We start from the raw sequence: 55,273 nt of genomic DNA, 5'->3' as shown, positions 1-55,273 counted from the left end.
CCGCGGGAGCGGCAAGGCTGGACAGGGCGGGCGGCTCCGGGTTCAATGACCGGAGATGTTTGAACGCCGTTCTAACAACTCTCACCCCCCTCCCCCGGCGACCGCGAGCGAGGAACCGTGCGACTGACCCCCACCGAGCGGGACCGGCTGCTGATCTTCACAGCAGCCGAGCTGGCCCGCGCCCGCCGCGCCCGAGGCGTCCGCCTCAACATCCCCGAGGCGACCGCGCTGATCGCCGACACCGTCTGCGAGGCCGCCCGGGACGGCCGTCGCCTCGCCGAGGCCATCGAGGCCGGCCGCTCCGTGCTCACCGCCGACGACGTGCTGCCCGGCGTGCCCGACGTGGTCACCGTGGTCCAGGTCGAGGCGGTCTTCGACGACGGCACCCGCCTCGCCGTGGTCAACGACCCGTTCCGGGGCGCCGGCTCGCTCGGCGACGAGGCCCCCGGCGGCGCGCTGCCCGGCGACGGCGCCGGCTACGACCCGGTCGAGGAGACCGTCGTCCTGGCCGTCCACAACACCTCCGGTGTGCCGATCTCGGTCACCTCGCACTTCCACTTCTTCGAGGCCAACCCGCGCCTGGCCTTCGACCGCGGCGCCGCCTACGGCACCCACCTCGCGATCCCGGCCGGCTCCTCGGTGCGCTTCGACCCGGGCGCCACCGTCGAGGTCGGCCTCGTCCCGATCGGCGGCGAGCGGGTCGCGATCGGCTTCGCCGGCCTGGTCGACGGCCCGCTGGACGCCCCCGGCGCCAAGGAGGCCGCGCTGGCCAAGGCCCGCGCGACCGGCTACCTCACCCACTTCGACGACGCGGAGGTCGAGTCGTGACGTCCATCACCCCCCACGACTACATCTCCGTGCACGGCCCGCGGGCCGGCGACCGGATCCGGCTCGGCGACTCCGGGCTGATCGTCCGCGTCGAGTCGGACTCCCAGGCGCCGGGCGACGAGTTCCTGGCCGGCTTCGGCAAGACCGCCCGCGACGGACTGCACCTCAGGCCCGCCGCCGTCCGCGACACCTGTGACGTGGTCATCAGCAACGTCCTGGTGATCGACGCGGTCCAGGGCATCCGGAAGACCTCGATCGGCCTCGTCGCCGGGCGGATCGCCTCGATCGGCCGGGCCGGCAACCCCGACACCATGGACGGCGTCGACGTGGTCGTCGGCACCGGGACCACGATCGTCTCCGGCGAGGGCATGATCGCCACCGCCGGCGCCATCGACACCCACGTCCACCTGCTGTCGCCGCGGATCATGGAGGCCTCGCTCGCCTCCGGCGTCACCACGATCATCGGCCAGGAGTTCGGCCCGGTCTGGGGCGTCGGCGTCAACTCCCCCTGGGCGCTGCGGCACGCCTTCAACGCCTTCGACGCCTGGCCGGTCAACATCGGCTTCCTCGGCCGCGGCTCCTCCTCCGACGAGGCCCCGCTGATCGAGGCCCTCGCGGAGGGCGGCGCCTCCGGCTTCAAGGTGCACGAGGACATGGGCGCCCACACCCGCGCCCTGGACACCGCGCTGCGGGTCGCCGAGGAGTACGACGTGCAGGTCGCCCTGCACACCGACGGCCTCAACGAGTGCCTGTCCGTCGAGGACACCCTCAAGGTGCTGGAGGGCCGGACCATCCACGCCTTCCACATCGAGGGCTGCGGCGGCGGCCACGTGCCCAACGTGCTCAAGATGGCGGGCGTGCCGAACGTCATCGGCTCCTCCACCAACCCCACCCTGCCGTTCGGCCGGGACGCGCTGGGCGAGCACTTCGACATGATCGTCTCCGCGCACGACCTCAAGACCGACCTGCCGGGCGACGCCGCGATGGCCCGCGACCGGATCCGGGCCGGCACGATGGGCGCCGAGGACGTCCTGCACGACCTGGGCGTCATCGGCATCACCTCCTCCGACGCCCAGGGCATGGGCCGGGCCGGCGAGACCGTGCGCCGCACCTTCGCCATGGCCGGCAAGATGAAGGCCGAGCTCGGACCGCTCGACGGCGGCTACGGCACCACCGAGGGCGGCGACGACAACGAGCGCGTGCTGCGCTACATCGCCAAGCTCACCATCAACCCCGCCATCGCCCACGGCCTGGCCCACGAGGTCGGCTCGATCGAGATCGGCAAGCTCGCCGACATCGTGCTCTGGCGCCCGGACCACTTCGGCGCCAAGCCGCAGCTGGTCCTCAAGTCCGGTTTCCCCGCCTACGGCGTGGTCGGCGACCCCAACGCCTCCACCGACCGCTGCGAGCCGCTCGTGCTCGGCCCGCAGTTCGGCGCGCACGGGGCCACCGCCGCCGACATCTCGGTCGCCTTCGTCGCCCAGGCCGCCGCCGACGGCGCCTACCTCGACCGCCCCGCCGACGGCCTGCCCACCCGGCGCCGGCGCGTCGGCGTCCGGGGCACCCGCGGCATCGGCCCGCGCGACATGGTGCGCAACGCCCGGGTCGGCCGCGTCGACGTCACCGAGACCGGCCTGGTCTCGCTCGACGGCGCCCCGCTGCGCTCCGAGCCCGCCGACAGCGTCGCGCTCAGCCGCCTCTACTTCCTCTGACCCTCCCGCTCCACCGAAGGACGCCGCGATGACCACCCCCGCCCCCGCCTCGCTCGGCTACCGGATGCCCGCCGAGTGGCACCCGCACGACCGCACCTGGATGGCCTTCCCGACCGACAACCCGACCTTCGACACGCCGGAGCACCTGCACGCGGCGCGCGAGGCCTGGGCCGCCGTCGCCAACACCGTCGTCCGGTACGAGCCGGTCACCCTGGTCGTGAACACCGGTGAGACCGCCGAGGCCCGCAAGTACGTCGCCGACGAGGTCGAGATCGTCGAGCGCCCGCTGAACGACGCCTGGATGCGCGACATCGGCCCGACCTTCCTGGTCGACGGCGAGGGCGGCCTCGCCGCGACCGACTGGATCTTCAACGGCTGGGGCGCGCAGTCCTGGGCCCGCTGGGACAAGGACCAGCACGTCGCCGAGCACGTCGCCGAGCTGACCGGGGTCCGGCGGTTCGCCTCGAAGCTCATCAACGAGGGCGGCGGCATCCACGTCGACGGCGAGGGCACCGTGCTCGTCACCGAGACCGTCCAGCTCGGCGAGGGCCGCAACGCCGACTGGACCAAGGAGCAGGTCGAGGCCGAGCTGCACGCCTTCCTCGGCACCACCAAGGCGATCTGGCTGCCGCGCGGGCTCACCCGCGACTACGACGAGTTCGGCACCCGCGGCCACATCGACATCGTCGCCTCGTTCGTCCGCCCCGGCGTCGTCGTCGCGCACGTCCAGCCCGACCCGGCGCACCCCGACCACGCGGTGTGCCAGGAGCTGGTGGCGATCCTGCGGGCCTCCACCGACGCCCGGGGCCGCCCGCTGGAGGTCCTCGAACTGCCCGCCCCCACCGTCCTGCTGGACGAGGAGGGCGAGCCGGTCGACTACTCGTACATCAACCACTACGTGGCCAACGGCGCCGTGGTGCTGTGCGCCTTCGACGACCCGCGCGACCAGGAGGCCGCCGCGATCCTGGCCGAGGCCTACCCCGGCCGCACGGTCGAGCTGGTCGACGCCCGCGAGATCTTCGCCAACGGCGGCGGCATCCACTGCATCACCCAGCAGCAGCCGAAGGCCTGATCCCGCCCGGTACCACCGGGTCTACCGGTGGTACCGGCTCAGGTCGTCGGTGGTGAGTCCGTGGGAGCTGTGCATCGCGACCGAGCTGCAGGAGGAGCGGACGGCCCGGAGCCGGGCCAGCCGCTCCTGCTCGGCCAGCACCCCGTCGAGGTTCTCGGTCGGGCCGCTGCCCCGCCGGTGCAGGTACACCGTCAGCGCGGTCACCACGAGGGCGAGGCCGGCGAACAGGGCGATCATCGTGGCCATGGCCACCACCCCCGGGGGTCGGGAACGTCCTGACCGGTTCGTACCCGCAGGAGCGGGGCGCCGAACCCCCTCCGCCCCGCTCCGTGGCCGTCCGGCCACGGCCGGTATCGTGAAGGACCCTTGAGCCCCGAGGAGCAGCACCGATGGCCGACGCCCGCCCGCGCCGACCGGCCCGCCCGCGCGAGGAGGTCTTCGCCACCGCGCGCGCCGCGATCGCCCAGCACGGGCTCGCCAAGCTCACCATGGCCGGCCTCGGCAAGCAGCTCCAGATGAGCGCCGGGCACCTGCTCTACTACTTCGGCAGCAAGGACCAGTTGCTGCTGGAGACGCTGCGCTGGAGCGAGGAGCAGCTCGGCGCCCGCCGCCGGGCGATGCTCGCCGAGTGCGGGCGCGGCGTCCGGCAGCGGCTGGCGGAGTACACCGCGCTGTACCTGCCGGAGGGTCCGGGGGACCCGCGCTGGATCCTCTGGGTCGAGGTGTGGGGGCGCTCCCCCGCCGGCGAGGAGCTGCGGCGGGGACAGCTGGAGATCGAGGCGCCCTGGCAGGCCGATCTGGTCGCCCTGATCGAGGAGGGCGCCGCGGCGGCCCGCTTCGCCCCCGGCGACGCCACCGAGCGCGCCATCCAGATCCGCGCCCTGCTCGACGGCCTCGCCGTCCCCCTCGCCCTCGGCCTGCCCGGCGCGGACCGCCCCCGCGCCCTGCACCTGGCCACCACCGCCTGCACGTCCCTGCTCGGCTCCGGCCCGACCGCCTGAGCCGGCGGGCCCGGCGGTCCGCGGGGAGCCGGGGGCCGGGGCGCCGGATCAGTCGTGCGGCTTGCGCCGCTCCCGGCGGTTGGGGTGGCGGACGACCACCCCCGCCACTCCGCCGGATCCGGTCAGCCGGACCAGCGGCGTGCCCGGGAGCCGGTCGGGAGTCGTCCGGTCCTTCAGGCCGCCGATGCCGGGATCGATGCCACCGGTGTCCGCGGCCCAGGTGTCGGGGATGACGACCGTGACGCCGGCCATCTCCCCGTACGCCTCCACCACGACCTCCGCGAGGCGGCACTCGACCCGGGTGAAGTCGAGTTTCACGCCGCCCAGCCCTCCGTGGGCGATCACGTGCCCGGGAACCTCCCAGCGCCCGGGGCCGCGCGACACCCCCTGCACGCCGCCCCTGAGCAGCAGCGGCGGCCGGTCCTGCGACGGAACCGGCCCGGGCAGGTCGGCGGTCAGGACGGCCGGCTCGCCGTGGGTCTTCGAGCTCAGCGCCCGCTCCAGGCGCTCGTCCAGCTCGTCGAGGTCGATCCGCCCCTCGGCCGCCGCATCGCGCAGCCGCGCCACCACGGCCTCCCGTTCGTCGTGGGAGGCGCGGAGGCCGCCCGGGGGCACGGGGCTCGGAGAGTTCTCCGGCGGCTGGACGGTCATGACCGCAAGGACAGGCAGCGGGCGGGCTACTCGGTCCAGATGGCGGCGGCGGTGCGGTCCTCGGTGTAGCCCTTGGCGCGGACCTGGACCTGGCGGAGGAAGTCCACGGTGCCCGGCGGGTGGGGGTGGGCCCAGTGCGAGGCCAGGAAGTGGGCGACGGCCGGTTCGTCGGTGACCGGGCGGGACAGGCCCGGGGTGCAGAGCAGCAGGATGTCGCCCGGGGTCGCCGGGACCATCCGGAAGCGGAACGGGCGCGGGCCCGGCGCCGGAGTCTCCGGCACGGGCGGCTGGCCGTCGGGCTGGTGCAGCAGCCGGGCCGCGTACGCGTCGATCCAGTGGCCGGACCGCAGCAGGAACAGCCCGCCCGGGCCGACCCCGAACGCCGCCCGGTAGCCGGCCGCCGGGTCGAGCGACACCAGCAGGCAGTGCAACGAGGCGGGGGACGGCTCGGCGTCGTCGCCGTTTGGCGCGGGCTCCGGCGCCAGGGCGCGCAGCGGGGCGACCGCGCTCAGCGCGAGCCGCTGCAGGCCGTAGCGGAGCCGGTCGCGGGCGCCGTCGCGCAGGTCGGCGGCCAGGCCCTGGCGGCTGCGGCCGACCGCACCGGCGAGCTGGCGGCAGGCCTCGGCGGCCGCGGTGGCGACCTCCCCGGCGGCCGGTCCCGCGTGGTCGAAGCCGCCGAGCACCGCGAGCAGCAGGCCGTCGGTCCCGTCCCCGAAGCGGGTCACCAGCAGCGCGTCCCGCCGGGGCTCGCCCCGGTAGCGGGCGGAGTCGCCGCGGACGGAGACCGCCCGCAGGGTGGTGGTGGCGTACTGGGCGCCCTCCAGGACGGTGTCGGCGACGACGCCGCCCAGGGAGCCGGGGTCGGCCTCGGGCAGGGCGGTCGGCTCGGGGCCGTAGGTGGGTGGGCGCTCGCCGACGTGCGGCACGGCGGGCGCGGCCGCGGGCCGCCCGGGCCGGGGGGCGGCGGGGCGCGGCGCGGGCGGCTCGACGGCGGCGGGCTCGGGCTCGGCGGCGGGTTCGGGCTCCGGCTCCGGCTCGGCCGCGACGGCCGGCTGCGGCTCGGGCTCGGGTTCCGGTTCCGGTTCCGGCTTCCCTTCGGCCTCCGGTTCCGGCTGCGGCTCCGGTTCCGGGGTCGGAGCCGCCGCGGCCTCGGCCCCGGGCTTGGAGCGCGGTTCCGGCACCCGGGCGTCCGTCGCCCAGAAGGGGGCGGGGAAGCGGTGCGTCTCGTCGGCCACCGGAGCAGCGGTGGCCGGGCCCTCGACGACCGGGGGCTCGGCGGCCGGGGGCTGCGGCGCGATCACGCCGACGGCGGTGTCGAACCAGTCGTCGATGCTGTCCCGCTCCAGCACCTCCTCGCCGGCCTCCGGCGTCTCCGGCGCCGCCTCCGGCACCGTCACCGGCGCCTCCTCCTCGGGCGGCGCGCTCCGCTGCTGCCCGATGAGTCCGGCCGCCGTCTCGAACCAGTCGTCGACGCTGCCCTCCCCCGACTGCGCGTCCGGAGTGTCGGGCAGGGTGCCGGCCGGTCCCGCGTAGACCGTGTCCCACCAGCCGTCGTCCGGCCGGTGCTGCTGCTGCGCGGGTGCACCCTGCTTGGTCATCTGGCGGCTCCTGGTCGCTGGCTCGACGTCATTGTCCCCAAGCACCACCACGCTGTCCGGGTTTCGGCGACAACCGCGCGCACATCGGCCGATATCGATCACCGGGTTCGCTGCCCGTTTCGTTTCCGTTCCTCCCGCAGTCGACCGAACCGCCCCGACCAGGGTGTTTCCGGGGTATTACGGCGGCTCCGGGGCCGAAAATGAGAACCGAGGAGGGGGCTCGCTTCACTCGTTCGGCTGATTAAATGTGCGCATGACCGCGTCGGCCCCCAGCACCCCCCGGCCGGGGAGGACCGCACTCGCGGCCCGCCCGGTGGGCGCGCTGTGGATCCTGCTGCTGGCCGGACTGCTGCTGGCGCTGCCGTGCACGGCGCACGCCAAGGCGGTCACGGCCGAGCGGACCGGCTTCCCGGTGACCGTCCCGGCCGACCCCCCGGCGGGTCCCCCGTCGGGCGTGTCCGCCGGTACCACCACGGCCGGCGTCATCGCGGCCGGCGCCGCGTTCGGCACCCCGGTCCACCCGCACGGCGACGGCAACGCCGCCACCGGTCCGGCCACCGCGCCGCAGACCCTCGGCGACCGGATCCGCGCGGAGAGCCACCGGCACTGGACCTGGTGCTCGGTCGACGGCGACCCGCCGCACCGCAACAACGGCTGTTCCAGCCACCCGTACTGCGCCCAGGACGCCCAGCTCCCCAACCCGCCGCCGCACCCGCAGCCCGCCGCGGCGCCGCCGGCCACGGCCCCCGAGGCGCTGCCCCGGGTCGTGCCCGCCGGGCTGCTGGTCGGTCCGCACCCCGCGCCCGACCTGCACGAACTCCAAGTACACCGGTCCTGAGCGGAACCCGCCGCCGGACCCGGCCCTCCCCGCCGACCAGTGTGTCGCCGGGCGGGCGGGACCGACGGAGCCGCCCCTTCCCGCCATCTCTTCCAGACCGCCGCGCCCGATGCGCGACGGGGACAAGGACACCACATGGGTTCCGCCTCCAAGCAGACTCAGCCGAACAAGGCACCGGGCAACAAGCCGAGCGCCAAGCAGGCGAGCAACGACCGCCGTGCCCGGATCGCCGAGCTGCGCGCGGCCGAGCAGCGCCGCGACCGCCGCAACAAGATCATCGCCGGCTCGGTCGCCGGTGTGCTGGTGATCGCGGCGATAGCCACCGGCACCTGGATCGTGGTCGACGCCAACCAGGACAAGAAGGCCAAGGAGGCCGCCGCCGCGGCCCCGATCGACGGCGTGCAGACCTTCGGCGACCTGACCCGCAACCACGTCAAGGAGAAGGTCACCTACCCGCAGACCCCGCCGGTCGGTGGCGACCACAACGCGATCTGGCTGGACTGCATGGGCACCGTCTACGACCAGCCGGTCGAGAACGAGCGCGCCGTCCACTCGCTGGAGCACGGCGCGGTCTGGGTGACGTACAACGGCAAGGCCACCCCGGACGACATCAAGACCCTCTCGGACAAGGTGAAGGCCACCCCGTACTCGCTGATGAGCCCGTACCCGGACGAGCAGGGCACCATCACCCTGAGCGCCTGGTCGACCCAGCTCACCGTGGACAGCGCCAGTGACCCCCGGGTGAACCAGTTCTTCACCAAGTACGTCCAGGGCAAGCAGACCCAGGAGCCGGGCGCCTCCTGCACGATGGGGTCGATGTGACCGCCGCCGAGGACGGCACCGCCGGGGACCCGCCGGACGGCACGGAGACGGACCGCGCGGCCGCGCGCCGGCGGATCTGGTGGCCGGCCGCGCTGGCCGCCGCGCTCGCCCTCGCGCTCGGCGTGCCGGCCCTGGTGGCGGGCGGGAGTCCCGCCTCCGGGTCCTCCTCGCTCAGCGTGCCGGCGGACACCTCGCCCGAGGCCGGCTTCGCCCGTGACATGTCGACCCACCACCAGCAGGCGGTGGACCTGTCGTTCATCGTCCGCGACCGGACGTCGGACGAGCCGACCCGCACCCTGGCGTTCGACATCATCAACACCCAGGCCAACCAGCGCGGCATGATGATGGGCTGGCTCGACCAGTGGGGGCTCACCCAGCACTCCACGGCCAAGCCGATGGCCTGGATGGCGATGGGCGGCCACGGCCACGGCGCCGACTACCAGGCGCACGACGGCTCGCTGATGCCCGGAATGGCCACCACCACGCAGCTCACCAAGCTCCGTTCGCTGAGCGGACGGGACGCCGAGGTGCTCTACCTGCAGCTGATGCTGGAGCACCACAAGGGCGGCGTGGAGATGGCCCAGGGCTATGTCGACATGGCACGCAACGAGGCGGAGAAGCGGCTCGCGCAGTCGATGGTGGTCGGCCAGAGCGCGGAGATCGACCTGATCACCGACATGCTCAAGGAGCGCGGCGCCGCCCCCGGCGTGCCGGCCTCCTGACGCATCCGACGCACCCGGCGGCCGGGGCGGTGGACGGTTCGCCCCGTCCACCGCCCCGGCCGTTCGCGCACTCAGCGCCGGCGCACCGGCCGGGAGAGCGCCACCGCCAGGGCCGCGACGGCGGCCAGCGCCAGCAGGACCGCACGGCCGCCCAGCACCGGTCCGGCCAGGTGGACGCCGAGCACCGGCAGCGCGGTGCCGAGCGCCGTCCCGAGGCTGCGCGCCATGTTGACCATGCCGCCGCCGACCGCCGAGCACTCGGCCGGGATCGCCCGCATGACCAGGGCGTTGTTGGCGGGCAGCAGCAGACCGAGCCCGCCGCCGGCCACCAGCAGGGGCAGCGCCAGGGCGACGGCGCCCGCGGCGGGCAGCAGCGCGCAGCTCAGCAGCCCGGCCCCGGCCAGGGCCGCGCCGAAGCGGCAGCGCGCGACGTCCGACCAGCCGCGCGGCAGCAGCGCTCCGCCGGCCGTCGCGGCCACCGCGAACGCGGCCGGGAGCACGGTGATCACCAGACCGGCCCGCCCGGTCGGCAGGCCGGCCTCGGCGAGCAGCACCGGGCCGAGCACCAGCGGGCAGAACAGCAGCAGGTAGCCGATCAGCGAGACGGCCAGCCCCGGACGCACCCCCGGGGTGTTGACCAGGCCGGGGGCGAGGATCGGCCGGGCGGCGCGGCGTTCCCGGCGGACCAGGCCGAGGCCGCACAGCACGGTGGCGAGCAGCAGCGCGGCGACGGCCCAGCCCGGCAGCGGCAGGCCGGAGGCGGCGGACAGGGCGAGCAGCAGCGCGGTGGTGGAGGCGGCGAGCAGCAGCAGTCCGGCCTGGTCGAAGCGTCCGCCGTCCGGGTCGGAGCGGACGAGCCAGGCGGACCGGGCGGCCCCGCGCGGCCGGGGCACCGGGCGGGGCAGCGCCCGCGGCACCGGGCCGGCGTCCGGGCGGCGGGTCCGGGGCAGCAGGAACCAGCCGGCCAGGATGCCGACCAGCGCGACCGGCACGTTGATCCAGAACACCCAGCGCCAGGAGGCGTGCTCGACCAGCAGTCCGCCGAGGCTGGGCCCGAGCGCCAGGCCGAGGCCCTGGGCGGCGGCCTGGATGCCGAGCGCCCGGCGCATCGCGCGTTCGGGCACGCCGCGGGCGACCAGCGCGACGCTGTTGGCCTGCATCATCGCGCCGCCGACGGCCTGGACGGCCCGGCAGGCGACCAGGGTGCCGAGGCCGCCGGCGAACCCGGCGCCGAGCGAGGCCAGGCCGAAGACGGCGAATCCGCCGATGTACACGGTCTTGCGGCCGACCAGGTCGGAGAGCCGTCCGACCGGTGCCAGCAGGGCGACCAGGACCAGCAGATAGGCGAGGGCGACCCACTCGACGGCGGCGAACCCCGCGCCGAAGTGGCGCTGGAGCGCCGGGTAGACGAGGGCGGTGACGCTGGCGGTCAGCTGGCCGAGGAAGGCGCCGAGGCAGACGGTGCCGACGGCGAGCCAGTGGGCGTACCGCCAGCCGGCTATGCCACGTGGCCGGGGACGCTCGGTGAGCAGCCGGGTGGTGAGGGTCGACGCCGCGTTCATACGGCGAAATATATCGGATACAGATATGTTCTATCTACGATCTGATCTGCGTGCGACCGGTCCGGCACGGAGCGGGACCGCTCGCCCCCGACCCGTCCGAGGGGGTCCGGCGGCGTCCGAACCAGGCGCTACGCTGTCGGCCATGCCGTCGTCACCGTCCGTTCCCGAACCCGCCGCCGATCCGCAGGCCGTGGAGCCGGCGGCGATCGAGCGCGCCCGGCGGCTCACCGACGCGGTGACCCGGCTCCGCCGCGCCCTGCGCAGCAGCATCCGCACCGACTACCCCTGGGAGTCCCTGCCGATGGCGCAGGTCGAACTCCTCCAGACGCTCGCCGCCGCCCCGCTGCGGGTCGGCGAGCTGGCCGCCCGGCAGCGGCTCGCCCCCAACACCGTCAGCGGCCTGGTCGGCAAGCTGCTGGACGCCGGGTTCGTCGACCGCCAGACCGACCCCGGGGACCGCCGCACCGCGCGGATCGCGCTCACCCCGGCGGGGCGGGGCCAGCTCGACGACTGGCAGCGGGCGCACGAGCGGCGGATCGCCACCGCGCTCGACACCCTCTCCCCCACCGACCGCGACGCCGTGATGAACGCGCTGCCGGCCCTGGAGAACCTGGCCCGCGCGCTCGCCGAGCCCGCGGGCAACTGACCGGCGGCACGGCGCGGCCGGGCGTCGGCCCGGGGAAATCCGGTACCCCGCCCGGTACCCGCCCCGCTACCGTCCCGTCATGGACCCCGCGCTGCTCCGCCTCGAACCCTGGACCGACGCCGACCTCGCCCTGCTGCGCCTGGTCAACACCCCGGAGATGCGCCGGCACACCGGCGGCCCGGAGGACGAGGAGCGGATGCTGCTGCGCCACCGGCGCTACCTGGACTTCGTCCCCTCCGGCACCGGCTGCATGTACCGGGTTGTCCTGGAACCGGAGGGGGTGGCGGTCGGCACCGTCGGCTACGCCGAGCGCGACCGGCGGGGCGGGACCGTCTACGAGATGGGCTGGAACGTGCTGCCGCCGTACCAGGGCCGGGGCATCGCCGCGGTCGCGGCGCGGGCCGCCGTCGGGGCCGCCGCCCGCACCGCCCGCCACCGGTACCTGCACGCCTTCCCCTCGGTCGGCAACCCGGCCTCCAACGCCGTCTGCCGCCGGGCCGGCTTCACCCTCCTCGGCGAGACCGACTTCGAGTTCCCGCCCGGGCGGTGGATGCGCAGCAACGACTGGCGGGTGGACCTGCGGGCGCTCCCGGCCGGCTGACCGGGAGCGCCCGCACGCCCTGCCCCGGGGCTCAGAACAGCGAGGTGCCGCTCTCCAGGTCGAGCAGGAAGCGCTTGCGGTCGACACCGGCGGCGAAGCCGGTGAGGGTGCCGTTGGCGCCGAGGACCCGGTGGCAGGGGCGGATGATCAGCAGCGGGTTGGCGCCGACCGCCCCGCCCACCGCGCGCACCGCGCGCGGGGACTCGCCGGCCAGGTCGGCGAGCTGCCCGTAGGTGACGGTCCCGCCGTAGGGGATCTTGTCGAGGGCGTCCCAGATCCGGCGGCGGAACTCGGTGCCGACCGGGGCGAGCGGCAGGTCGAAGCCGGTGCGCTCGCCCGCGAAGTACTCGGTGAGCTGGGTGACCGGCGCCGCGAGCGCCTCCGGGTCGTGCACCCAGTCGTCGGCGGGTTCGGCGAGCGCGTGCCGCTGGCCGGGGGCGGTCACGGTGGCCAGTCCGGCCGGGCCGCCGCCCTCCGGCACGATGCCGCTGAGCAGCAGCCGGCCGAACGGGCTCTCCATGGAGGTGAAGACGGTGGTGCTCATGTTGCGGTGTTCTCCGTTCCGGTACCGGGGTCTGCCAGGCTCGCCCAGAGGCGGTGCACGGCGTAGGAGCGCCAGGGGGCCCAGGCCCCCGCCGCGAGGGCGGCGGACTTCGGGTCCCCCGGGGCGCCGAGCCGGAGCAGTCCGTGCTTGACGCCGATGTCGCTCGGGAGGAAGACGTCGGGGTCGGCGAGGGCGCGCATCCGCAGGTAGCCGACGGTCCACGGGCCGATGCCGGGCAGGGCGAGCAGCTGGGCGGCCGCCTCCTCCCGGTCGACGCCGCCGTCGAGCCGGACGGTGCCCTCGGCGAGGGCCGCGCACAGGCCGGTGAGGGCGCGGCGCCGGGCGGCCGGCATCGCGAAGTCCTCCGGGGCGGCGGCCGCCAGGGCGGCGGCGGTCGGGAAGAGCAGCCGCAGCCCGCCGTTGGGCTCGGGCAGCGTCGCGCCGTACTTCTCGGCGAGCCGGCCGGCCAGGGTGCGGGCCGCGCCCACGGTGATCTGCTGGCCGAGGACGGCGCGGACGGCCAGTTCGTGCGGGTCGACGTGGCCCGGCGAGCGCACCCCGGGCCGGGCCCGCACGAGCGGGCCGAGCAGCGGGTCGGCGCCGAGCTGCTCGTCGACCGCGACCGGGTCGGCGTCCAGGTCGAACAGGGTGCGCAGACGCTGGACGGAGGTCGGCAGGTCGCGCAGGTCGGTGAGCAGCAGCCGGCAGTCGAGCCAGCCGCGGGTGGCCGGGTCCTCGGGGGCGAGGCCGTCCACCTCGGCGATGCCGTGGCCGTACGGGAGCGCCAGGGTGCGGCGGTAGGTGCGCACGCCGGGGCGCGCGCCCGGGACGACCTCCTCCACGCCGGGGACGGCGCGCAGGGCGAGGAAGTCGATGAGGTGGTCGCTGTCCACGGCGCCCCGGTAGGCGAGCCGCAGCGCGAGGCCGCCGGCCGGGGTGGAGGTGCGGCGGCCGGCCGTGACCTCGGCGCGCAGCCCGCTGGGGGTGCGGTCGTAGACCTCGCGGACGGTGTCGTTGAACTGCCGCACCGAGGTGAAGCCGGCGGCGAAGGCGATGTCGGTGACCGGCAGCTCGGTGGTCTGGAGCAGCAGCCGGGCGGTCTGGGCGCGGCGGGCGCGGGCGAGCGCGATCGGGCCGGCGCCGAGTTCGGCGGTGAGCTGGCGCTGGAGCTGGCGGGAGCTGTAGCCGAGCCGTTGGGCCAGGCCGGCCACGCCCTCGCGGTCCACGACGCCGTCGCCGATCAGCCGCATGGCCCGGCCGACCAGGTCGGCCCGGTGGTTCCACTCGGGCGAGCCGGGGACGGAGTCGGGGCGGCAGCGCCGGCAGGCGCGGAAGCCGGCGCTCTGGGCGGCGGCGGCGCTGGGGTAGAAGGTGCAGTTGACGCGCTTCGGGGTCACGGCCGGGCAGCTCGGCCGGCAGTAGATGCCCGTCGAGGTGACGGCCGTGAAGAAGACGCCGTCGAAACGGGCGTCCCTGCTGTCCACGGCGCGGTACCGGATGTCGTCGTCGATCACGTTGTCCAGTCTGCGGCACCCGGGGGCCCCGGACTGGCGGAAAACGGACATGGCAGCCGGGGCCGTCGGCCGGGAATTCACGCGCCCGCGCGCACCCCGGCCGGATAGCCTGCGCACGGCCCGCCCCCGAACCCCAGGAGATCCCGTGTCCGAGCAGCCCTACACCGGTGCGGACGACCCCCGGGTCGCCGCGCTGCGGGTCGAGGAGTTCGCCTTCCCCGGACCGCTGCGGGACCGGCTGGTCGCCGCCGTGCTGTCCGGCGCCAAGACCAGCACCACCGGACTGCTGACCGAGTACGAGCGGGAGGGCGAGCCCCTGCCCGTGGCCGGCAGCCGCGGCGCGGTGGCCGACTCGGCCGGGCGGATCGTCGCGGTGATCGAGACCACAGAGGTCCGCGTCGTCCCGCTCGGCGAGGTCGATCTGCGGCACGCCCTCGACGAGGGCGAGGGGTACGCGTCGGTCGCCGAGTGGCGGGCCGGGCACGAGCGGTTCTGGCACGGCCCGGAGCTGCGCGCGGCGCTCGGCGACCCGGCGTTCACCGTCGACGACGGCACGCCCGTCGTCCTGGAGCGGCTGCGGCTGGTGGCCGACCTCCGCTGACCCGCCGACCCGACGGGCCGTGGGCGGGCGGCCCGTGGGCGGGCGGGCCGGCGGATCCGGGGCCCGCCCGCCCGACGCCCGGTCGTCACCGCTTCACGGGACCTCCCGCGGCGCGCATCGACTTGGTGATGGTCTTCCACTTCTTCAGCCGGGCCGAGGCCAGCCGGGCGTCCGAACGGGAGGCGATCCAGTCGTTCTCCCGCTGGAGCTTGCGGTAGCTCTCCATCCGGCGTTCCGGCAGCGAGCCGTCGGCGAGCGCCGCCCGGACCGCGCAGCCGGGCTCGCTGTCGTGCCGGCAGTCGTGGAAGCGGCACTGCCCGGCCAGTTCCTCGATGTCGGCGAAGGCGAGCGCCACGCCCTCGCCGCCGTAGAGGCCGACCTCGCGCAGGCCGGGGGTGTCGATCAGCACCCCGCCGCCGGGCAGCGGGACGAGTTCACGGGTGGTCGTGGTGTGCCGGCCCTTCTGGTCGCCGGAGCGGGCCTCCTGAACGGCCATCACCTCGGCCCCGGCGAGCACGTTGGTCAGGGTGGACTTCCCGACGCCGGACTGCCCGAGCACGGCGGTGGTGCCGGGCGTGCAGGCGCGCAGCACGTCGATCCCCTCGCCCGTCCCGGCGCTGACCACCAGCACGGTCACCCCGGGCGCGGCGGCCTCGACGTCGGCCCGGATGAAGTCGGCGTCGTCGACGAGGTCGGCCTTGGTGAGCACCACCACCGGCTCGGCACCGGACTCCCAGGCGAGGGCGAGGAAGCGCTCGATCCGTCCGAGGTCGGGCTCGGCGGCGAGCGAGGCGGCGATCACCACGGTGTCGACGTTGGCGGCCAGCACCTGGCCGTCGGAGCGCTTGCCGGCGACCTTGCGGATGATCGCGGTGGAGCGCGGCAGCAGCGCCGCGACCGCGGGCATGGGCAGCCCGGCCGAGAGGTCGACGGCCGCCCAGTCCCCGGTGCACGGGCAGTTGATCATGTCGGCGTCGCCGACCTGCCGGGTGTCGGCCCGGACGGTGCGCAACTCGCCGGTGCCGGGGTCGGCGAGCACGGCGTCGCACTGGCCGCGGTCGACCCGGACGATCCGGGCCGGGACCAGCCCGGCCTCGGCGAGCGGCGCGAACAGTTCGTCGAGCTCGGCCGTCCAGCCGTAACCGGCCAGCGGGGAGGCGTCGACGGTGTTGTCGGAGGAAGCGGAAACGGAGGCAGCGTTGAACAACGCAGTGGGCCCTTCGGGAGGAAAGTGATCCCGCCGGGCTGCTGCGGCTGCGTGCGCGAGGGGCTACGTCAGCCGGCGGCCGGCAGGGAGAGGGGGGTGCGGGTGCTGCCCAGGGCAGCCGTCATGACAGTCGTGGCCACGGGACCCACCTCCTGCTTTCTCTCCTCGGGCGGCGCCGACGCCGCCCGAACCGGACGCTCACACGCTAGCGTTCCGGCCCCACCCTGCCAACCGGTTTTTCGCCTGCGCCTTTTCCCCGGGGTGTTCCCCGCCGGGGCTCACCGCTGGTCCCACGGCGGGCGGGGCGGGCGGGTCGGCAGCGGGTACTCGGGCGGCGGGGCGGTCGGGCGGTCGCTGTCCGGCGGGGGCGGGGCGGGGCGGTGGTGCGGGCCGCCGCCGCGGGCGGTCAGGCGGCCCCGGACGTTGTCGGCGGCGAGCACGTCGGCCCACCGCTCGGGGTACTCGGAGGGCACGTCGCCGTCCTCGCCGTCGTCCTCCCAGTACTCCTCCTCGCCGCCCTCGGCGAGGCCCAGTTCGCGCGCCCGGCGGGCCCGTTCGACGGCACGCCGGGCGGCCACCTCGCGGACCACCGCGGCGGCGGCCTCCTCGTGGGCGCGCTCGACCTCGGCGCGGGCGTCGGCGGTCTCCAGGGTGGGCCAACGGCGGTCTATGGCCGCGTTCATGGCGGCGCCGATGAGCACCGCGAGCGCCACCACGAAGATCCACAGCAGGACGGCCACCGGCGCGGCCAGCGAGCCGTAGACCGAGTGGCCCTCGATCGAGCTGACCAGGTAGAGCCGCAGCGCCACGCTGCAGAAGACCAGCACCACCAGGGCGACCAGCGCGCCGGGGATGTCCTCGCGCCAGGGCGTGGAGACCGGCACCGCGAGGTGGTAGAGGGTGGTCAGCGAGACGATCAGCAGCAGGATCGCGAACGGCCAGTAGGCGGCGTTGAGCAGTTCGGCGCTCTCCGGCACCGCGTTGGTCACCAGTTCGGGCCCGGTCGTCAGCAGCGGCAGCACCAGCGAGCCGATCACCAGCGCGCCGAGGTAGAGGCCGAGCGACATCAACCGGGTCTTGACGATGCCCCGCCTGCCGTCCAGCCCGTACATCACGGTGATGGTGTCGATGAAGATGTAGAGCGCCCGGGATCCGGACCACAGGGACAGCAGGAAGCCGATCGAGATCAGGTCGGGCCGGGTCTGGTCGAACACCTGCTTCAGCAGCGGCTGGACCACCTGCGTGATGGAGGAGTCCGAGAGGACCGTGCCGGCCGCCTTGACGATGTCGGCCTTCAGCTTGTCGATGGTGCCGGCGCCGAGGAAGTCGTCCAGGTAGCCGAGCGTGCCGGCCAGGCAGAGCAGCAGCGGCGGGATGGAGAGGAGGGTGAAGAACGCCGCCTCCGCGGCGAGGCCGGTGACCCGGTACTCGACACAGGTGTTGGTGGTGTCCTTGACCAGGGCCCAGGCGGTGCTCCGCCAGGTGAACTGCTTGGCCGCCCGGCGGCGCCGGGCGCCCTTGCCCCGACGCCGGGAGGGCCGCTCGGGGTTCGGCCTGGTCGTCTCGCCTGCTGCTTGCACAGGGGTAACGGTATCGGGCCGCGACCGCCCGGCCGATCTCCCGGGTCGGGGTGCCGCCGGGACGGCTCGCGGGGGCCCGGTCGGCGGGAGCGGCCGGAACGCTCCAGCATCCCAGCATCCGAAACCCGAGCATCCACAATACGGACGTTAGTGGACCGCGAGTCGTGCGTCGTGCGAATCTCTTGCCATGCCGAGCGCCGGAACCACCCTAGTAGGTCGACTGCACGTCGATCTCCTTCGCGTGTCCAGCGCCATCTGTCCGGTGACCTGAGCCCGACCCCGCCGCCTCCCACTGCACCCGGCGCCACCTCCCCCGCCATCCCCGCTGAAGCGGATGCGCAGGCGCCCGCCCGGCCACCGCGACTGCTCTCCCGGAACCAAGAAAACCGCAGGTCACAGCAGTACAGCACCGCCGAGCACGCCCAGCGACCAACCCGGCGTCAGAGCCACCTGCCCCGAAGGACTTCACCATGGCCACCACCCCCGAGACCGCCGAGCCCCCGGCCGACCGCGCCCCCGCGCGCCGCACCGCCGCCGCTCGCAAGGTGACCCGTCACCGCGGCGAGGGCCAGTGGGGCATGGGCCACTTCACCCCGCTGAACGCCAACGAGCAGTTCAAGAAGGACGACGACGGTCTCAATGTACGGACACGCATTGAGACGATCTACGCCCACCGGGGCTTCGACTCGATCGACCCGGCCGACCTGCGGGGCCGGATGCGCTGGTGGGGTCTGTACACCCAGCGCAAGGAGGGCATCGACGGCGGCAAGACCGCGATCCTGGAGCCGCACGAGCTCGACGCCGAGTACTTCATGCTCCGCGTCCGGATCGACGGCGGCCGGCTGACGGTCGCCCAGCTGCGCGCCGTCGCCGAGGTCTCCGAGCAGTACGGCCGCAACACCGCCGACCTGACCGACCGCCAGAACGTCCAGTACCACTGGATCCGGATCGAGGACGTCCCGGCGATCTGGCAGAAGCTGGAGGCCGTCGGCCTGTCCACCACCGAGGCCTGCGGCGACACCCCGCGCGTCATCCTCGGCTCCCCGGTGGCCGGCATCGCCGAGAACGAGATCATCGACGGCACCCCCGCGATCGAGGAGATCCAGCGCCGCTTCATCGGCAACCCGGACTTCTCCAACCTGCCGCGCAAGTTCAAGTCCGCCGTCTCCGGCTCCCCGCTGCTGGACGTCGCCCACGAGATCAACGACATCGCGTTCGTCGGCGTCGTCCACCCCGAGCACGGCCCCGGCTTCGACCTCTGGGTCGGCGGCGGCCTGTCCACCAACCCCCGGCTCGGCGTCCGGCTCGGCGCGTGGGTCCCGCTGGACGAGGTGGCCGACGTCTACGGCGGCGTCATCGGCATCTTCCGCGACTACGGCTACCGCCGGCTGCGCAACCGCGCCCGGCTGAAGTTCCTGGTCGCCGACTGGGGCACCGAGAAGTTCCGCCAGGTGCTGGAGGACGAGTACCTCAAGTACAAGCTCGTCGACGGCCCCGCCCCGCAGCAGCCCGCCGGCCGCTGGCGCGACCACGTCGGCGTGCACCGGCAGAAGGACGGCAACTACTACGTCGGCTTCGCGCCGCGCGTCGGCCGGGTCGACGGCCGGCTGCTCGGGAAGATCGCCGACCTCGCCGAGGCGCACGGCAGCGACCGGCTGCGCACCACCGCCGAGCAGAAGATGCTCGTCCTCGACATCCCCGAGGACCGGGTCGAGTCGCTGGTGGCCGGCCTGGAGGCGCTGGACCTGCGGGTCACCCCCTCGCCGTTCCGCCGCGGCACCATGGCCTGCACCGGCATCGAGTACTGCAAGCTCGCCATCGTCGAGACCAAGGAGCGCGGCCGCACGCTCATCGACGAGATGGAGAAGCGGCTGCCCGACTTCGACGAGCCGCTGACCATCAACATCAACGGCTGCCCGAACGCCTGCGCCCGCATCCAGGTCGCGGACATCGGTCTCAAGGGCCAGCTGGTGACCGACGAGCAGGGCAACCAGGTCGAGGGCTACCAGGTGCACCTGGGCGGCGCGCTCGGCCTGGAGGCCGGCTTCGGCCGCAAGGTCCGCGGCCTCAAGGTCACCAGCGCGGGCCTGCCCGACTACGTCGAGCGGGTGCTGACCCGGTACCGGGAGGACCGCACCGAGGGCGAGCGCTTCGCCCAGTGGGCGGCCCGGGCCAGCGAGGAGCAGCTGTCGTGAGCGAGCGCGCCGCACCGTTCTTCTGCCCGTACTGCGGGGACGAGGACCTGCGCCCGTCGGAGGCCGGGCACGGCGCCTGGGAATGCCACGGGTGCCGCCGGGCCTTCCAGTTGAAGTTCCTCGGCCTGCTGTCACCGACCAACGGGGGTAATCGAAGTGACCGGCGCGACGACTGACCACGAGGAGCTGGCCACCCGGGCCGGCCGGGAGTTGGAGGAAGCCACCGCGCAGGAGATCCTGCGCTGGGCGGCCGACACCTTCGGCCCGCGCTTCTGCGTCACCTCCTCCATGGAGGACGCCGTCGTCGCCCACCTGGCCGCCTCGGTCCGCCCCGGCGTGGACGTGGTCTTCCTGGACACCGGCTACCACTTCCCCGAGACCATCGGCACCCGGGACGCGGTGGCGGCGACCATGCCGGTCAACGTCATCACGCTCACCCCGGCGCTGACCGTCGCCGAGCAGGACGCCCGCCACGGGCCGCGGCTGCACGACCGCGACCCGGACCTCTGCTGCTCGCTGCGGAAGGTCGAGCCGCTCAACCGCGGCCTCGGCGGCTACGACGCCTGGGCCACCGGGCTGCGCCGCGACGAGTCGCCGACCCGCGCCGGCACCCCGGTGGTCGCCTGGGACGCCCGGCGCCGCAAGGTCAAGATCGCGCCGATCGCCCGCTGGACGCAGGAGGACGTGGACGCCTACGTCAACGCCAACGGCGTGCTGCTCAACCCGCTGCTGTGGGAGGGCTACACCTCGGTCGGCTGCTCCCCGCTCTCCTGCACCCGCAAGCCGGGCGAGGGCGAGGACGCCCGGGCCGGGCGCTGGTCCGGCTCCGGCAAGACCGAGTGCGGCATCCACCTCTAGACCACCCCATCCGTCGACCACCGTTCTAAGGACACCACCGTGACCACAGCCGACACCCTGGCCGCCGCCGGAGCCGCAGAGGCGGCCCGCGCGGCCGGCCCCTGCGAGCGCGGCGCCACCGTGTGGCTGACCGGGCTGCCGAGCGCGGGCAAGACCACGCTCGCCTTCGCCCTGGCCGATCGGCTGCGCGCCGAGGGCCACAAGGTCGAGGTCCTGGACGGCGACGAGATCCGCGAGTTCCTCTCCAAGGGCCTGGGCTTCAGCCGCGAGGACCGGCACACCAACGTCACCCGGATCGGCTTCGTCGCCGAGAAGCTCGCCGCCAACGGCGTCAAGGTGCTCGCCCCGGTGATCGCGCCCTACGCCGACTCCCGCGCCGCCGTGCGCGAGCGGCACGCCGAGCACGGCACCGAGTTCCTGGAGATCCACGTCGCCACCCCGGTCGAGCTCTGCGCCGAGCGCGACGTCAAGGGGCTGTACGCGAAGCAGGCGGCCGGCGAGATCTCCGGCCTCACCGGCGTCGACGACCCCTACGAGGCGCCCGAGCACCCGGAGCTGCGGCTCCAGACCCAGGGCCGCGCGGTCACCGAGTCGGCCGCCGAGCTGCACGCCTTCCTGACCGAGAGGGGCCTGGCATGACCACCGCGACCGACAGCCTGCTCCACACCGACGACACCCCCTTCGCGCTGTCCCACCTGGACGCGCTGGAGGCCGAGTCGGTGCACATCTTCCGCGAGGTCGCGGGGGAGTTCGAACGCCCGGTGATCCTGTTCTCCGGCGGCAAGGACTCCATCGTCATGCTGCACCTGGCGCTCAAGGCCTTCTGGCCGGCCGCCGTGCCGTTCTCGCTGCTGCACGTCGACACCGGCCACAACTTCCCCGAGGTCATCGCCTACCGGGACCGCGTGGCGGCCGAGCACAACCTGCGCCTGCACGTCGCCTCGGTGCAGGACTTCATCGACCGCGGCGTGCTGCGCGAGCGCCCCGACGGCACCCGCAACCCGCTGCAGACCGTCCCGCTGCTGGACGCCATCGAGAAGGGCCGCTTCGACGCCGTCTTCGGCGGCGGCCGCCGCGACGAGGAGAAGGCCCGCGCCAAGGAGCGCGTCTTCTCGCTGCGCGACGAGTTCGGCGCCTGGGACCCGCGCCGCCAGCGCCCCGAGCTGTGGTCGCTCTACAACGGCCGGCACGCCGTCGGCGAGCACGTGCGGGTCTTCCCGCTGTCCAACTGGACCGAGCTGGACGTCTGGCAGTACATCGAGCGGGAGGGCATCGAGCTCCCGGAGATCTACTACGCCCACGAACGCGACGTCTTCGCCCGCAACGGCATGTGGCTGACCGCCGGCGAGTGGGGCGGCCCCAAGGAGAACGAGCCGGTCGAACGGCGGCTGATCCGCTACCGCACCGTCGGTGACATGTCCTGCACCGGTGCCGTCGACTCCGACGCCACCACCATCCAGGCCGTCATCGCCGAGATCGCCGCCAGCCGCCTCACCGAGCGCGGCGCCACCCGCGCCGACGACAAGCTCTCCGAGGCCGCGATGGAAGACCGCAAGCGCGAGGGATACTTCTAATGAGCACCACTCAGGACACCAACGCCACCTCGCTGCTGCGCTTCGCCACCGCCGGCTCCGTCGACGACGGCAAGTCCACCCTGGTCGGCCGGCTGCTGCACGACTCCAAGTCGGTGCTGGCCGACCAGCTGGAGGCCGTCGAGCACGCCTCCCGCAGCCGCGGCCAGGAGGCGCCCGACCTGGCGCTGCTCACCGACGGTCTGCGCGCCGAGCGCGAGCAGGGCATCACCATCGACGTCGCCTACCGCTACTTCGCCACCCCCCGGCGGCGGTTCATCCTCGCCGACACCCCCGGGCACGTGCAGTACACCCGGAACATGGTCACCGGCGCCTCCACCGCCGAACTGGCCGTCGTCCTGGTCGACGCCCGCAACGGCGTGGTCGAGCAGACCCGCCGGCACGCCGCCGTCGCCGCCCTGCTGCGGGTCCCGCACGTGGTGCTGGCCGTCAACAAGATGGACCTCGTCGACTACGCCGAGCCCGTCTTCGCCGCCATCGCCGCCGAGTTCACCGCCTACGCGGCCTCGCTCGGGGTGAAGGACGTCGTCGCGGTGCCGATCTCCGCGCTCGCCGGGGACAACGTCGTCGAGCCGTCCGCGCACATGGACTGGTACGGCGGCCCGACCCTGCTGGAGCACCTGGAGACGGTGCCGGTCGGCAGCGACCCGAGCGTCGAGCCCGCCCGCTTCCCGGTCCAGTACGTGATCCGCCCGCAGACCGAGGAGCACCCGGACTACCGCGGCTACGCGGGCCAGCTGGCCTCGGGCGTGCTGCGCGTCGGCGACGCCGTGACCGTGCTGCCCTCCGGCCACACCACCACCGTCGCCGGCATCGACGCGCTCGGCCGGTCCACCGCGATCGCCTGGGCCCCCCAGTCGGTCACCGTGCGGCTCGCCGACGACCTCGACGTCTCCCGCGGCGACCTCATCGCGGCCGGCGTCACGCCCGTCCCCACCAAGGACATCGAGGCCACCGTCAGCCACCTCAACGAGCGGCCGCTGCGGGCCGGCGACAAGGTGCTGCTCAAGCACACCACCCGCACGGTCCGCGCGCTGGTCAAGGAGATCACCTACCGGATCGACATCGACACGCTGGAGCAGCGCTCCGGCGCCGAAGGCCTGAACGTCAACGACATCGGCCACGTGGTGCTGCGCACCGCCGAGCCGCTGGCGCTCGACGGCTACGGCGACAACCGCCGGACCGGCTCGTTCCTGCTGATCGACCCGGCCGACGGCACCACCCTCACCGCAGGCATGGCGGGCGAGGCCTTCGAGACCGTACGGACCACCGACGTCAACGACCCCGACGAGGAGGACTGGGTCTGATGCCCAGCGAGGCGTTCTCGGGCATGGACAAGGAAGGCGGCCGCATCGGCAGCGGCGTCCTCGGCAGCGGCCAGGGCGGCCTGACGCGATGTGTGGGCCGACAGGGCTGAGAACCGCCCTGTCACCGGGCCGGCCGGCCGCTGTCCCTCCCCACAGCAGGCGCAGCAGCCGCCCCCCGGCCCGGCTTGCCCGGCACCCCGCACGGTGCCGCAAGCACGACCTTGACCGAACGTCCGCCCGGGACCGCCTTCCTGACGGTCCGTCCTTGAACAGGACTCACCCCATGGCACCGAACCAGGCACTTTCGCATACCTCCGTGCGCCCCGCCGCCGGCCGGATCAGACGCTCCGCCACGGCCGCCGTGGCCGGCCTCACCGCCGCCGCCCTGCTCTCCGCCTGCGGCTACGGCTCCAACAACGACGACAAGAAGTCCAACACCGCGGCCCCCGCCGGTGATTCCGCCGCCGCCTCGGCCGGCGCCTCCGGCGCCAAGCTCTCCGCCGACACGGTGAAGATCGGCTACTTCGCCAACCTGACCCACGGCACCCCGCTGGTGGGCCTCCAGGAGGGCATATTCCAGAAGGAGCTGGGCGCCACCCAGATCAAGCCCCAGGTCTTCAACGCGGGCCCGGCCGAGATCGAGGCGCTCAACGCCGGCTCCATCGACATCGGCTGGATCGGCCCCTCCCCGGCGATCAACGGCTTCACCAAGTCCGACGGCAAGTCGCTGAAGATCGTCGGCGGTTCGGCCTCCGGCGGCGTCAAGCTGGTCGCCAACCCGGAGAAGGTCGCCTCGCTGGACGACCTCAAGGGCAAGAAGATCGCCACCCCGCAGCTGGGCAACACCCAGGACGTGGCGCTGCTCAACTACCTGGCCGGCAAGGGCTTCAAGGTCGACGCCGCGTCCGGTGCCGGCGACGTCAGCGTGGTGCGCAGCGACAACAAGGTCACCCCGGACGCCTACAAGCAGGGCTCCATCGACGCCGCCTGGGTGCCCGAGCCGACCGCCTCCAAGCTGGTCACCCTCGGCGCGAAGGTCCTGCTCAACGAGAAGGACATCTGGCCGGACAAGAAGTTCGTGATCACCAACATCATCGTCTCGCAGAAGTTCCTCGCCGAACACCCCGACGTGGTCGAGGCCGTGCTGCGCGGCTCGGTGAACACCAACGCCTTCATCAAGGCCAACCCGGACAAGGCCAAGGCCACCGCCAACGAGGCGATCAAGAAGGAGGCCGGCAACGCCCTGGAGCCGGCCATCCTCGACCCGGCCTGGGCCGACATCGACTTCCTGGACGACCCGCTGGCCTCCACGCTGCAGACCGAGGCCGACAACGCCGTCACCGCCGGCCTGCTCAAGAAGCCGAACCTGAACGGCATCTACGACCTCACCCTGCTCAACAAGGTGCTGAAGGAGAAGGGGCAGAGCCCCGTCGCGGACGCCGGACTCGGCGCCAAGTAGCGCCCGCAGGACCGCACCACCGCGCCCGGAACCCCGCGGTCCGGCCCCCGCTCCGCCCGGAACGATGCCCGCTCGATGCCCCGAGCCCGGGTGGGGCGGGGGCCCGGACCCCGGCCCTCTCCCTGACACCAGATGCCAGACCACACCACGCAGGAGGTGCCCGGAATGACTCCGGCACTGACCACCTCGGACGACGCCCCCGGCGTCGGCACTCGCGACGGCTCCCCCGCCGTCCGGATCTCGCACGTGCACAAGTCCTTCGGCCGCCCCGGCGCGCAGACGCACGTCCTGGACGACATCACCCTCGATGTCGCCCCGGGCGAGTTCGTCACGCTCCTCGGCGCCTCGGGCTGCGGCAAGTCCACCCTGCTCAACCTGGTCGCCGGCCTCGACAAGCCCACCGCGGGCAGCATCGAGGTGCCCGGAGGACGCCCCGCGCTGATGTTCCAGGAACACGCGCTCTTCCCCTGGCTCACCGCCGGCAAGAACATCGAACTCGCCCTGAAGCTCGCCGGCGTCCCCCGCCCCGAGCGCCGCCCCGAGGCCGAGCGCCTGCTCGAACTCGTCCGGCTCCAGGGCTCCTACGACAAGCGGGTGCACGAGCTGTCGGGCGGCATGCGCCAGCGCGTCGCGATGGCCCGCGCGCTCGCCCAGGGCAGCCAGGTGCTGCTGATGGACGAGCCGTTCGCCGCCCTCGACGCCATCACCCGTGACGTCCTGCATGACGAGATCACCCGGATCTGGGCCGAGCGGCAGCTGTCGGTCCTGTTCGTCACCCACAACGTGCGGGAGGCCGTCCGGCTCGCCCAGCGCGTGGTGCTGCTCTCCTCCCGCCCCGGCCGGGTCAACCGCGAGTGGCGCATCGACCTCCCCCAGCCGCGCCGGATCGAGTCCTCCGGCGTGGCCGACCTGTCCATCGAGATCACCGAAGAACTGCGTGGGGAGATCCGCCGTCATGGCCAGCACTGACACCACCACCAAGACCGGGCCGGCCCACGCGGGCACCGTCTCCGACGTCGCGGGCGTCGGGTCGGGGCTGGACGCCCTGGACGCGGTCGTCACCCAGCGCAACTCCACCGCCGAGACGCTGCGGCAGAAGGTGCTGCCGCCGCTGCTGGGCGTCGTCCTGGTGCTCGCCCTGTGGCAGGGCGCCTACAGCCTCCACGTCACCACCGAGTACAAGCTGCCCAGCCCGCTGGACGTCTGGCGCGCCGCCGAGGACCTCTGGTACCAGGGCACGCTGTTCTCGATCGTCTGGACCAGCGTCTGGCGCGGCCTGTCCGGCTTCCTGGTCGCGCTCGTCATCGGCACCCCGATCGGCCTGCTCGTCGCCCGGGTCAAGCCGGTGCGGGCCGCGCTCGGCCCGGTGCTCTCCGGCCTCCAGTCGCTGCCCTCGGTCGCCTGGGTGCCGGCCGCCGTGATCTGGCTCGGCATCAACGACTCGATGATGTACGCGGTCATCCTGCTCGGCGCCGTCCCGTCCATCGCCAACGGCCTGGTCGCGGGCATCGACCAGGTCCCGCCGCTGTTCCTGCGGGCCGGGCGCACCATCGGCGCCACCGGCCTGACCGGCGCCCGGCACATCCTGCTGCCCGCCGCCCTGCCCGGCTACCTGGCCGGACTCAAGCAGGGCTGGGCCTTCTCCTGGCGCTCGCTGATGGCCGCCGAACTCGTCGCCTCCTCCCCCGACCTGGGCCTCGGCCTCGGCCGGTTCCTGGAGAACCAGCGCGAGTTCTCCGACATGGCGGGCGTGCTGCTCGGCATCATCCTCATCCTGTTCGTCGGCATCGCCATCGAACTGCTGGTCTTCACCCCGGTCGAGCGCCGGGTCCTGCGCAACCGCGGCCTGCTGGCCGGCGGCAAGTGAGGCTCCCCGCATGACCGATCGCCGGCTGTCCGCCGCCCCCGCCACCCCGGTGGCGGCGGGCAGCCCCGCCCTGCTGCTGATCGCCCACGGCAGCCGCGACCCCCGGCACGCCGCCGTCGTCGCCGCGCTGGTCGGCCAGGTGCGGGCGCTGCGGCCCGGCCTGGACGTCGCCACCGCCTACCTCGACCACTGCGCCCCGCGCATCCCGCAGGTGCTGGACCGCCTCGGCCCGGCCGCGGTGGCCGTCCCGCTCCTGCTCAACCGGGCGTTCCACGCCAAGCACGACATCCCCGCCGCCCTGCGCGCGGCCGGCTCCGACCTGCCCGTCGCCGACGTGCTGGGCCCGTCGCCGCTGCTGCTGTCCGCGCTGGACCACCGGCTCACCGAGGCCGCGCCCGAGCTCGCCTCCCCCGCCGCGCGCGCCCGCACCGGCGTCGTGCTCGCCGCCGCCGGTTCCTCCGACCCGGCCGCCGACGCCGCCACCCGGGCGGTCGCCGCCGAGTGGCGCCGCACCCGCGGCTGGGCCGCCGTCGAGGTCGCCTACGCCTCCGCCGCCGGCCCCCGCGTCCCCGACGCCGTCGCCGCCCTGCGCCGCGCCCCCGCCGTCCACCGGATCGCCGTCTCCCCCTACCTCCTCGCCCCCGGTCTGCTCCCCGACCGCATCGCCGAGGCCGCCACCGCCTCCGCCGCCGACCACCTGGCCGCCCCCCTCGCCCCCGCCCCCGACCTCGCCCGCCTCCTCCTCACCCGCTACGACGAGGCCCGCGCCCGAACGGCCCGCCCCCCGGCCCTGACCGCCTGAGCCCCACCGGACCGGTGCGCGACCTGTCGAGGGGCAACCGGTCAGGCGTGGTCCAGAACGCTCTGTTCGTCGAGATCCGGGGCGTGACGCGCCACGGTGCGGTAGTCGGCATCGTCGTGGAGCACCGTGAGCCCGTGGTGCGCGGCCGTCGCCGCGATCAGGAGGTCGACCGCGGAGGCACTGCGGTGCTGCCCCGCCAGGGCCATCCGGCGCTGCACCGTGTCGATCCAGCGGCCGGCGCTCTTGGGCACCGAGACGTCGGGGTAGAGGTCGGCGAACATCTCGGCGATCTCGTCGTACTCCCGGGCATCACGTGCGCTGTAGAGGAACTCGGCGCGCTGGGGATAACACGACGCGATCGACTGGGCGTCGATCGCGTCGTACCAGGCGGTCTGCAGTTTCTGGTCGCTCAGCAGCCGCACGAGGGCAGAGGTGTCGAGCAGGTAGATCACCGGGCGTCCTTCTCCGCCCTGTGCAGCCGCTCGGCGTCCTCCACGGCTCCCCACCGCCGGGCCCGTTCGAAGTGCCTGCCGATCATCGCCGCACGTTCCCGCTGTTCGGCGTAGTAGCGGAGGGCGAGGTTGACGGCTTCCTTCTTGGTCCGCACTCCGGCCAGCGCCATGGCGCGTGCCAGCGCCTCTTCGTCGATGTCGATCTGTGTGACGGACATCCCGCACCTCCGACGCGCGATGTTGGTGATGGACAAGCCATTGTATGGCACCAACATCCGAAACGGGGGCCGTCGCGCCGGGGCCCGGGGTCGTGGCGCGACGTGGGTTCCCGGGGCCGGCGCGACGGGGTCAGTGGGTGGACGTGCCCAGGTGGACGGTGATGAGGCCGGCGGTGATCAGGGTGAGGCCGGTGAGGGCGGCGGGGGACGGCACCTCGTGGCGGACGGCGAGGGAGGTCAGGACCGTGCCGATGGTGCCGATGCCGGTGAAGACGGCGTAGGAGGTGCCGACCGGGAGGTCCTGGAGGGCGCGGGAGAGGAGGTAGACCGCGCCCAGCATGAGGACGAAGCACACGGCGGTCTGCGGGAGGCGGGTGAAGCCCTCGGTCGGCTTGATGGACTGCGCCCAGGCCACCTCCACCGCCCCGGCCAGCAGCAGCCAGATCCACGGCACGGCGCTCAGCCCTCCCTCGGGATGCGGTAGCCGACCAGCTTGGAGCCCAGTTCGCCGGCCCGGTACAGGGCGTCGGAGACGGACTCGCGGTGCTGGACGGCGCGCCCGGCGAGGGCCGGGTCCACCAGGGAGTTGACGAGTTCGGCGGCGATCACCTCGGTGTCCTCGACCGCGTAGTGGCCGCGGACGAAGTCGCTCAGGTATCGGCCGTTGTGGTCGTAGGGCTCGCGCGGAGTGCCCGGTCCGTAGGCGCCGCCGCGTGCGGCCACGACCACGAACTTCCGCGGCGCGAGCACCATCTTCGGGAAGGTGACCTGGTCGATCCAGGCCTTGAGCGCGGACGGGATGCCGAAGTTGTACATCGGCGCGCCGATCAGCACGGCGTCCGCCGCGACGAGTTCGTCGAGCAGCGGCCGGACGACCGCCCACGCCTCGCGCTCCTGCTCGGTGCGGACCGCCTCGGAGTAGCGGTCGATGTCGGTGATGCCCTCGCGCAGCAGGGTGTCGCAGATCCGGGTCCAGCCCTCGCGGATCGGCGGGACCGGGTCGGCGGCGAGGTCGCGGTGGGTGACCTCGCCACCGCCGCCGAGCCAGGCGTCGGCGAAGGCCGCGCCGAGGCGGCGGGTGAAGGAGTCGGTGCGCGCGCTGCTGTCGAGGTGCAGGAGGTGGGACACGGTGAACCCCCGGGGGCGGTCTGGGCGGGACGGAGCGGCCGGACAAGCGGACGTCGCGTCCGCTTGCCGGCCCTCCCCACGCTAGAGGGAAGTGGACAGTGTGTCCACTTCCCTCCGGGGCACAGTTCCCTCTACCGTTGCTGCCCATGACGACCGAGCTCCCGATGGCCGACGGCCGGCCGCCCCGCGAACGGGCCGACGCCGCCCGCAACCGGGCCAAGGTGCTCGCCGCCGCCGAGCGGCTCTTCGCCGCGGGCGACCCGGCCGCCGTCACCATGGACGACATCGCCCGGGCCGCCGGCATCGGCCGCGGCACCCTCTACCGCCGCTACCCCGACCGCGCCTCGATCGCCCGCGCCCTGCTCGACGAGCACGAACGCGCCCTCCAGGAGCGGATGCTGCGCGGCGCCCCGCCGCTCGGCCCGGGCGAGCCGGGCGGAGCGGCCGCCCCGGCCGACCGGCTGGCCGCCTTCTACGCGGCGATGGTCGAGCTGCTGGAGACCCACGTCCACCTGGTGCTCGGCGCCGAGACCGGCGCGGCCCGCTACCGCACCGGCGCCTACGCCTTCTGGCGGCTGCACGTCACCCACCTGGCGCGCGAGGCCGGCCGGCCGGACCCCGGGGTCCTGGCCGACCAGCTGCTCGCCCCGCTCGCCCCCGAGCTCTTCCGCCACCAGCGCGACGCCGGCGTCACCCCCGCCCGGATCGCGGCCGGCCTCGCCGCCCTGGCCCGCGGCGCCCTGGGCTAGCCAGGACACGCCCCGCGGATCAGGCCGGGAGGTGCCAGACCTGGTTGGCGGCGCCGTTGCAGTCCCAGATGAGGACCGGGTTGCCGTTGGTGGTGGAGTACGCGTAGTCGTCCAGGCAGCGGCCGGACATCGGGTTGTACAGCGAACCGTCGGACCGCGGCTGCCACTGCTGGGCGCCGCTGCCGTTGCAGTCGTAGAGCTGCACCGGGGTGCCGATCGAGCCGTTGCCGCCCTGGACGTCCAGGCACTTGCCCAGCGCCCGGACGGTGCCGTCGACGGCGACCTTCCACTGCTGGGCGGTGTTGCCGAGGCAGTCCCAGATCTGGACGGGGGTGCCGTTGGCGGTGTTGCCGTCCTTCACCCCGACGCACTTGTTCCCGTAGCCGACGATCGGGCCGACCGGGCCGGCCGGGGGTGCGGGGCCGAAGGTGATGTCGATCCACCACGGGAACGCCATCGGCGGGCAGCTCGCCGTGGCGGTGGTGTTGCCGGTGACCCAGCCGCTGCTCCACGCCTGCGAGTAGACCGGGAGTCCGGAACTCGGGTAGGTCACACAGGTGCCCCCGAGCACCCAGGTCTGCATCGGGTCGATGCCCGAGCAGGTGGCGCGGGCGCCGAAGACCTCGGGGGTGACGGAACACTTGTCGGCCGGGCCCGCGGTGGGCGCGGAGCCGGCGGAGGCGGGCTGCGCGCCGGCCGCCGGCGCGGCGAACGCGGCGGCTCCGGCGAGCACGGCGGTGGCGAACAGCGTGGCGGTACGGCGCATGGCGGGGCCCCTTCTGGCGGCGGTCGGTCCGGTCGCGGCGGCGGTCACGGCGTCGCCCGTCACGCCGGGACGTGCCAGACCTGGTTGGCCGCGCCGTTGCAGTCCCAGATGCCCAGCTGGTTGCCGTTGGCGGTGGAGAAGCCGAGGTCGTCCAGGCAGCGGCCGGACGACGGGTTGAGGAGCGAGCCGTCGGCCCGGACCTGCCACTGCTGGGCGCCGGTGCCGTTGCAGGTGTAGAGCTGGATCTTGGTGCCGTTGGCGGTGCCCGCGCCGGTGACGTCCATGCACTTGTTGAAGGCCCGGACGGTGCCGTCCACCGCGATCTTCCACTGCTGGGCGTTGGTGCCGTTGCAGTCGTAGATCTGGACGGGGGTGCCGTCGGAGCTGCTCGCGCCCTTCACGTCGACGCACTTGTCCGCGTAGCCGGTGATCCGGCCGACCGGGCCGGCGGGCTGCGGCGGGAGCTTGGGGCCGAGGACGACGTACGGGAAGGACACGGTCTCGTTGACGCCGCAGGGCGCGACCGCGGTGCCGTCGCCGACCACGGTGCCGCTCATGGTGCCGCGGCTGAACTGCACGGTGTGCTGGGCGTTCCACCACTGGCAGGTGGCGCTGACGTACCAGGTCTGGAGCGGGTCGATGCCGGAACAGGAACCGTAGGCGTTCCAGCCTCCGACGTAGGCGGAACAGCCCCCGGCGGCCTGGGCGCCGGTGGCCGGTGCGGCGAGGGAGGCGGCCGCGCCGAGCAGGGCGGCGGCGGAGAGCAGGGCGGCGGTACGACGCATCGTGAAGGTCCTTCCGAAGACGGTGAACCGGACGACCCGCGCGACGGGGAACCGTGATGACGGTGCGCCACTTGTGCGGGCCGCGTGAAAGCGTCGGGGGGATGTATGGCCACGGTCAACAGTGCGGGGGGACGATCACGCCAACGGTCCGTCCACGGACAGGGGTTGGTACGAACGGACGTCCACGGGCGGCGGCAGGCCGGGGCGCCGGACGATCCGTCCGGAAAGCACCCGGCCCTCCCGCCCGGGGCACGAGCGAAACGGCCCGGCTCCCCCCGCGCGGGGGGAGCCGGGCCGTCGGACGCCGGGGCCGCTCGGGCCGGGCGCTCAGTCGGTCTGGCGGCGCTGGCGGCCGGTCCCGTAGTTGGAACCGGACTTGGAGCCGCTGCCGGGCTTGGACCGGCCGGACGAGCGGCCGATGAAACCGGCCGCCTGGCGCGGTGCGCCGCCGCCCTGGCCGCCGCCGGCGCCGCCCAGGCGCTGCTTCGGCCGGGGACGGCGCGGGTTGCCGTTCATGTCGACGTCGGTCGGCAGCCCGGAGCGCTTGCCGGAGCGGCGGCGCGGGCCGGAGGAGCTCTTCGGCGCGCTCTTCCCGGCCTCCGCGTCGGCGGGCGCCGCCGGGGCGGGCACGGCCAGGGTGACCGGCACGCCGCTGGGGGTGCGGGCACCGGTGATCCGGGCGAGCTCGACGTCGCCGGGGCGGACCTTGGTGGTGGTCGGGCGGATCCCGGCCACCGTCATCAGCCGGCCGACCTCGCGCCGCTGGTCGGGCAGCACGAGGGTGACGACCGTGCCGGACTCGCCGGCCCGGGCGGTGCGGCCGCCGCGGTGCAGGTAGTCCTTGTGGTCGATCGGCGGGTCGACGTTGACGACCAGGTCCAGGCCGTCGATGTGGATGCCGCGGGCGGCGACGTTGGTGGCGATCAGCGCGGTGACGTGGCCGTCGCGGAACTGGTCCAGCACCCGGTTGCGCTGCGGCTGGGACTTGCCGCCGTGCAGGGCCGCGGCCTTCACGCCGTTGGCGAGCAGCTGCTTGGCCAGCCGGTCGGCGCCGTGCTTGGTGTGCACGAACATGATCACGCGCCCCTCGCGGGAGGCGATGTGGGCGGTGGTGGACGCCTTGTCGGCCGCCTCCAGCTGGAGGACGTGGTGGTCCATGGTGGTGACCGCGCCGGCCGAGGGGTCGACGGAGTGGGTCACCGGGTCGGTCAGGAAGCGCTTGACCAGCCGGTCGACGTTGCGGTCCAGGGTGGCGGAGAACAGCATCCGCTGCCCGCCCTCGGCGACCTGCTCCAGCAGCTTGGTGACCTGCGGCAGGAAGCCCATGTCGGCCATCTGGTCGGCCTCGTCCAGCACGGTGATCGCGACGTCGGAGAGCCGGACGTCGCCGCGGCCGATCAGGTCGTCCAGCCGGCCGGGGGTGGCGACCAGGACCTCGGCGCCGCGGCGCACCGCGTTGGCCTGCCGGGTGATCGACATGCCGCCGACGACGGTGGCGATCCGCAGGTTGACGGCGGTGGCGTACGGGGTGAGCGCCTCGGTGACCTGCTGGGCCAGTTCGCGGGTGGGCGTCAGCACGAGCGCCAGCGGGTGGCGGGCGTCGGCGCGCCTGCCGGCGGTGCGGGCGAGCAGCGGCAGACCGAAGGCGAGGGTCTTGCCGGAGCCGGTGCGGCCGCGGCCGAGCACGTCACGGCCGGCGATCGAGTCGGGCAGCGTGGCGGCCTGGATCGGGAACGGCTCGGTGACGCCCTCGCGGGTCAGCGCGGACAGGATCCCCTTCGGCAGCTCCAGCTCGGCGAAGCTCTCCGCCGGCGGGCGGGCCGGGGTGCCCTGGACGACGGTGAAGTCGGCGGCCTCGGCGACCCGGGGGGCGTTGCGGCGCGGCGGGCGGGAGGACGCGCCGGCGCGGGGGGCGCCGCTGCGCGCGGCACCGGTGCGCGCGGCGCCGGTGCGCGGGGCGCCGGTACGGCTGCGGGGCTTGCGGGTGCGGCCGCCGTCGTGGGGCGGCTGGGCAGGGGTGGTCACGGGGTTTCTCCGTCCGTAGCGCGGCAGCCCCGGGTCGGGGGCTGGTCGGCCGTAGGAAAGGAGTGCGCCGCCCCGGCCGTTCGGCGGCATGGGCGAGGGCCCGCACCGTGCGGTGCGGGCCCTCGCTGCGCGAGATCGCGAGTCAGCTCGGGAGCTGGACTCAGATGACGCGGATGTTCTCGGCCTGCGGGCCCTTCTGGCCCTGGGTGACGTCGAACTCGACCTTCTGGCCCTCGACGAGCTCACGGAAGCCCTGAGCGACGATGTTCGAGTAGTGCGCGAACACGTCGGGGCCGCCGGTCTCCTGCTCGATGAAGCCGAAGCCCTTCTCGCTGTTGAACCACTTCACGGTGCCGGTAGCCATAACCGTCTCCTCTAACTGGGGCATCGGAGCCCACACCTCGTGGACCCCAAGTAGCCGCGATCCCCATCCGGAGACTGAAACACCGGACAAAACAAATGCGCCTGTTGGTTGGGACCAGCAGGCGCACACAAGCGTTCATGGGAACCAAAACTGCAACTGACTCGACTGTAGCACGGCCACACCCCGATTGACCGGGGATTTTCTGCCCGACAGATCACGTTTGCAGGCTCTGGGAAACGGGCAGACGGCGCCCGCAGAAGCGGGCGCCGTCCTCGGCAGCACCGTGGTGCCGCCCCGGTCTGTCACCGGAACGGTCGAACGGGTCAGCGCCGTCCGGCCGACTCCGGCAGGCCGTGCGCGCCGTACGGGCTCGCCGGCGCGGCCACCGGGCCCCCGTGACCCCCGCCGGTGGCGTCGCCGCCGTGGCCGGGCCACCAGGCGGCCTTGCCGACCAGCGCGGTGAGCGCCGGGGTGAAGAACATCGCCATCACGAAGGCCGCCAGGAAGATGCCGAAGGCCATCGCGAAGCCGAACTCCAGCATGAAGATGTTGCCCGCGAGCATGAAGGTCGCGAACGACACCGCCAGGATGAAGCCGGCCGCCGCGACGGTCGGGCCGCCGTGGCGCACCGCCTCGCGGGCCGCCTCGCGCGGGTTGCGGCCCTCGCGGGCCTCCTCGCGCAGACGGGCGATGATCAGGATGTTGTAGTCGGTGCCGATCGCCACCACGAAGAGGTAGATGAGGATCGGCAGCATGAACATCATGCCGTGCTCGCCCTTGATGTTCTGGAACAGCAGGGTCGAGGAGCCGAGGGTGGCGGTGAAGCCGAGGCCGACCGAGGCCATCAGGTACCAGGGGGCGACCACGCTGCGCAGCTGGAGGGCCAGGATCAGCAGGATCAGCAGACCCGCGATCGGGAACACCAGCTTGTAGTCGTGGCTCATCGCCAGGTTGATGTCCTTGTAGATCGCGGTGATGCCGCCGACCTTGGCCTCGGTGCCCGACGGCGCCTGGCCGTGGGCGACGTCGCGCAGCTTGGTCAGGGTGTCGATCGCGTCGTTGCTGGACGGCTCGTTCTTCAGCAGGACGGTGAAGTCCGCCGTCGCGCCGTCCTTGCTGACCTGCGGCTTCGCCGCGGCCTCGGCGACGCCGGGGACGGCGCCGAGCTTGGCGGCGTAGCCGTCGAACACGGCCTGGTCGAGCTTGCCGCCCTTGGTGGTCAGGTAGACGTGCGTCGGGTCGGCGGCACCGGCCGAGAAGCCGTTGACCAGCCGGTCCTGGACGACCATCGACTCCTTGTCCTTGGGCATGGAGCTGCCCGCGAGGTCGAAGGTGCCGTTGTAGTTGAGGGCGCCGGCGGTCAGGGCCAGCAGCACGCCGCCGGAGGCGACGGCCACGATCGCCGGACGCTTCTGGACGACGCGGCCGAGCGCGGCGAACCGGGCGTTGTTCGGCTCGCGCATCCACTTCTTGCCGGGCCAGAACACACCGCGGGCCGGGATGACCGCGAGCACGGCCGGGGCCAGGGTGAGCGAGGCGAAGGCGGTGACGACGACCGCGATGGCCAGCGCCGGGCCGAGCGCCTTGAACATGCCGAGGCTGGAGAGGATCAGCACCGCGAAGGCGACGGTGACCGCGCCGGCCGCGGAGGCGATGGCCTCGCCGACCCGGCCGACGGCGTTGACCACGGCGTCCTGGCGGTTGTCGCCGGCCCGCAGCCGCTCGCGGTAGCGGAAGGCGAGGAACAGGAAGTAGTCGGTGCCGACGCCGAGCACCACGACGATCAGGATCGCCGAGAGGATCGGTGTGGACTTCAGGTCGAAGGCCTTGGTGGCGTGGGCGATCAGGCCGTTCGCCGTCGGCATGGCGACCATCAGCGAGAGCAGCACCGGCAGGAGGCCGGCCAGCACGCTGCGGAAGATGAGGCCGACGATGATCGCGACCAGGACGACGCTGCTGACCGCGATGATCGCGTCGGCCGAGCCGGAGGACTCCTTCTGGTCCAGCTGCTGGGCGGCGGCGCCGCCGAGCCGGAACTTCAGATCGGTGCCCTGGGCGAGCGCCTTGCCCTCCTCGCGGATCTTCTTGGCGGTGTCGCCGAAGGCCTCGGACTGCTGGGTGGTCTTGTCGATGGCGATCGGCGCCAGCGCGTACTTGCCGTCCTTGGACGTCGTCTGGTCGCCGATCGGGACGATCTGCTCGACGTGCTCGATCTTCTTGTCGGTGAGGCCCTGGACGACCTTCGCCGCGGCGGTCTTGTCGTCGGCCGTCATCGGCGCGCCGTCGTTGCGCTCGAACAGGGCGAGCGCGGACGGCGTGAAGCTCGCCGGGAACGCCTGTTCCTGCAACTCCGCGGCCTGGATGGACTCGTAGTGCTTCGGGAGGAACGCGGCCTCGTCGGTCTGGGCGGTGATCTTCGGCGCCGACGCCGCGATGGCGATCATCGCGACGATCCACGCGGCGATCACCCACCAGGCGCGACGGACGACGAATTGTCCTAGTCGGTGGAACATGCTCGTAATGCCTCCTGGGCATGGTTCACCGCAGCCCTTGGGGGACGGGACGCCGGGCGACGGATCGGGATCGGCTCCGGCCGGTGCGGGGGCACTGGCCTAGCCGGTCGGCAGGTAAGTACTCAGAGGGGATCATCCTACGGCCACTTACTTGCCGACCGGCAAGCAGTTTTTCCCCTCGACCCCGTTGCCGCAGGCCGACCCCCTCAGGGACGCCGCGAAGCGACCCTGACCCATCTTCGCCCCCGCACCACCCCTGGGACCTCGTGCTCGGGGTGGATTCAACTCCCCCTCAGGGTGGAGTCGCTGCCCCGACCCCTAGGAGGAGATATCAGGGTTGGCGGGTAGGGATAACCCCACCCCGCCCCCGAGGAAGACCACAGGGAGGACTCCCCCGCCAGCCGGATACCCCGTCACCTGCGGCTTCCCTACTGTCGGTTGGGACGCCGGACCGCACCCCGGCGCCCGACATCCCGGCGGTCCACCACCGCCGCAGGCCCGGCCCGCGCCCGCCACCGACTCCCGGCGCCGGCCGCACTCCCAGGGGGAACCCGTGAAGACCAAGCTCGGCATGGCCGCCGCCATGGGCGCGTGGAGCGCCCGGCACCGAAAGACCGCCGTCTTCGGCTGGCTGCTCTTCGTCGTCCTCGCCGCCGTCCTCGGGGGCATGCACGGCAGCACCAAGGTCACCGACGCCGAATCCATGCCCGGCCAGGTCTCCCGGGCCGCCGAGATCCTCGACCGGGCCGGCCTCAAGCCGCCGTCCACCGAGACCGTGCTCGTCCAGAGCAGCACCCTGACCGCCGACGCCCCCGCCTTCCGGGCCACCGTCGAGCAGGTGATCAGCGGGGTCGGCGCCACCGGCAAGGCCACCGACGTCCGCTCGCCCTACGACACCAAGGCGCTCTCCGCCGACGGCCGCTCCGCGCTCGTCCAGCTCACCGTGAAGGGCGAGCACGAGGAGGCGGTGAAGAACGTCACCGCCGTGGTCGACGCCGTCGCCGCCGTCCAGAAGCAGCACCCCGACCTCACCGTGGTCGAACTCGGCGACGCCAGCTCCGGCAAGTGGATGGACGAGCAGTTCGCCGACGACTTCGCCCGCGCCGAGTGGACGGCCGTCCCGCTCGCCCTCGGCATCCTGCTGGTCGCCTTCGGCGCACTGGTCGCCGCCGTGCTGCCGGTCGTGCTCGCGCTCACCGCCTTCATCGCCGCCGGCGGACTCGTCGCGCTCAGCAGCGGCCTGCTGCACACCAGCAACAGCGCCAGCTCGGTGATGCTGCTGGTCGGCCTCGCCGTCGGCGTCGACTACTGCCTCTTCTACCTGCGCCGCGAGCGCGAGGAGCGGGCCGCCGGGCGCGACCTGGAGACCAGCCTGCGGATCGCCGCCGCCACCAGCGGCCGGGCCGTCCTGGTCTCCGGCGTCACCGTGGTGATCGCCATGGCCGGCATGTTCCTCACCGGCATCGCCGAGTTCGAGTCCATGGCCTACGCCACCATCGTGGTCGTCGTCACCGCCGTGCTCGGCTCCCTCACCGTGCTGCCCGCCCTGCTCTCGATGCTCGGCGACAAGGTCGGCAAGGGCCGGGTGCCGTTCCTCGGCCGGCTGCGCCGCCCCGACGCCGCCACCACCGGCGGCCGGTTCTGGAACGCCGTGCTGACCCCCGTGCTGCGCCGCCCGCTGGCCGCCACCGTGCTCTCCGCGGCCGTGCTGATCGGCCTGGCCGCCCCGCTGCTCACCATGCACACCGCCAACCTGACCTTCCAGCAGCAGCTTCCCAAGGGCAACGAGCTGGTCGCCGTCTCGCAGAAGATCGAGGCCGCCTTCCCCGGCAGCCCGGCGCCCGCCTCCGTGGTGATCAAGGCCGCCGACATCGACTCCCCGGCGATGACCGCCGCGATCGCCGACCTCAAGGCCCGCGCCCTGGCCAGCGGGCAGATGCACGGGCCGATCGACGTCACCGTCCACCCGCAGCAGAACGTCGCCACCGTCGACATCCCGCTCAACGGCACCGGCAACGACGAGGTCAGCAACGCGGCGCTGAAGACCCTGCGCGAGCAGCTGGTGCCCGCCACCGTGCTCACCGTGCCCGGCACCGAGGCGCCGGTCACCGGCCGCACCGCCGGCTCGTACGACTTCAACGCCAAGATGACCGACTCGATGCCGGTGGTGTTCGGCTTCGTGGTGGCCTTCGCCTTCCTCCTGATGCTGACCTCCTTCCGCTCGCTGGCCGTCGCCGGCACCGCCGTGGTGCTCAACCTGCTGTCGGTCGGCGCCGCGTACGGGGTGCTGACGCTGGTCTTCCAGCACGGCGTGGGGGCCTCGCTGCTGGGCACCGAGGGCGTCGGCGCGGTGGAGTCCTGGGTGCCGCTGTTCCTCTTCGTGATCCTCTTCGGCCTCTCGATGGACTACCACGTCTTCGTGGTCTCCCGGATCAAGGAGGGCCGCGACCGGGGCCTGCCGACCCGGGCCGCGGTCGCCCACGGCATCCGCTCCACGGCCGGGGTGGTCACCAGCGCCGCAGTGATCATGGTGGCGGTGTTCGCGGTCTTCGGCACCCTGTCGATGCAGGCCATGAAGCAGATGGGCGTCGGCCTCGCGGTCGCGGTGCTGATCGACGCGACGATCATCCGCGCGGTGCTGCTGCCCGCGGTGATGACGCTGCTCGGCGAGCACAACTGGTACCTGCCGCGCTGGCTCGGCTGGCTGCCCGACCTCTCGCACGGCGAGAGCGTCCCGCCGCTCGGCGCCGGCGCCGCCCACGCCCCGCACGTCCCCGCCCCGCAGGCCGCGCCGGAGCAGCGGCCCCACCAGGCCCGGCATCGCCGGATCGAGGTCTGACCTTCCCCAGCGGTCCCCGGACCGGCAGACCTCGGACAACCGCCGGGCCCCGCGTGACGCGGGGCCCGGCACCCGTTTGCCAGAATGATCGCCCACCCTCACCCGGCTGTCATGCAAGAAACGGACACCCCCATGCTCCCCTTCGACGAGGCGCGGGCCCGGCTGCTGCTGGCCCGCGCCTGCGAGTCGGCCGGCCTGCCCGGCCCGGGCGACGCCCGGCTGCTCGCCCTCGGCGAGAACGCCGTCTTCGACCTCGGCGACCCGGCCGTGGTCGCCAAGGTCGGCCGCGCCCCGGAACTCCACGAGCGCGCCCGGCGCGAGCTGGCCGTCGCCGACTGGCTGGCCGGCCACGGCGTCCCGGTGGTCCGCCCGTACGACGCGGTCCCCGTCGAACCGCAGCTCGCCCACGGGCACCCCGTCACCTTCTGGCACCGGCTCGCCCCCGCCGAGCGGGCCGCCCGCCCGGTCGACCTCGCCCCGCTGCTGCACGCCCTGCACCGGCTGCCCGCCCCGCCGTTCACGCTCGGGCGGCGCGACCTGCTGGCGCCCGTCGGGCGCTGGCTCGCCTCCGCCGAGGGCCACGTCGACCCGGCCGACGTCGACTTCCTGCGCCGGCGCCGGGACGCCTTCGAGGCCGAGGCGGCCGCGCTCGCCCCGCACCTGCCGACCGGGGTGATCCACGGCGACGCGCTGCCGCGCAACGTCCACATCGGCCCGGACGGGCCGGTCCTGCTCGACCTGGAGTTCGTCGCCGACGACCTGCGCGAGCACGACCTGGTGGTGCTGGCGCTCAGCCACGACCGGTACGGCGTGCCGGGCGAGGAGTACCGGGCGTTCACCGAGGCATACGGCTGGGACGTGCGCGAGTGGCCCGGTTTCGCGGTGCTGCGCGGGGCCCGGGAGACGGCGAGTGCCTCCTGGGTCGCCCAGCAGGCCCCGGGCAACCCCGCGGCGCTCGCCGAGTTCCGGCGGCGGGTGGACTCGCTGCGGACGGGCGCCACCGAGGTGCGCTGGTACCCGTTCTGACCGGGTACCCGTGGCCGGAAAGCGCCGGTCGGCGGGGGCGCCGGGGAGCGGAACGGGAACCAGCGTCAGCATGAAAATCGTCCTGTCGGACAGTCATCCTGCACGCTGACCGAGGATCGGCACCGTCCCTGCGCCCCAGGAGCCGCCGCCATGTCCGAGCCCGCCGCTGCGCCGCCGCCCGCCCCCGCTCGCCGGTGCGGGCCGCGCCGGGCGGCGGCGGGCCTCCTGGCGGCGCTCGCCGCACTGGCCCTCGCCGCCTGCGGCACCGCGAACGGCGCGCTCCGGCCGGAGCCGAGCACCTCCGCCCCGGCCTCCCCGGCGCCCGCGCCGTCCGCTCCGGCCCCCCGGCCCACCCCGAGCCCGGCCTCCACCCCGCCGCCGACGGCCGCCCCGCCGACGGCCACGGCCCCCGGCAGCGGCGCCCCCGCCCCCGTCGTCCACTCCACCGCCTCCGGCGGCCGGACCGTCGCGCTCACCTTCGACGACGGCCCCGGCCCGGCCACCGGCCAGGTGCTGGACCTGCTCGCCCAGTACGGCGCCAGGGCCACGTTCTGCCTGATCGGCAGGCAGGCCGTCGCCGACCCGGCCACCGTGAAGCGGATCCTCGCCGCCGGCCACCGGCTCTGCGACCACACCGTGGACCACCCGCAACCCTTCGCCGCGTTCCCCCACGACCGCGCCGTCCAGGAGATCGCCGACGGCCGGCGGATGATCGTCCAGGCCGGCGGCCCGGACACCGAGGTCGGCTGGTTCCGCGCCCCGGGCGGCGCGTTCACCCCCGACAACCGGGCGATCGCCGCCGACCACGGCCTGCGCCCGCTCGGCTGGTCGGTCGACCCGCGCGACTGGTCCCGCCCGGGCACGGCGGCGATCGTCTCCGCCGTGCAGGACCGGCTCAGGCCGGGCGGCGTGGTCCTGCTGCACGACGGCGGCGGCGACCGCACCCAGACCGTCGCCGCGCTGCGGCAGCTGCTCCCCTGGCTGACCGCCCAGGGCTACCGCTTCGACTTCCCCGCCAACTGAGCCTCCGGCCAAGCCTCTAGACTCGTCGGCCATGGCCACCGATCACCCCACCGCCCTCGGACCGCGCCTGAGCAGCGGTCGGATCGTCGGACTCGTCCTGATCTCCGCGTTCACCGCGACGGCCGGATGGCTCACCGCCACCGGCTTCGTCCGCGCCTACGCCGCCGACGCCTGCGGCCCCGAGCAGCGGTGCAACGGCCTCGGCACCGCCGGGTACCTGGCCGGCGGCATCCTGCTCTGGCTGCTGTGCCTGGTGGCCACCGCCACCACCGCGCACGGCGACGCCCCCACCACCGAGCCCTCGGCCACCTCCGACCGGGGCGTCCTGCTGGGCTGCCTCGCCCTCGGCCTGCTCGGCGCGGCCCTCGCCAACGGCTCCCTCCGCCCCTGGCTGCTCGTCCCCGTCGTCCCGCTCGCCCTGCTCACCGCCGTCCTCGACCGGCACGGCGCCCGCCGCTGGCGCGCCTTCCGGCAGGAGACCCGGCACCGCGCCGAGCAGCAGGGCCGCCTGGAGCAGTACGGCATCACCGTCCCCGCCCGGGTCACCGACCTCGTCCCCACCGGCGCCGTCTCGGCCGACCTCCCCGAACTGCGCGTCACCGTCGGGTTCACCACCACCGACGGCGCCCCCCGCACCGCCACCGTCACCGACACCTTCCCCGCCCACGGGACCCCCCGCCGCGGCGGCCCCGCCGAGGTCCGCTACGACCGCGCCGACCCGGAGAACACCCGGGTCTCCTTCACCGCCGCCCCGCAGGACGCCGCCCCTCCCGCCCCCGACCTGGAGGTGGTCGCCGCCCTGGAGCGCCTGGCCGCCCTCCACCGCGACGGCGCCCTCGACACCGCCGAGTTCACCGCCGCCAAGGCCCGCCTCCTGGGGACCGGGCTCAGCGCAGGGGCCAACGGGGGTCGATGACCGCCTCCGGGTCCTTGCCCCGGCGCAGCCAGGCCTGGAGGTCCTCGGCCCAGGCCCGGTGCCAGTCGACCTGGCGGGCGTGGAGCTCGGCCGGGAGGAGGTCGCCGACCCGCTCGGGGTAGCGCTCGGCGAGGGCGACGGCGACCCGTACGGCGGCGAGCGCGTCGCTGCCGGCCTCGTGGGCGTCGGTCAGCTCGACGCCGTACACCTCGCAGACCCGCTGGAGGGTGCGGGAGCCCTTGCGGTACTTGTCCACGGCGCGGTCGATGACCAGCGCGTCGAGCACCGGCGCGACCGGTCCCCCGAGGCGCTCGGCGAGCACCGGCAGGCCGTGCCGGCGCAGCTCGGCGTCGAGCAGCGAGAGGTCGAAGGGCGCGTTGAAGGCGACCACCGGCCGCCCGTCGGCGAGGCGTTCGCACAGCGCCGCGGCTATCTCGTCCACCGCCTCCTTGGCCGGCCGCCCCTTGGCCCGGGCCAGGTCGTCGCCGATCCCGTGGATCGCCGCCGCCTCGGCGGGGATCGGGACCCCCGGATCGAGCAGCCAGCCGGTGGCGCCCAGCCGGCGGTCCCCGACGGTGTCCACGAGGGCGGCCGTGACGATGCGGTCCACGGCCGGGTCGGTGCCCGTGGTCTCCAGGTCGAAGCCGACCAGTGGCTGCTGCCACCAGCTCATAGGGGTGTGTCCTTCCGTCCTCTGGGTCGAAGCAGCCCCTATCATCACCCGCCCCTCCGACAATCCGGCCGGTGGGGGGCTCGGCGCCCGCCTCCGGAGAGCCGGCGCCCCGCCGCCGTCGCCGGCCCCGCCGCGCCGCCGGCCGCCCGGCCCGGGGCGGTGTCCGGGTGTCCGGGGGGTGTCCGGGACGGGGGGTGCGCCGCAGGTCGGCGGTGTCCGGGTGTCCGGGACGGGGCCGGGCTGTTGAAGCGGACACGACGGAGCGGATTCGGTGGCAGCAGACACCCACCCGCCCCGGGTGGACGACGAAGGGACGGGCACACATGCGCACACGTCTCCTGCTCTCCGGCGCGGCCCTGACGGCCGCCGCCCTGCTGGGCACCACCGCCGCCACCGCCCATGCCGCCGCGGGCGACACGACCGGCTCCGCCGCGAGCGTCGCGGCGGGCTACTGGAAGAAGACCGGCCGCTTCTCCAGGTCGGCCTGCATCGAGCTGCGGGACTCCTACGCCGGTGAGGCCCAGTGCCGCTCGGCCGGCGGCGGCCAGGACGACCTCTGGGTCCGGGTGCCCTGACCGGCGGCACCCGGCCGGGGCCGGGGTCGGCGGGGATGCGGCAGGGGGGCGGCGACCGGGGGGCCGTCGACGCCGCCGCGGGGGATCCCCGTCCAGGCCCCCTCCCGGCCGCCCCGCACCCGCCGCCTCCGCCGCGAGGCGGGAGCGCCCCCCGGGGGAGGCGGCGGTCAGGAGACCGGCCGGGAGTCCGCCCAGACGCCCTCGAACTCCTCGCGGTAGACCTCCAGCAGCCCGGCGTCCGTGCCGCCCGGCTGCTGGCCGGCGCCGCCGCGCAGGACGAGGGCGGGCGACTCCATGCCGCGGGCCCGGCGCAGGTAGGGCTGGACGACGCCGAGGTCGCGGGTCTGGCGGCGGCCCCCGGTGCCCGGGGCGGCGGACGGCACGCCCTCGACCAGGTAGGCGGTGAAGCGCGGGGTCTCGTCGAACACCCGGATCTCGAAGCCGCCCTGGTCGCGCAGCGCGGCGCGGACCCGGCGCACGTGCAGGATGTTCATCTGGATGGAGCGGCCGAGCTCGCCGCGCCCGAGGCCCAGCTCGCGCTCGCGGCGGCGGACGGCGCTGCTGGCCGGGTTGAGGAAGAGCAGCCGGACCCGGCAGCCGTCGGTGGCGAGCCGCACCAGCCGCTTGCCGGTGTAGTTCTGGCAGAGCATGCCGAGGCCGATGCCGAGCGCGTCCAGCCGCCGGGCGCCGTCGAGGAGGTCCTCCACCGGCAGGTCGCGCTGGAGCCGGACCCGGTCGGGGTGGACGGCGACGACGTCCGCGTACCGGCCGGCGACCAGGGACTCGACGACGTCCGCGGGCACGGCGCCGGCGCCGCCGTCGAGCAGGGCGAGCAGCCGGGCGGAGGCCCGTTCGGTCTGGGCGAGCACGGTCGGGGTGAGGACGCGGTTGCGGGAGACGACGTGCCGGGCGACCTCCAGCTCGTCGAGGGCCAGCTCGATCTCCCGGCGGTCGGCCAGGTAGGGCTCGAAGCACGGCCAGTGCTGGACCATCAGTTCGCGCAGCTGCGGCAGGGTGAGGAAGACCAGCGGGTCGTCGTCGGCCGGGTCGAGGAGGTAGCCCTTGCGCCGGCTCACCTCGCGCACGGCGCCGGCCCGGTGCGCCCACTCCTCGCCGGCCGGGCCGGCCGCGGCGGTGACCCAGTCCTCGCCGTGGGCGGGCGCGTAGATCGGGTGCAGCACCTCGTCGACGAGCGAGCGCAGCCGCTGCTCGACCAGGTTGAGCCAGACGTAGGCGCGCCCGGAGAGACGGACGCGCTGGTAGGCGTCCTCCCACTCGGCGCCGGACCAGGCGAGCGCGGGGACCTCGACCGGCCCGCCCTGGGCCGGGACGAGCGAGCGTCCGCCGGTCAGGGCGGGCCGCATGACCACCGTCGGCGCCTCGCTGCGGGCGCTGCCCCGGTCGGGGCCGCCGGGCCCACCGCCACGGCCGCCGGCGGGGAACACCATGCGCCACCTCACCTGGTTCCTGCTGGGAGCCGCCCGGGGCCGCTCGGAGCTGTCTGCCTGCCGTCCGGCCGGTCGACGGCGCGGCGCGCCGCCCGACGCACCGGCGGTTCGCCGCCGGTTCGCCTGATGGACCGCCACGGGCCCCGGACGGCCGGACGATCAAGGGTACTGCCCGCCGCGAACCGCCCGCAGCCGGTTGGAGCACGGCAGCGGCCGGCCGCGGCGGTCCGCCGCGGCCGTCCCGTCCGCCCCACACGCCCCGGGAGCCCCACGACGGTGACGTGACACCCCCCGGGGCGCCGTGGGGACACCCGTTCGGGCGAACACGGCGCAAATGGCCCCGCCGTCGGGGAAGGCGTCGGGGAGTATGCGGACTGTGCCACGCCCGTGTGCCGTACGTCACGACCCCCGGCCGGTCCGCCCCGCGGTCCGGCCCCGACCATCGGACCGCCCGTCAGCTCTCCTTCTGCGTGAGGAAGTCGAGGAACCATGCAGGTCTGGCCAGGGACCCCCTACCCGCTCGGCGCCACCTACGACGGGGCCGGCACCAACTTCGCGGTCTTCTCGGAGAGCGCCGACCGGATCGAGCTCTGCCTGCTCGACGAGGACGGTTCGGAGACGGCCGTCGAACTGCGCGAGACCGACGCCTTCGTCCGGCACGCCTACCTCCCCGGCGTCCAGCCCGGCCGGCGCTACGGCTTCCGCGTCCACGGCCCGTACAACCCGGGCCTCGGCCAGCGGCACAACAGCGCCAAACTGCTGCTGGACCCGTACGCCAAGGCGATGAGCGGCCACATCGACTGGGACGAGTCCGTCTACGGCTACCACTTCGGCGCCCCCGAGCGCCGCAACGACCTCGACTCCGCCCCGCACACCATGCACTCGGTGGTGATCAACCCGTACTTCGACTGGGGCACCGACCGCCCGCCGCGCACCGACTACCACCGCACCGTGCTCTACGAGGCCCACGTGAAGGGCCTGACCGAGCTGCACCCGGGGATTCCCGAGGAGATCCGCGGCACCTACGCGGGCGTCGCCCACCCCGCCGTGATCGAGCACCTCGCCAAGCTCGGGGTCACCGCGATCGAGCTGATGCCGGTGCACCAGTTCGTCCGCGACCACCGGCTGCGCGACCTCGGCCTGGCGAACTACTGGGGCTACAACACCGTCGGCTTCTTCGCCCCGCACTCCTCGTACTCCTCCACCGGCGACCGCGGCCAGCAGGTGCAGGAGTTCAAGTCGATGGTCAAGGCCCTGCACGCGGCCGGCATCGAGGTCATCCTCGACGTCGTCTACAACCACACCGCCGAGGGCAACCACCTCGGCCCCACGCTCTCGCTGCGCGGCCTGGACAACGTGTCCTACTACCGCCTCGCCCGGGACCAGCGGTTCTACGAGGACACCACCGGCACCGGCAACAGCCTGCTGATGCGCAGCCCGCACGTGCTCCAGCTGATCATGGACTCGCTGCGCTACTGGGTCACCGAGATGCACGTGGACGGCTTCCGCTTCGACCTCGCCGCCACCCTCGCCCGGCAGTTCCACGAGGTGGACCGGCTCTCCTCGTTCTTCGACCTCGTCCAGCAGGACCCGGTGGTCTCCCAGGCCAAGCTGATCGCCGAGCCCTGGGACCTCGGCGAGGGCGGCTACCAGGTCGGCAACTTCCCGCCGCTGTGGACGGAGTGGAACGGCATGTACCGGGACACCGTGCGCGACCTGTGGCGCGGGGAGAACGCCACCCTCGCCGAGTTCGGCTCCCGGCTCACCGGCTCCTCCGACCTCTACCAGGACGACGGCCGCCGCCCGATCGCCTCGATCAACTTCGTCACCTGCCACGACGGCTTCACCCTGCGCGACCTGGTCTCCTACAACGAGAAGCACAACGAGGCCAACGGCGAGGGCAACCGGGACGGCGAGTCCTTCAACCGCTCCTGGAACTGCGGCACCGAGGGACCCACCGACGACCCGGCCGTCGAGGAGCTGCGGGCGCGCCAGCAGCGCAACTTCCTCGCCACCCTGATGCTCTCCCAGGGCGTGCCGATGCTCTCCCACGGCGACGAGTTCGGCCGCACCCAGCAGGGCAACAACAACGCCTACTGCCAGGACAACGAGCTGACCTGGGTGCACTGGCCGCAGGACGACGGGGCGCGGACCGGGCTGCTGGAGTTCACCCAGCGGATGGTCTGGCTGCGCCGCGACCACCCGGTGTTCCGGCGCCGGCGCTTCTTCCACGGCCGCCCGGTCCCGGGCCGGCCCGCCGGGGAGGGCGGGGGCGGCGGCGAGTACGAGGACCTCACCGACATCGCCTGGTTCACCCCCGCCGGGGAGGAGATGACCAAGCGCAACTGGGGCGCCAGCTACGCCAAGTCGCTCACCGTGTTCCTGAACGGCTACGCCATCTCGGAGCCGGACCGGCGCGGCGGGCGGATCGTCGACGACTCCTTCCTGCTGATGTTCAACGCGCACTTCGAGCAGCTGGAGTTCACCGTCCCGGCCGGGCACGGGCAGGAGTGGCAGGTGGTGGTGGACACCGCCCGCCCGCAGCTGCCGCCGCCCGGCTCCGGCACCAGGGTCAAGGCCGGGGACACCCTCTGGCTCACCGACCGCTCGCTGATGGTGCTGCAGCGTCCCGCCTGAGCCACGGCGGTGTCCCGGTTCGCCGGCGGACCTTGCGCACCGGCCGTCGCACGGGCCACGGTGGTCCCCGGAAGGACCGGGGACCGAGGGGGCGGCTGGCATGGCGGGCGATCATCCGAGCGCGACGGAGTTCCTCCTGGGGACGCTGCTCTCCCTCCCCGGCCGGATCGCGGACGCGACGATCCTCCGCCCGCCCCCGTACCGGTGGGTGCTCTCCCGCGCCGGCACCCCGCAGGCGCGGGCCGCCCTGGCCGCCGAGCGCGCCGTCGTCGAGGGCCTGATCGCGCGGCTCGGCGCGGTCGACGGGGTGGTCCACGTCGTCACCCAGGTGGACGACCGCCGGATCACTCCCGAGCGCGGGCTCGACCCCGGCCGCCGGCTGGAGCTGGTCTGCCAGCTCGCCGCGACCGCCTACTTCGCCACCGCCCTGGACGTCCCGGAGCTGCTGCGCCGGATCGACGCCGCGCAGGTCGCCGACTGGGGCAGCGGGCTGTACCACGATCCCCGGCGACCGCACCCGCCCGGCTCGGTCGCCGACGCGCTCTCGTACTACCGGCATGGCGGCCGCCATCCGGACGGCTCGCCGCGCGACAGCCCCCGGCTGTACGCCCTGGGCACGACCCTGACCTGGGACGCGCCGGACCGGCCGCCGGTTGCCGAGCCGAACGCGACGATGTTCAACAGCGCGTTCTCGCAGTACACCCGGGACCCGGCGGCCGCCGCCCTGGTGGAGGCCGCCCGTGCCGAGCGGGGCCTGGTCCTGCGCCTGTCCCGCTCCGGGGCCGGCGGCCCGCAGCGCCCGGGCTACTTCACGGTGCCCCGGGGGTGGCGGCGCCGGGGCCGCTGAGCACCCCCGACGCCCACCGCTCACCTGTTCGGATCAGCAACGGGTCTTGCCCCCGCGCCCCGCCGGGTAGGCATGGAGGCATGACCAACGCCGCCGAGCCCGCGCAGCCCCGCCCGGCCGCCTCCGTCCCGTCGTTCGACCCCTCCCGCCGGCCGACCACCGCCCGGAGCGTCGCCCCCGCCACCGTGCCGAGCGCCTCGTACCGCCTCCAGCTCCAGCCCGGCTTCACCCTGCGCGACGCCACCGCCGCCGTCCCCTACCTGGCCGCCCTCGGCGTCTCCCACCTGCACCTCTCCCCGCTGCTGGAGCCCGTGCCGGGCTCCGCCCACGGCTACGACACCGTCGACCACGGCCGGGTCGCCGAGCAGCTCGGCGGCGAGCCGGCGCTGCGCGCGCTGGCCGCCGAGGCGCACCGGCACGGCCTGCGACTGCTCGCCGACGTGGTGCCCAACCACATGGCCGTGCCGGCCCCCGAGCACCTCAACCGGCCGCTCTGGCAGGTCCTGCGGGACGGCCCCGACTCGCCGTACGCCCGCTGGTTCGACATCGACTGGCAGGCCCTGCCCGGACCGCCGGACGCCCCCGGGCACGGCCGGGTGCTGCTGCCGCTGCTCGGCGACCGGCTCGGCGCCGTCCTCGACCAGCTCGCCGTGGACGGCGACACGCTCCGCTACCACGACCACGTGCTGCCGCTGCGCCCCGGCACCGAGCACCTGCCGCTGCCCGACCTGCTCGCCCGCCAGTGGTACCGCCTGGCGTGGTGGCGGCTGGCCCGCACCGAGCTGAACTACCGGCGGTTCTTCACCGTCAACGAGCTGATCGCGGTCCGGGTCGAGGACCCGGAGGTGTTCGAGGCCACCCACGGCGTGCTGCTGCGGCTGCACCGCGAGGGCGTGCTGGACGGCTTCCGGATCGACCACCCGGACGGGCTCGCCGACCCGCGCGGCTACCTGGAGCGGCTCGCCGGGGCCACCGGCGGCACGTACACGGTCGTCGAGAAGATCCTCACCGGCGACGAGCGGCTGCCCGCCGACTGGCCGTGCGCCGGCACCACCGGCTACGACGCGCTGCGCCGGATCGACGGCGTGCTCACCGACCACGCGGGCGCCTGCCGGCTCGCCGGGGCGTACGAGGCGTTCCTCACCGGCGCTCCCCCGGGCGGCGAGCCCTGCGCCGACCCGCACCCGGCGCTGGCCGCCGCCCGGCGCGGGCGGGCCGACATGACCGGGCCCGAGGGCGAGCTGGCCGCCGAGGTGGAGCGGCTGGTGCGCCTCGCCGTCCGGCTCGGCGCCGCCGACCCGGTGCACGCCGACCACCCGCCGTGGCGGCTGCGCGCCGCCCTGCGCCGGCTGCTCACCGGCTACCCCGCCTACCGGCCCTACGCGCGGCCCGGGGAGCCGCTGCCGCAGGCCTCCGCCGCCCAGTTGCACGAGGCGCTCGCCTCCGACGGCGAGCCCACCGACGCCACCGACCGCTTCGTCGCCGCCCTCGCCGAGGGCGCGCTCGGGCGCGGCCCCGAGCAGGACGAGTTCGCCGTCCGCTTCGCCCAGACCGCCGCCGCCGTCGCCGCCAAGGGCGTCGAGGACACCGCCTTCTACCGGTGGAACGCGCTGCTGAGCCTCAACGAGGTCGGCGGCGAGCCCGCCCGGCCCGGGGTGCGGCCGGAGGACTTCCACGCCTGGTGCCACTACGTCGAACGGCACTGGCCGCACACCATGACGGCGCTCTCCACCCACGACACCAAGCGCAGCGCCGACGCCCGCGCCCGGCTCGCCGTCCTGGCCGAGCAGCCCGAGGCCTGGGCCGCCGAGGCCGCCGCCTGGTCCACCGCGGCCGGGGGCGGAGGCGGGGCCGGAGGCGGGGCCGAGGGCGGGGGCGGGGGCGGGGGCGGGGGCGGGGGCGGGGCCCGCTTCGACCCCGACAGCGACTGGCTGCTCTGGCAGACCCTGGTCGCCGCCTGGCCGGCCACCCCCGAACGGCTGGTCGCCGCGGTGCTCAAGGCCGCCCGGGAGGCCAAGCTCCACACCTCGTGGACGACCCAGAACGTCCGCTTCGAACGCGCCCTCGCCGACCGCGTGCACGCCGTCTTCGGCCACCCCGGGCTGCTCCCCCGGATCGAGGGGTACGTGGCCGCGCTCGCCCCGTACGCCCGGTCCAACACGCTGGCCGCCGCCCTGCTGCACCTCACCGTGCCCGGTGTGCCCGACCTCTACCAGGGCAGCGAGGAGCCGCTGTACACCCTGGTCGACCCGGACAACCGGCGCGCCGTCGACCTCGGGGCGCTGGCCGTGCGGCTCACCGACTCCGCCACCGCCCGGCCCAGCGACCTCGCGCGCGAGAAGCTGCACCTCACCACGACCGCCCTGCACCTGCGCCGCGCCCACCCGCTGGGCACCCACCGGCCGCTCACCGCCGTCGGCCCGGCCGCCGGGCACCTGCTCGCCTTCGGGCGCGGCCCGGACGTCCTCACCGCCGTCACCCGCCTGCCGTACGGACTCGCCCGCGCCGGCGGCTGGCGCGGCACCGAACTGCACCTGCCCGCCGGCGGCGCGTGGACGGACGCGCTGACGTCGCGCCGGTTCGCCGCCGGCCCCGTCCGGTTGAAGGACCTGCTGGCCGACCTTCCGGTGGCCCTGCTGACCAGGAGGGGCGCCGCATGAGGCACGAGGTCTGGGCGCCGTACGCCGCCGAGCGGGTCGAGGTGGCCGTCGACGGCGCCCACCACCCGCTGGCCCGGGACGACGCCCGCGCCGGGTGGTGGCACGGCGAGGCACCCGACGGGGACTACGCGTTCGTGCTGGACGGCGGCCGCCCGCTGCCCGACCCCCGCTCGCCCCGGCAGCCGCACGGCCCCGACGGCCCCAGCCGCGCCGTCGACCACGCCGCGTTCAACTGGTCGCAGACCGACTGGCGCGGGCGCCCGCTCGCCGGAGCCGTCCTGTACGAGCTGCACATCGGCACCTTCACCGCCGCCGGCACCTTCGACGCGGCGGCCGAACGCCTGGACCACCTCGTCGAGTTGGGCATCGACTTCGTGGAGCTGATGCCGCTCTGCCCGTTCCCCGGCAAGCACGGCTGGGGGTACGACGGCGTCTCGCTCTGGGCCGTGCACGAGCCCTACGGCGGACCGGAGGGCCTGAAGCGCTTCGTCGACGCCGCGCACCGCAAGGGCCTCGGCGTCGTGCTCGACGTGGTGCACAACCACCTCGGCCCGGCCGGCAACTACCTGCCGATGTTCGGCCCGTACTTCACCGACCGCCACCACACCCCGTGGGGCTCGGCGGTCAACCTGGACGCACCGGGGTCGGACGAGGTGCGTGGCTATCTGATCGGCAGCGCGCTCGCCTGGCTGCGCGACTACCGGATCGACGGCCTGCGACTGGACGCCGTGCACGCCCTCGCCGACGACCGGGCCGTGCACTTCCTGGAGGAACTCGCCCGGGAGGTCGACCGGTTGGCGGTGACGACGAACCGCCCGCTGTTCCTGGTCGCCGAGTCCGACCTCAACGACCCGCGCACCACCACCCCGCGCGAGGCCGGCGGACAGGGCCTCGCCGCCCAGTGGAGCGACGACTTCCACCACGCCCTGCACTGCGCCCTCACCGGCGAATCCCAGGGCTACTACGGGGACTTCGCCGCCGCCCCGCTCGCCGCCGTCGCCAGGACCCTGACCCGGGGCTACTTCCACGACGGCAGCTGGTCCTCGTTCCGCGGCCGCCACCACGGCCGGCCGTTCCCGGCCGCGCACGGGGAGCGGCTGCTCGGCTACCTGCAGACCCACGACCAGATCGGCAACCGGGCCCTGGGCGACCGGATCTCCACCAGCCTCTCCCCCGGCCGGCTCGCCTGCGGCGCCGCACTGGTGCTCACCTCGCCGTTCACGCCGATGCTGTTCATGGGCGAGGAGTGGGGAGCGGCCACCCCCTGGCAGTACTTCACCGACCACACCGACCCCAACCTCGCCGAGGCCGTCCGCCGGGGCCGGCGGCGGGAGTTCGCCGAACACGGCTGGGCGGCGGAGGCGGTGCCGGACCCGCAGGAGCCGGCCACCGTGCTGCGCTCCGTCCTCGACTGGACCGAGCCGAGGCGCCCTCCGCACGCCGGACTGCTGGAGTGGTACCGGGAGTTGATCCGGCTGCGCCGGGCCTGCCCGGAGCTGTCCGATCCCGACCTGGCGGCGGTGCGGGTGGACACCGACGAGGCCGCCGGATGGCTGGTGGTCCACCGGGGCCCCTACCGGGTGGCCGTCAACCTCGGCGCGGCGGCCGTCGCGCTGCCACGGGAGGGGGAGGTGGTCGCGGCGTTCGGGAGGACCGAGGCCACCGGACGGCGCCTCACGCTCTCCCCCGACTCCGTGGCGATCCTGCGCGTGTGACCGGCCGTCACTGGACGAAGGTGGCGATCCGGTCCCGCAGTCCGTGCGCGTCCAGGCCGTAGGCGGCCAGGTGCTCCGGAACCGAGCCGTACTGCCGGTGCTCGCCGCGCGGCACCCCGAGCGACAGCAGCCGGTGCGGGCGGTCGGCGAGCGCCTCGTGCGCCTCCTGGGCGGAGGTCCCGGCCAGGTACGGCTCGACCAGCACCACGTTCGCGTTCGCCTCGGTGGCGGCCCGCAGCGCGGCGCCGTCGAACGGCCGGACGGTCGCCGCGTACAGCACGGTGACGTCCAGGTTCCCGGTGGCGGCGAGCACGGCGTCCAGCATCGGGCCGACCGCGAGCACGGTGCCGCGGCTGCCGCGCCGGACCACGGTGAAGCGGCCCGGCTCGATCGCGGTGGCGTGCTCGTTGCGGTGGTCGGAGAGGCGGACGTACACCTTGCGGTCGCCGTCGGCCGCCGCGTGGCGCAGCAACTGCTCCGCCTCGTCCGGGTGGCCGGGCACGTGCACCGTCCAGTCGGGCAGCGTGTCCAGCAGCGCGACGTCGCCCGGCGCCATGTGGGTGCGGCCGCCGGCGGGCCAGTCGTACGAGCCTCCCGCGCTCACCAGCACGGCGCCGACGCCCTGGTGGCCGAGGTCCAGCTTCACCTGCTCGAAGGGGCGTTCGACGAGGAAGCTGGCGAAGGTGTGGGCGATCGGGCGCAGCCCGGTGAAGGCCAGTCCGGCGGCGGCGCCGATCAGCAGCTGCTCGCGGATGCCGACGTTGATCAGCCGGTCCGGGTGGCGCTCGGCGGCGGCGTCGAAGCTCGCGGCGCTGATGTCGGCCAGGACGACGGCGAGGCGCGGGTCCTCGTCCAGCAGCCGGGAGGTGGTCTCGATGAAGCGCTCGCGCATGGTTTCCACGGTTCTGGTGCCTCTCTTCGGCTCAGGAGTTCTTCGACTCGACGCGGGCCACCACGACCCGCGGGCGGCCCGGGTGCTCGACGGTGTACGCGGCGTACAGCGCTTCGTGGTCGCGGCCGTCGACCGTCTCCACCGACCAGCCCTCGGCGGCGAAGCGCGCCGCGATGCCGCCCCGCCAGCCGTGGGTGGCGGAGGAGTTGTCGATCACCAGCGCGTGCAGCCGGTCCAGCCCGTAGGCCCCGGCGAAGGCCACCGCCTCGTGGTTGGAGCCCTCGTCGAACTCGGCGTCCCCGATCAGCACCCAGACCGCCGGGTCGGCGAGCCCCTGGGCCCGCAGGCCGAGCGCCGTGCCGACGGCGATCGGCAGGCCGTGGCCGAGCGAGCCGGAGCTGATCTCCACACCGGGCACCAGCATCCGGTCCGGGTGGTGGCCGAGCGGCGAGTCGTAGGCGCCGAAGCTCGGCAGCACCGCCGGGTCGATGAAGCCCTTGGCGGCGAGGACGGCGTAGTACGCCATCGGGCCGTGGCCCTTGGAGAGCAGGAAGCGGTCCCGGTCCTGCGCGTCGGCGGTGGCCGGGGTGACCCGCAGGACGCGGTCGTAGAGCACCCACAGCGCGTCCAGGGTGGAGGTGGCGGCCGGACCGTGCTTCTCGTCGCCGGTCATCAGGGCCATCAGGCCCGGCAGCTCGGCGAAGCCGAGGGGGGCGGGGGTCGTCGTCTTCATGCCCTCGATGCTGCTACTTGAAGTCGACTTCAAGTCAAGCGCTACAGTGACCCCATGAGCGCCCACGGTCCCAGCAGGCACGATCTCCTCACCATCGGCCAACTCGCCGACCGCAGCGGCCTCGCCGCCTCCGCCCTGCGGTACTACGAGAAGCTGGGCCTGATCCACGCCACCCGCACCACCGGCAACCAACGCCGCTACACCCGCGGCACCCTGCGCCGGATCGCCTTCGTCCGGGCCGCCCAGCGGGTCGGCCTGTCCCTCGACGAGGCGAAGGTCGCCCTGGACCGCCTCCCCGAGCACCGCGCCCCCAGCGGCACCGAGTGGGACGGCGTCGCCCAGTCCTGGCAGAGCCGGATCGACGAGCAGATCGCGGAGTTGGAGCGGCTGAAGGCCAAGCTCACCGGCTGCATCGGCTGCGGCTGCCTCTCCCTCACCCGCTGCGCCCTCTACAACGCCGCCGACCGCGCCGGCGCCGCCGGCCCGGGCGCCCGCTACCTGCTGACCCGCGACCCCGCCACCGGCCCGGAACCGACGGCGGGCGACTTCACGGAGTGACCCTTCCCATGGACCTCTTCCTCTGCGTCGAAGTCACCGACGGCCTCACCGGCGACACCCCCACCCGGGCCCGAGCACTTCCCTGCGCCCCGCCGGATGCATCCGGCGGGGCGCAGGGAACCCGTGCCGACGAGCCGGGCCGGCGCAGGAAG

General features: G+C 74.4%; 53 protein-coding genes. 32 read left to right on the top strand and 21 right to left on the bottom strand.

What is annotated here, in order from left to right:
- Positions 1-117: 117 nt before the first annotated feature.
- The 3 genes from ACFVVL_RS08105 to ACFVVL_RS08095 are packed head-to-tail and all read left to right on the top strand — an operon-like array spanning position 118 to position 3,612.
- A complete protein-coding gene (locus tag ACFVVL_RS08105; RefSeq protein WP_387672326.1) occupies positions 118-828 on the top strand; it encodes an urease subunit gamma in 711 nt (236 codons plus the stop codon).
- Positions 825-2,540, top strand: coding sequence for an urease subunit alpha (locus tag ACFVVL_RS08100; protein WP_380296012.1), 1,716 nt, complete (start codon positions 825-827; stop codon positions 2,538-2,540). Before ACFVVL_RS08105 ends, ACFVVL_RS08100 begins: the two co-directional genes overlap by 4 nt.
- A 28-nt stretch (positions 2,541-2,568) precedes the next feature.
- Complete coding sequence (locus tag ACFVVL_RS08095) at positions 2,569-3,612, top strand: agmatine/peptidylarginine deiminase (protein WP_387672323.1); 1,044 nt, start codon at positions 2,569-2,571, stop codon at positions 3,610-3,612.
- Between the two features lie 21 nt (positions 3,613-3,633).
- Here the strand turns inward: ACFVVL_RS08095 and ACFVVL_RS08090 are convergent, their stop codons facing one another.
- Positions 3,634-3,858: a hypothetical protein gene (locus ACFVVL_RS08090; protein ID WP_387672320.1), complete on the bottom strand. Its 225-nt coding sequence runs from the start codon at positions 3,856-3,858 to the stop codon at positions 3,634-3,636.
- A gap of 143 nt (positions 3,859-4,001) precedes the next feature.
- Here ACFVVL_RS08090 and ACFVVL_RS08085 point away from each other — a divergent pair, with 143 nt between their 5' ends.
- Positions 4,002-4,613, top strand: a complete 612-nt coding sequence (locus tag ACFVVL_RS08085) for a TetR family transcriptional regulator C-terminal domain-containing protein (protein ID WP_387672317.1) — start codon at positions 4,002-4,004, stop codon at positions 4,611-4,613.
- A 48-nt stretch (positions 4,614-4,661) separates the two neighbouring features.
- On the opposite strand, the gene ACFVVL_RS08080 is transcribed toward ACFVVL_RS08085, so the two are convergent.
- Positions 4,662-5,264 carry a DUF1707 domain-containing protein gene (locus ACFVVL_RS08080; protein WP_387672314.1) on the bottom strand — a complete coding sequence of 201 codons (603 nt, stop codon included), beginning with the start codon at positions 5,262-5,264 and terminating at the stop codon, positions 4,662-4,664.
- A gap of 26 nt (positions 5,265-5,290) precedes the next feature.
- Entirely contained in the window at positions 5,291-6,862 is a 1,572-nt protein-coding gene (locus tag ACFVVL_RS08075) for a protein phosphatase 2C domain-containing protein (protein ID WP_387672311.1), read from the bottom strand.
- 253 nt (positions 6,863-7,115) lie between these two features.
- On the opposite strand from ACFVVL_RS08075, the gene ACFVVL_RS08070 reads away from it, so the two are divergent.
- The 3 genes from ACFVVL_RS08070 (at position 7,116) to ACFVVL_RS08060 (ending at position 9,244) form a co-directional block, all read left to right on the top strand.
- Entirely contained in the window at positions 7,116-7,700 is a 585-nt protein-coding gene (locus tag ACFVVL_RS08070; RefSeq protein WP_387672310.1) for a hypothetical protein, read from the top strand.
- Between the two features lie 135 nt (positions 7,701-7,835).
- A complete protein-coding gene (locus ACFVVL_RS08065; protein WP_387672307.1) occupies positions 7,836-8,522 on the top strand; it encodes a DUF3105 domain-containing protein in 687 nt (228 codons plus the stop codon).
- On the top strand, positions 8,519-9,244 hold the full coding sequence (locus tag ACFVVL_RS08060; RefSeq protein WP_387672304.1) for a DUF305 domain-containing protein: 726 nt from the start codon (positions 8,519-8,521) through the stop codon (positions 9,242-9,244). Before ACFVVL_RS08065 ends, ACFVVL_RS08060 begins: the two co-directional genes overlap by 4 nt.
- A 71-nt stretch (positions 9,245-9,315) precedes the next feature.
- On the opposite strand, the gene ACFVVL_RS08055 is transcribed toward ACFVVL_RS08060, so the two are convergent.
- Complete coding sequence (locus ACFVVL_RS08055) at positions 9,316-10,806, bottom strand: MFS transporter (protein ID WP_387672301.1); 1,491 nt, start codon at positions 10,804-10,806, stop codon at positions 9,316-9,318.
- 142 nt (positions 10,807-10,948) lie between these two features.
- Between ACFVVL_RS08055 and ACFVVL_RS08050 the strand changes: the two genes are divergently transcribed.
- Both ACFVVL_RS08050 and ACFVVL_RS08045 read left to right on the top strand, forming a co-directional pair.
- On the top strand, positions 10,949-11,452 hold the full coding sequence (locus ACFVVL_RS08050; RefSeq protein WP_387672298.1) for a MarR family winged helix-turn-helix transcriptional regulator: 504 nt from the start codon (positions 10,949-10,951) through the stop codon (positions 11,450-11,452).
- A 79-nt stretch (positions 11,453-11,531) separates the two neighbouring features.
- Positions 11,532-12,053 carry a GNAT family N-acetyltransferase gene (locus ACFVVL_RS08045; protein ID WP_387672295.1) on the top strand — a complete coding sequence of 174 codons (522 nt, stop codon included), beginning with the start codon at positions 11,532-11,534 and terminating at the stop codon, positions 12,051-12,053.
- A 31-nt stretch (positions 12,054-12,084) separates the two neighbouring features.
- On the opposite strand, the gene ACFVVL_RS08040 is transcribed toward ACFVVL_RS08045, so the two are convergent.
- Together ACFVVL_RS08040 and ACFVVL_RS08035 are read right to left on the bottom strand one after the other, a co-directional pair.
- Positions 12,085-12,597: a methylated-DNA--[protein]-cysteine S-methyltransferase gene (locus tag ACFVVL_RS08040; protein ID WP_380289329.1), complete on the bottom strand. Its 513-nt coding sequence runs from the start codon at positions 12,595-12,597 to the stop codon at positions 12,085-12,087.
- On the bottom strand, positions 12,594-14,162 hold the full coding sequence (locus ACFVVL_RS08035) for a DNA-3-methyladenine glycosylase 2 family protein (protein WP_387672292.1): 1,569 nt from the start codon (positions 14,160-14,162) through the stop codon (positions 12,594-12,596). Before ACFVVL_RS08035 ends, ACFVVL_RS08040 begins: the two co-directional genes overlap by 4 nt.
- A gap of 142 nt (positions 14,163-14,304) precedes the next feature.
- On the opposite strand from ACFVVL_RS08035, the gene ACFVVL_RS08030 reads away from it, so the two are divergent.
- A complete protein-coding gene (locus ACFVVL_RS08030) occupies positions 14,305-14,712 on the top strand; it encodes an ASCH domain-containing protein (RefSeq protein WP_387672761.1) in 408 nt (135 codons plus the stop codon).
- 85 nt (positions 14,713-14,797) lie between these two features.
- Here the strand turns inward: ACFVVL_RS08030 and rsgA are convergent, their stop codons facing one another.
- Together rsgA and ACFVVL_RS08020 are read right to left on the bottom strand one after the other, a co-directional pair.
- Positions 14,798-15,919, bottom strand: a complete 1,122-nt coding sequence (gene rsgA / locus ACFVVL_RS08025; RefSeq protein ID WP_380289333.1) for a ribosome small subunit-dependent GTPase A — start codon at positions 15,917-15,919, stop codon at positions 14,798-14,800.
- Positions 15,920-16,197: 278 nt separating this feature from the next.
- Positions 16,198-17,499: a YihY/virulence factor BrkB family protein gene (locus ACFVVL_RS08020; protein ID WP_380289335.1), complete on the bottom strand. Its 1,302-nt coding sequence runs from the start codon at positions 17,497-17,499 to the stop codon at positions 16,198-16,200.
- Positions 17,500-17,686: 187 nt separating this feature from the next.
- Between ACFVVL_RS08020 and ACFVVL_RS08015 the strand changes: the two genes are divergently transcribed.
- The 11 genes from ACFVVL_RS08015 (at position 17,687) to ACFVVL_RS07965 (ending at position 27,579) form a co-directional block, all read left to right on the top strand.
- Positions 17,687-17,770: a putative leader peptide gene (locus ACFVVL_RS08015; RefSeq protein ID WP_310593185.1), complete on the top strand. Its 84-nt coding sequence runs from the start codon at positions 17,687-17,689 to the stop codon at positions 17,768-17,770.
- Positions 17,771-17,969: 199 nt separating this feature from the next.
- Positions 17,970-19,694, top strand: a complete 1,725-nt coding sequence (locus ACFVVL_RS08010) for a nitrite/sulfite reductase (RefSeq protein ID WP_387672289.1) — start codon at positions 17,970-17,972, stop codon at positions 19,692-19,694.
- The gene (locus ACFVVL_RS08005) at positions 19,691-19,870 is read left to right on the top strand and encodes a hypothetical protein (RefSeq protein WP_387672286.1); all 180 of its coding nucleotides are present in this window, start codon (positions 19,691-19,693) and stop codon (positions 19,868-19,870) included. Before ACFVVL_RS08010 ends, ACFVVL_RS08005 begins: the two co-directional genes overlap by 4 nt.
- Entirely contained in the window at positions 19,851-20,552 is a 702-nt protein-coding gene (locus tag ACFVVL_RS08000; RefSeq protein WP_387672283.1) for a phosphoadenylyl-sulfate reductase, read from the top strand. Before ACFVVL_RS08005 ends, ACFVVL_RS08000 begins: the two co-directional genes overlap by 20 nt.
- Positions 20,553-20,609: 57 nt before the next feature.
- Positions 20,610-21,191 carry an adenylyl-sulfate kinase gene (gene cysC, locus ACFVVL_RS07995; protein WP_387672758.1) on the top strand — a complete coding sequence of 194 codons (582 nt, stop codon included), beginning with the start codon at positions 20,610-20,612 and terminating at the stop codon, positions 21,189-21,191.
- Entirely contained in the window at positions 21,188-22,126 is a 939-nt protein-coding gene (gene cysD, locus ACFVVL_RS07990) for a sulfate adenylyltransferase subunit CysD (protein ID WP_380289342.1), read from the top strand. The genes cysC and cysD overlap by 4 nt, the downstream gene beginning before the upstream one ends.
- On the top strand, positions 22,126-23,451 hold the full coding sequence (locus tag ACFVVL_RS07985) for a sulfate adenylyltransferase subunit 1 (protein ID WP_380289344.1): 1,326 nt from the start codon (positions 22,126-22,128) through the stop codon (positions 23,449-23,451). The genes cysD and ACFVVL_RS07985 overlap by 1 nt, the downstream gene beginning before the upstream one ends.
- A gap of 283 nt (positions 23,452-23,734) precedes the next feature.
- Positions 23,735-24,910 carry an aliphatic sulfonate ABC transporter substrate-binding protein gene (locus tag ACFVVL_RS07980; RefSeq protein ID WP_387672280.1) on the top strand — a complete coding sequence of 392 codons (1,176 nt, stop codon included), beginning with the start codon at positions 23,735-23,737 and terminating at the stop codon, positions 24,908-24,910.
- Between the two features lie 165 nt (positions 24,911-25,075).
- A complete protein-coding gene (locus ACFVVL_RS07975; protein ID WP_387672277.1) occupies positions 25,076-25,879 on the top strand; it encodes an ABC transporter ATP-binding protein in 804 nt (267 codons plus the stop codon).
- Entirely contained in the window at positions 25,866-26,777 is a 912-nt protein-coding gene (locus ACFVVL_RS07970) for an ABC transporter permease (RefSeq protein WP_380289350.1), read from the top strand. The genes ACFVVL_RS07975 and ACFVVL_RS07970 overlap by 14 nt, the downstream gene beginning before the upstream one ends.
- A gap of 10 nt (positions 26,778-26,787) precedes the next feature.
- On the top strand, positions 26,788-27,579 hold the full coding sequence (locus tag ACFVVL_RS07965; RefSeq protein WP_387672274.1) for a sirohydrochlorin chelatase: 792 nt from the start codon (positions 26,788-26,790) through the stop codon (positions 27,577-27,579).
- A gap of 41 nt (positions 27,580-27,620) precedes the next feature.
- On the opposite strand, the gene ACFVVL_RS07960 is transcribed toward ACFVVL_RS07965, so the two are convergent.
- The 4 genes from ACFVVL_RS07960 to ACFVVL_RS07945 all read right to left on the bottom strand — a co-directional run bounded on the left by ACFVVL_RS07960 (position 27,621) and on the right by ACFVVL_RS07945 (position 29,377).
- Positions 27,621-28,031, bottom strand: coding sequence for a PIN domain-containing protein (locus tag ACFVVL_RS07960; RefSeq protein ID WP_387672271.1), 411 nt, complete (start codon positions 28,029-28,031; stop codon positions 27,621-27,623).
- A complete protein-coding gene (locus ACFVVL_RS07955; protein WP_387672269.1) occupies positions 28,028-28,249 on the bottom strand; it encodes a type II toxin-antitoxin system VapB family antitoxin in 222 nt (73 codons plus the stop codon). Before ACFVVL_RS07955 ends, ACFVVL_RS07960 begins: the two co-directional genes overlap by 4 nt.
- 130 nt (positions 28,250-28,379) lie before the next feature.
- The gene (locus ACFVVL_RS07950) at positions 28,380-28,703 is read right to left on the bottom strand and encodes a DMT family transporter (protein ID WP_380289358.1); all 324 of its coding nucleotides are present in this window, start codon (positions 28,701-28,703) and stop codon (positions 28,380-28,382) included.
- Between the two features lie 5 nt (positions 28,704-28,708).
- Positions 28,709-29,377, bottom strand: a complete 669-nt coding sequence (locus ACFVVL_RS07945; protein ID WP_380289360.1) for an FMN-dependent NADH-azoreductase — start codon at positions 29,375-29,377, stop codon at positions 28,709-28,711.
- A gap of 146 nt (positions 29,378-29,523) precedes the next feature.
- Between ACFVVL_RS07945 and ACFVVL_RS07940 the strand changes: the two genes are divergently transcribed.
- Positions 29,524-30,126, top strand: a complete 603-nt coding sequence (locus tag ACFVVL_RS07940) for a TetR/AcrR family transcriptional regulator (RefSeq protein ID WP_387672266.1) — start codon at positions 29,524-29,526, stop codon at positions 30,124-30,126.
- Positions 30,127-30,145: 19 nt separating this feature from the next.
- Here the strand turns inward: ACFVVL_RS07940 and ACFVVL_RS07935 are convergent, their stop codons facing one another.
- The 5 genes from ACFVVL_RS07935 to ACFVVL_RS07915 form a co-directional block, all read right to left on the bottom strand.
- Positions 30,146-30,892, bottom strand: a complete 747-nt coding sequence (locus ACFVVL_RS07935; RefSeq protein WP_387672263.1) for a ricin-type beta-trefoil lectin domain protein — start codon at positions 30,890-30,892, stop codon at positions 30,146-30,148.
- A 59-nt stretch (positions 30,893-30,951) separates the two neighbouring features.
- A complete protein-coding gene (locus tag ACFVVL_RS07930; protein ID WP_387672260.1) occupies positions 30,952-31,677 on the bottom strand; it encodes a ricin-type beta-trefoil lectin domain protein in 726 nt (241 codons plus the stop codon).
- A 327-nt stretch (positions 31,678-32,004) separates the two neighbouring features.
- The gene (locus ACFVVL_RS07925) at positions 32,005-33,702 is read right to left on the bottom strand and encodes a DEAD/DEAH box helicase (RefSeq protein ID WP_387672257.1); all 1,698 of its coding nucleotides are present in this window, start codon (positions 33,700-33,702) and stop codon (positions 32,005-32,007) included.
- Positions 33,703-33,862: 160 nt separating this feature from the next.
- Entirely contained in the window at positions 33,863-34,066 is a 204-nt protein-coding gene (locus ACFVVL_RS07920; protein ID WP_327676217.1) for a cold-shock protein, read from the bottom strand.
- A gap of 323 nt (positions 34,067-34,389) precedes the next feature.
- Entirely contained in the window at positions 34,390-36,579 is a 2,190-nt protein-coding gene (locus ACFVVL_RS07915) for an MMPL family transporter (protein ID WP_387672253.1), read from the bottom strand.
- 571 nt (positions 36,580-37,150) lie between these two features.
- Here ACFVVL_RS07915 and ACFVVL_RS07910 point away from each other — a divergent pair.
- The 4 genes from ACFVVL_RS07910 to ACFVVL_RS07895 all read left to right on the top strand — a co-directional run bounded on the left by ACFVVL_RS07910 (position 37,151) and on the right by ACFVVL_RS07895 (position 42,383).
- Positions 37,151-39,418, top strand: a complete 2,268-nt coding sequence (locus ACFVVL_RS07910; protein ID WP_387672755.1) for an MMPL family transporter — start codon at positions 37,151-37,153, stop codon at positions 39,416-39,418.
- Between the two features lie 132 nt (positions 39,419-39,550).
- The gene (locus ACFVVL_RS07905) at positions 39,551-40,444 is read left to right on the top strand and encodes a phosphotransferase enzyme family protein (RefSeq protein WP_387672250.1); all 894 of its coding nucleotides are present in this window, start codon (positions 39,551-39,553) and stop codon (positions 40,442-40,444) included.
- 150 nt (positions 40,445-40,594) lie between these two features.
- Positions 40,595-41,467 carry a polysaccharide deacetylase family protein gene (locus tag ACFVVL_RS07900; protein WP_387672247.1) on the top strand — a complete coding sequence of 291 codons (873 nt, stop codon included), beginning with the start codon at positions 40,595-40,597 and terminating at the stop codon, positions 41,465-41,467.
- A gap of 31 nt (positions 41,468-41,498) precedes the next feature.
- On the top strand, positions 41,499-42,383 hold the full coding sequence (locus ACFVVL_RS07895) for an SHOCT domain-containing protein (RefSeq protein WP_387672244.1): 885 nt from the start codon (positions 41,499-41,501) through the stop codon (positions 42,381-42,383).
- Here ACFVVL_RS07895 and ACFVVL_RS07890 read toward each other — a convergent pair.
- On the bottom strand, positions 42,355-43,056 hold the full coding sequence (locus tag ACFVVL_RS07890) for an exonuclease domain-containing protein (protein WP_387672241.1): 702 nt from the start codon (positions 43,054-43,056) through the stop codon (positions 42,355-42,357). The genes ACFVVL_RS07895 and ACFVVL_RS07890 overlap by 29 nt on opposite strands.
- 323 nt (positions 43,057-43,379) lie before the next feature.
- On the opposite strand from ACFVVL_RS07890, the gene ACFVVL_RS07885 reads away from it, so the two are divergent.
- Positions 43,380-43,631, top strand: a complete 252-nt coding sequence (locus ACFVVL_RS07885) for a hypothetical protein (RefSeq protein ID WP_387672238.1) — start codon at positions 43,380-43,382, stop codon at positions 43,629-43,631.
- Between the two features lie 167 nt (positions 43,632-43,798).
- Here the strand turns inward: ACFVVL_RS07885 and ACFVVL_RS07880 are convergent, their stop codons facing one another.
- On the bottom strand, positions 43,799-45,079 hold the full coding sequence (locus tag ACFVVL_RS07880; RefSeq protein WP_387672235.1) for an SAV2148 family HEPN domain-containing protein: 1,281 nt from the start codon (positions 45,077-45,079) through the stop codon (positions 43,799-43,801).
- Positions 45,080-45,568: 489 nt separating this feature from the next.
- Here ACFVVL_RS07880 and glgX point away from each other — a divergent pair, with 489 nt between their 5' ends.
- The 4 genes from glgX (at position 45,569) to treZ (ending at position 52,938) form a co-directional block, all read left to right on the top strand.
- The gene (glgX, locus tag ACFVVL_RS07875; RefSeq protein ID WP_380295330.1) at positions 45,569-47,716 is read left to right on the top strand and encodes a glycogen debranching protein GlgX; all 2,148 of its coding nucleotides are present in this window, start codon (positions 45,569-45,571) and stop codon (positions 47,714-47,716) included.
- Positions 47,717-47,816: 100 nt separating this feature from the next.
- Positions 47,817-48,563, top strand: a complete 747-nt coding sequence (locus tag ACFVVL_RS07870) for a hypothetical protein (protein ID WP_387672232.1) — start codon at positions 47,817-47,819, stop codon at positions 48,561-48,563.
- Between the two features lie 80 nt (positions 48,564-48,643).
- Positions 48,644-51,223, top strand: coding sequence for a malto-oligosyltrehalose synthase (gene treY, locus ACFVVL_RS07865; RefSeq protein WP_387672229.1), 2,580 nt, complete (start codon positions 48,644-48,646; stop codon positions 51,221-51,223).
- Positions 51,220-52,938, top strand: coding sequence for a malto-oligosyltrehalose trehalohydrolase (gene treZ / locus ACFVVL_RS07860; RefSeq protein ID WP_387672226.1), 1,719 nt, complete (start codon positions 51,220-51,222; stop codon positions 52,936-52,938). The genes treY and treZ overlap by 4 nt, the downstream gene beginning before the upstream one ends.
- Positions 52,939-52,945: 7 nt before the next feature.
- Here treZ and ACFVVL_RS07855 read toward each other — a convergent pair whose 3' ends face one another.
- Positions 52,946-53,839, bottom strand: coding sequence for a transketolase family protein (locus ACFVVL_RS07855; RefSeq protein ID WP_380295337.1), 894 nt, complete (start codon positions 53,837-53,839; stop codon positions 52,946-52,948).
- A gap of 22 nt (positions 53,840-53,861) precedes the next feature.
- Complete coding sequence (locus ACFVVL_RS07850; RefSeq protein WP_380295339.1) at positions 53,862-54,563, bottom strand: transketolase; 702 nt, start codon at positions 54,561-54,563, stop codon at positions 53,862-53,864.
- Positions 54,564-54,617: 54 nt separating this feature from the next.
- On the opposite strand from ACFVVL_RS07850, the gene soxR reads away from it, so the two are divergent.
- Positions 54,618-55,121 carry a redox-sensitive transcriptional activator SoxR gene (gene soxR / locus ACFVVL_RS07845; protein ID WP_380295341.1) on the top strand — a complete coding sequence of 168 codons (504 nt, stop codon included), beginning with the start codon at positions 54,618-54,620 and terminating at the stop codon, positions 55,119-55,121.
- The last annotated feature ends 152 nt before the right edge of the window (positions 55,122-55,273 follow it).

It is taken from the genome of Kitasatospora sp. NPDC058115, assembly GCF_042884635.1.
Taxonomy (GTDB): domain Bacteria; phylum Actinomycetota; class Actinomycetes; order Streptomycetales; family Streptomycetaceae; genus Kitasatospora.
Note: the sequence above shows the minus strand (reverse complement) of the source record. Positions and strands in the feature narration are given on the sequence as shown.

What these genes read in the sequence shown, in the direction of transcription:
- ACFVVL_RS08045 (WP_387672295.1), top strand. Translation starts at nt 11,532, where the DNA reads ATGGACCCCGCGCTGCTCCGCCTCGAACCCTGGACCGACGCCGACCTC.
- ACFVVL_RS07850 (WP_380295339.1), bottom strand. Translation starts at nt 54,563, where the DNA reads ATGAAGACGACGACCCCCGCCCCCCTCGGCTTCGCCGAGCTGCCGGGC.
- ACFVVL_RS08010 (WP_387672289.1), top strand. Translation starts at nt 17,970, where the DNA reads ATGGCCACCACCCCCGAGACCGCCGAGCCCCCGGCCGACCGCGCCCCC.
- ACFVVL_RS08080 (WP_387672314.1), bottom strand. Translation starts at nt 5,264, where the DNA reads ATGACCGTCCAGCCGCCGGAGAACTCTCCGAGCCCCGTGCCCCCGGGC.
- ACFVVL_RS08040 (WP_380289329.1), bottom strand. Translation starts at nt 12,597, where the DNA reads ATGAGCACCACCGTCTTCACCTCCATGGAGAGCCCGTTCGGCCGGCTG.
- ACFVVL_RS07965 (WP_387672274.1), top strand. Translation starts at nt 26,788, where the DNA reads ATGACCGATCGCCGGCTGTCCGCCGCCCCCGCCACCCCGGTGGCGGCG.
- ACFVVL_RS08070 (WP_387672310.1), top strand. Translation starts at nt 7,116, where the DNA reads ATGACCGCGTCGGCCCCCAGCACCCCCCGGCCGGGGAGGACCGCACTC.
- ACFVVL_RS07905 (WP_387672250.1), top strand. Translation starts at nt 39,551, where the DNA reads ATGCTCCCCTTCGACGAGGCGCGGGCCCGGCTGCTGCTGGCCCGCGCC.
- ACFVVL_RS08085 (WP_387672317.1), top strand. Translation starts at nt 4,002, where the DNA reads ATGGCCGACGCCCGCCCGCGCCGACCGGCCCGCCCGCGCGAGGAGGTC.
- ACFVVL_RS07880 (WP_387672235.1), bottom strand. Translation starts at nt 45,079, where the DNA reads ATGGTGTTCCCCGCCGGCGGCCGTGGCGGTGGGCCCGGCGGCCCCGAC.
- ACFVVL_RS07870 (WP_387672232.1), top strand. Translation starts at nt 47,817, where the DNA reads ATGGCGGGCGATCATCCGAGCGCGACGGAGTTCCTCCTGGGGACGCTG.
- ACFVVL_RS07970 (WP_380289350.1), top strand. Translation starts at nt 25,866, where the DNA reads ATGGCCAGCACTGACACCACCACCAAGACCGGGCCGGCCCACGCGGGC.
- ACFVVL_RS07980 (WP_387672280.1), top strand. Translation starts at nt 23,735, where the DNA reads ATGGCACCGAACCAGGCACTTTCGCATACCTCCGTGCGCCCCGCCGCC.
- cysD (WP_380289342.1), top strand. Translation starts at nt 21,188, where the DNA reads ATGACCACCGCGACCGACAGCCTGCTCCACACCGACGACACCCCCTTC.
- ACFVVL_RS07915 (WP_387672253.1), bottom strand. Translation starts at nt 36,579, where the DNA reads ATGTTCCACCGACTAGGACAATTCGTCGTCCGTCGCGCCTGGTGGGTG.
- ACFVVL_RS07930 (WP_387672260.1), bottom strand. Translation starts at nt 31,677, where the DNA reads ATGCGTCGTACCGCCGCCCTGCTCTCCGCCGCCGCCCTGCTCGGCGCG.
- ACFVVL_RS07895 (WP_387672244.1), top strand. Translation starts at nt 41,499, where the DNA reads ATGGCCACCGATCACCCCACCGCCCTCGGACCGCGCCTGAGCAGCGGT.
- soxR (WP_380295341.1), top strand. Translation starts at nt 54,618, where the DNA reads ATGAGCGCCCACGGTCCCAGCAGGCACGATCTCCTCACCATCGGCCAA.
- treZ (WP_387672226.1), top strand. Translation starts at nt 51,220, where the DNA reads ATGAGGCACGAGGTCTGGGCGCCGTACGCCGCCGAGCGGGTCGAGGTG.
- glgX (WP_380295330.1), top strand. Translation starts at nt 45,569, where the DNA reads ATGCAGGTCTGGCCAGGGACCCCCTACCCGCTCGGCGCCACCTACGAC.
- ACFVVL_RS07890 (WP_387672241.1), bottom strand. Translation starts at nt 43,056, where the DNA reads ATGAGCTGGTGGCAGCAGCCACTGGTCGGCTTCGACCTGGAGACCACG.
- ACFVVL_RS08015 (WP_310593185.1), top strand. Translation starts at nt 17,687, where the DNA reads ATGCCGAGCGCCGGAACCACCCTAGTAGGTCGACTGCACGTCGATCTC.
- ACFVVL_RS08065 (WP_387672307.1), top strand. Translation starts at nt 7,836, where the DNA reads ATGGGTTCCGCCTCCAAGCAGACTCAGCCGAACAAGGCACCGGGCAAC.
- ACFVVL_RS07920 (WP_327676217.1), bottom strand. Translation starts at nt 34,066, where the DNA reads ATGGCTACCGGCACCGTGAAGTGGTTCAACAGCGAGAAGGGCTTCGGC.
- ACFVVL_RS08050 (WP_387672298.1), top strand. Translation starts at nt 10,949, where the DNA reads ATGCCGTCGTCACCGTCCGTTCCCGAACCCGCCGCCGATCCGCAGGCC.
- ACFVVL_RS07955 (WP_387672269.1), bottom strand. Translation starts at nt 28,249, where the DNA reads ATGTCCGTCACACAGATCGACATCGACGAAGAGGCGCTGGCACGCGCC.
- ACFVVL_RS07885 (WP_387672238.1), top strand. Translation starts at nt 43,380, where the DNA reads ATGCGCACACGTCTCCTGCTCTCCGGCGCGGCCCTGACGGCCGCCGCC.
- ACFVVL_RS08090 (WP_387672320.1), bottom strand. Translation starts at nt 3,858, where the DNA reads ATGGCCACGATGATCGCCCTGTTCGCCGGCCTCGCCCTCGTGGTGACC.
- ACFVVL_RS07940 (WP_387672266.1), top strand. Translation starts at nt 29,524, where the DNA reads ATGACGACCGAGCTCCCGATGGCCGACGGCCGGCCGCCCCGCGAACGG.
- ACFVVL_RS08035 (WP_387672292.1), bottom strand. Translation starts at nt 14,162, where the DNA reads ATGTCCGTTTTCCGCCAGTCCGGGGCCCCCGGGTGCCGCAGACTGGAC.
- ACFVVL_RS08095 (WP_387672323.1), top strand. Translation starts at nt 2,569, where the DNA reads ATGACCACCCCCGCCCCCGCCTCGCTCGGCTACCGGATGCCCGCCGAG.
- ACFVVL_RS07900 (WP_387672247.1), top strand. Translation starts at nt 40,595, where the DNA reads ATGTCCGAGCCCGCCGCTGCGCCGCCGCCCGCCCCCGCTCGCCGGTGC.
- ACFVVL_RS07985 (WP_380289344.1), top strand. Translation starts at nt 22,126, where the DNA reads ATGAGCACCACTCAGGACACCAACGCCACCTCGCTGCTGCGCTTCGCC.
- treY (WP_387672229.1), top strand. Translation starts at nt 48,644, where the DNA reads ATGACCAACGCCGCCGAGCCCGCGCAGCCCCGCCCGGCCGCCTCCGTC.
- ACFVVL_RS08055 (WP_387672301.1), bottom strand. Translation starts at nt 10,806, where the DNA reads ATGAACGCGGCGTCGACCCTCACCACCCGGCTGCTCACCGAGCGTCCC.
- ACFVVL_RS07935 (WP_387672263.1), bottom strand. Translation starts at nt 30,892, where the DNA reads ATGCGCCGTACCGCCACGCTGTTCGCCACCGCCGTGCTCGCCGGAGCC.
- ACFVVL_RS07910 (WP_387672755.1), top strand. Translation starts at nt 37,151, where the DNA reads ATGGCCGCCGCCATGGGCGCGTGGAGCGCCCGGCACCGAAAGACCGCC.
- ACFVVL_RS08075 (WP_387672311.1), bottom strand. Translation starts at nt 6,862, where the DNA reads ATGACCAAGCAGGGTGCACCCGCGCAGCAGCAGCACCGGCCGGACGAC.
- ACFVVL_RS07975 (WP_387672277.1), top strand. Translation starts at nt 25,076, where the DNA reads ATGACTCCGGCACTGACCACCTCGGACGACGCCCCCGGCGTCGGCACT.